The sequence below is a fragment of the Peribacillus sp. TH14 genome, assembly GCF_016651145.1.
Lineage (GTDB): Bacteria > Bacillota > Bacilli > Bacillales > DSM-1321 > Peribacillus > Peribacillus butanolivorans.
Genome location: NZ_JAEKEK010000002.1, coordinates 115,344 through 173,014 on the forward strand (window position 1 = coordinate 115,344; position 57,671 = coordinate 173,014).

The 57,671-nt window shown below is 38.0% G+C and carries 47 protein-coding genes and 3 pseudogenes (2 of these 50 cut by a window edge); 48 read left to right on the top strand and 2 right to left on the bottom strand.

Features of this window, described 5'->3' with window-relative positions:
- The 10 genes and pseudogenes from JFU50_RS28510 to JFU50_RS28550 all read left to right on the top strand — a co-directional run.
- Positions 1–164 carry the 3' portion of a 3-isopropylmalate dehydratase large subunit gene (locus JFU50_RS28510; protein WP_201225280.1) on the top strand. Its footprint begins 1,114 nt before the window's first position, so the window shows 164 of its 1,278 coding nt (coding positions 1,115–1,278); its start codon lies off the left edge, out of view; its stop codon occupies positions 162–164.
- A complete protein-coding gene (locus JFU50_RS28515) occupies positions 164–661 on the top strand; it encodes a LeuD/DmdB family oxidoreductase small subunit (RefSeq protein ID WP_201225281.1) in 498 nt (165 codons plus the stop codon). The genes JFU50_RS28510 and JFU50_RS28515 overlap by 1 nt, the downstream gene beginning before the upstream one ends.
- 21 nt (positions 662–682) lie before the next feature.
- Complete coding sequence (locus JFU50_RS28520) at positions 683–1,576, top strand: hydroxymethylglutaryl-CoA lyase (RefSeq protein ID WP_201225282.1); 894 nt, start codon at positions 683–685, stop codon at positions 1,574–1,576.
- Positions 1,577–1,612: 36 nt separating this feature from the next.
- Positions 1,613–2,368, top strand: a complete 756-nt coding sequence (locus tag JFU50_RS28525) for a maleate cis-trans isomerase family protein (RefSeq protein WP_056520312.1) — start codon at positions 1,613–1,615, stop codon at positions 2,366–2,368.
- Between the two features lie 111 nt (positions 2,369–2,479).
- Positions 2,480–3,580, top strand: a complete 1,101-nt coding sequence (locus tag JFU50_RS28530) for a tartrate dehydrogenase (protein WP_201225284.1) — start codon at positions 2,480–2,482, stop codon at positions 3,578–3,580.
- Between the two features lie 755 nt (positions 3,581–4,335).
- Positions 4,336–5,625, top strand: a complete 1,290-nt coding sequence (locus JFU50_RS28535; RefSeq protein WP_201225286.1) for an SLC13 family permease — start codon at positions 4,336–4,338, stop codon at positions 5,623–5,625.
- 79 nt (positions 5,626–5,704) lie between these two features.
- Positions 5,705–5,896: a hypothetical protein gene (locus tag JFU50_RS28540; RefSeq protein WP_201225288.1), complete on the top strand. Its 192-nt coding sequence runs from the start codon at positions 5,705–5,707 to the stop codon at positions 5,894–5,896.
- Positions 5,893–6,543, top strand: a pseudogene (gene fsa / locus JFU50_RS28545) (fructose-6-phosphate aldolase). The gene JFU50_RS28540 and the pseudogene fsa overlap by 4 nt, the downstream one beginning before the upstream one ends.
- Before the next feature lie 346 nt (positions 6,544–6,889).
- Complete coding sequence (locus tag JFU50_RS31195; RefSeq protein ID WP_242489167.1) at positions 6,890–7,051, top strand: hypothetical protein; 162 nt, start codon at positions 6,890–6,892, stop codon at positions 7,049–7,051.
- Positions 7,052–7,066: 15 nt separating this feature from the next.
- Positions 7,067–7,375 (top strand): annotated as a pseudogene (locus JFU50_RS28550) (VOC family protein); the annotation flags it as partial.
- Between the two features lie 694 nt (positions 7,376–8,069).
- On the opposite strand, the gene JFU50_RS28555 reads toward JFU50_RS28550, so the two are convergent.
- Complete coding sequence (locus tag JFU50_RS28555) at positions 8,070–9,800, bottom strand: sigma-54 interaction domain-containing protein (protein WP_201225290.1); 1,731 nt, start codon at positions 9,798–9,800, stop codon at positions 8,070–8,072.
- A gap of 393 nt (positions 9,801–10,193) precedes the next feature.
- On the opposite strand from JFU50_RS28555, the gene JFU50_RS28560 reads away from it, so the two are divergent.
- The 24 genes from JFU50_RS28560 to JFU50_RS28675 all read left to right on the top strand — a co-directional run bounded on the left by JFU50_RS28560 (position 10,194) and on the right by JFU50_RS28675 (position 36,863).
- A complete protein-coding gene (locus tag JFU50_RS28560; protein WP_201225292.1) occupies positions 10,194–12,320 on the top strand; it encodes a hydantoinase/oxoprolinase family protein in 2,127 nt (708 codons plus the stop codon).
- A gap of 87 nt (positions 12,321–12,407) precedes the next feature.
- Entirely contained in the window at positions 12,408–14,174 is a 1,767-nt protein-coding gene (locus tag JFU50_RS28565; RefSeq protein ID WP_056520296.1) for a hydantoinase B/oxoprolinase family protein, read from the top strand.
- A gap of 130 nt (positions 14,175–14,304) precedes the next feature.
- On the top strand, positions 14,305–15,639 hold the full coding sequence (locus JFU50_RS28570) for an MFS transporter (protein ID WP_201225294.1): 1,335 nt from the start codon (positions 14,305–14,307) through the stop codon (positions 15,637–15,639).
- Complete coding sequence (locus JFU50_RS28575) at positions 15,623–17,056, top strand: amidase (RefSeq protein ID WP_342366380.1); 1,434 nt, start codon at positions 15,623–15,625, stop codon at positions 17,054–17,056. Before JFU50_RS28570 ends, JFU50_RS28575 begins: the two co-directional genes overlap by 17 nt.
- A gap of 329 nt (positions 17,057–17,385) precedes the next feature.
- Positions 17,386–18,024 carry a GntR family transcriptional regulator gene (locus tag JFU50_RS31655; RefSeq protein ID WP_056520290.1) on the top strand — a complete coding sequence of 213 codons (639 nt, stop codon included), beginning with the start codon at positions 17,386–17,388 and terminating at the stop codon, positions 18,022–18,024.
- A gap of 15 nt (positions 18,025–18,039) precedes the next feature.
- On the top strand, positions 18,040–18,624 hold the full coding sequence (locus tag JFU50_RS28585; RefSeq protein WP_201225296.1) for an amino acid synthesis family protein: 585 nt from the start codon (positions 18,040–18,042) through the stop codon (positions 18,622–18,624).
- Between the two features lie 9 nt (positions 18,625–18,633).
- Positions 18,634–19,563: an NAD(P)-dependent oxidoreductase gene (locus tag JFU50_RS28590; protein WP_082527379.1), complete on the top strand. Its 930-nt coding sequence runs from the start codon at positions 18,634–18,636 to the stop codon at positions 19,561–19,563.
- Between the two features lie 618 nt (positions 19,564–20,181).
- Positions 20,182–21,039 carry an HpcH/HpaI aldolase/citrate lyase family protein gene (locus tag JFU50_RS28595; RefSeq protein WP_201225298.1) on the top strand — a complete coding sequence of 286 codons (858 nt, stop codon included), beginning with the start codon at positions 20,182–20,184 and terminating at the stop codon, positions 21,037–21,039.
- Between the two features lie 221 nt (positions 21,040–21,260).
- Entirely contained in the window at positions 21,261–21,719 is a 459-nt protein-coding gene (locus JFU50_RS28600; protein WP_056520282.1) for a tripartite tricarboxylate transporter TctB family protein, read from the top strand.
- An 18-nt stretch (positions 21,720–21,737) separates the two neighbouring features.
- Positions 21,738–23,258: a tripartite tricarboxylate transporter permease gene (locus tag JFU50_RS28605; RefSeq protein WP_201225300.1), complete on the top strand. Its 1,521-nt coding sequence runs from the start codon at positions 21,738–21,740 to the stop codon at positions 23,256–23,258.
- Between the two features lie 42 nt (positions 23,259–23,300).
- On the top strand, positions 23,301–24,314 hold the full coding sequence (locus JFU50_RS28610; protein WP_056520279.1) for a tripartite tricarboxylate transporter substrate binding protein: 1,014 nt from the start codon (positions 23,301–23,303) through the stop codon (positions 24,312–24,314).
- A 121-nt stretch (positions 24,315–24,435) separates the two neighbouring features.
- Positions 24,436–25,890 (top strand): SLC13 family permease, encoded by a 1,455-nt coding sequence (locus JFU50_RS28615; RefSeq protein WP_201225302.1) that lies wholly within the window; start codon positions 24,436–24,438, stop codon positions 25,888–25,890.
- A gap of 274 nt (positions 25,891–26,164) precedes the next feature.
- Positions 26,165–27,547: an MmgE/PrpD family protein gene (locus JFU50_RS28620; RefSeq protein WP_201225304.1), complete on the top strand. Its 1,383-nt coding sequence runs from the start codon at positions 26,165–26,167 to the stop codon at positions 27,545–27,547.
- Positions 27,517–27,726, top strand: coding sequence for a hypothetical protein (locus JFU50_RS28625; protein ID WP_201225306.1), 210 nt, complete (start codon positions 27,517–27,519; stop codon positions 27,724–27,726). Before JFU50_RS28620 ends, JFU50_RS28625 begins: the two co-directional genes overlap by 31 nt.
- Positions 27,727–27,828: 102 nt before the next feature.
- Complete coding sequence (locus tag JFU50_RS28630) at positions 27,829–28,308, top strand: PaaI family thioesterase (protein WP_201225308.1); 480 nt, start codon at positions 27,829–27,831, stop codon at positions 28,306–28,308.
- Positions 28,309–28,327: 19 nt separating this feature from the next.
- Positions 28,328–29,173 carry a fumarate hydratase gene (locus JFU50_RS28635; RefSeq protein ID WP_201225310.1) on the top strand — a complete coding sequence of 282 codons (846 nt, stop codon included), beginning with the start codon at positions 28,328–28,330 and terminating at the stop codon, positions 29,171–29,173.
- A 5-nt stretch (positions 29,174–29,178) separates the two neighbouring features.
- The gene (locus tag JFU50_RS28640; protein WP_446728197.1) at positions 29,179–29,742 is read left to right on the top strand and encodes a Fe-S-containing hydro-lyase; all 564 of its coding nucleotides are present in this window, start codon (positions 29,179–29,181) and stop codon (positions 29,740–29,742) included.
- A gap of 44 nt (positions 29,743–29,786) precedes the next feature.
- Complete coding sequence (locus tag JFU50_RS28645) at positions 29,787–30,971, top strand: CaiB/BaiF CoA transferase family protein (protein ID WP_201225314.1); 1,185 nt, start codon at positions 29,787–29,789, stop codon at positions 30,969–30,971.
- A 159-nt stretch (positions 30,972–31,130) separates the two neighbouring features.
- Entirely contained in the window at positions 31,131–31,787 is a 657-nt protein-coding gene (locus tag JFU50_RS28650; RefSeq protein WP_242489169.1) for a GntR family transcriptional regulator, read from the top strand.
- Between the two features lie 278 nt (positions 31,788–32,065).
- Entirely contained in the window at positions 32,066–32,992 is a 927-nt protein-coding gene (locus JFU50_RS28655) for a hydroxymethylglutaryl-CoA lyase (RefSeq protein WP_201225318.1), read from the top strand.
- Between the two features lie 47 nt (positions 32,993–33,039).
- Positions 33,040–33,834, top strand: a complete 795-nt coding sequence (locus tag JFU50_RS28660; RefSeq protein WP_201225321.1) for an enoyl-CoA hydratase/isomerase family protein — start codon at positions 33,040–33,042, stop codon at positions 33,832–33,834.
- Positions 33,835–33,888: 54 nt separating this feature from the next.
- Complete coding sequence (locus JFU50_RS28665) at positions 33,889–35,049, top strand: acyl-CoA dehydrogenase family protein (protein WP_201225323.1); 1,161 nt, start codon at positions 33,889–33,891, stop codon at positions 35,047–35,049.
- Between the two features lie 413 nt (positions 35,050–35,462).
- Entirely contained in the window at positions 35,463–35,825 is a 363-nt protein-coding gene (locus JFU50_RS28670) for a YolD-like family protein (RefSeq protein WP_207198907.1), read from the top strand.
- 207 nt (positions 35,826–36,032) lie between these two features.
- Positions 36,033–36,863: an ATP-dependent DNA ligase gene (locus tag JFU50_RS28675; protein ID WP_201225327.1), complete on the top strand. Its 831-nt coding sequence runs from the start codon at positions 36,033–36,035 to the stop codon at positions 36,861–36,863.
- 100 nt (positions 36,864–36,963) lie between these two features.
- On the opposite strand, the pseudogene JFU50_RS31210 reads toward JFU50_RS28675, so the two are convergent.
- Positions 36,964–37,180: pseudogene (locus tag JFU50_RS31210) on the bottom strand (IS3-like element ISBce13 family transposase); the annotation flags it as partial.
- A 328-nt stretch (positions 37,181–37,508) separates the two neighbouring features.
- Between JFU50_RS31210 and JFU50_RS28680 the strand changes: the two are divergent.
- The 14 genes from JFU50_RS28680 to JFU50_RS28745 all read left to right on the top strand — a co-directional run.
- The gene (locus JFU50_RS28680; protein ID WP_201225329.1) at positions 37,509–39,578 is read left to right on the top strand and encodes a bifunctional aldolase/short-chain dehydrogenase; all 2,070 of its coding nucleotides are present in this window, start codon (positions 37,509–37,511) and stop codon (positions 39,576–39,578) included.
- A gap of 434 nt (positions 39,579–40,012) precedes the next feature.
- Positions 40,013–41,266 (top strand): L-rhamnose isomerase, encoded by a 1,254-nt coding sequence (rhaA, locus tag JFU50_RS28685; RefSeq protein WP_201225331.1) that lies wholly within the window; start codon positions 40,013–40,015, stop codon positions 41,264–41,266.
- 1,077 nt (positions 41,267–42,343) lie between these two features.
- Positions 42,344–43,387, top strand: a complete 1,044-nt coding sequence (locus JFU50_RS28690) for an autoinducer 2 ABC transporter substrate-binding protein (RefSeq protein WP_201225333.1) — start codon at positions 42,344–42,346, stop codon at positions 43,385–43,387.
- A complete protein-coding gene (locus JFU50_RS28695; protein ID WP_201225335.1) occupies positions 43,377–45,230 on the top strand; it encodes a cache domain-containing sensor histidine kinase in 1,854 nt (617 codons plus the stop codon). Before JFU50_RS28690 ends, JFU50_RS28695 begins: the two co-directional genes overlap by 11 nt.
- A complete protein-coding gene (locus JFU50_RS28700; protein WP_201225338.1) occupies positions 45,214–46,827 on the top strand; it encodes a response regulator in 1,614 nt (537 codons plus the stop codon). Before JFU50_RS28695 ends, JFU50_RS28700 begins: the two co-directional genes overlap by 17 nt.
- 188 nt (positions 46,828–47,015) lie before the next feature.
- Positions 47,016–47,705 (top strand): ribulose-phosphate 3-epimerase, encoded by a 690-nt coding sequence (rpe, locus tag JFU50_RS28705; protein WP_201225340.1) that lies wholly within the window; start codon positions 47,016–47,018, stop codon positions 47,703–47,705.
- Positions 47,702–48,673: a ribokinase gene (gene rbsK, locus JFU50_RS28710; protein WP_201225341.1), complete on the top strand. Its 972-nt coding sequence runs from the start codon at positions 47,702–47,704 to the stop codon at positions 48,671–48,673. The genes rpe and rbsK overlap by 4 nt, the downstream gene beginning before the upstream one ends.
- Before the next feature lie 23 nt (positions 48,674–48,696).
- Positions 48,697–50,244 carry a sugar ABC transporter ATP-binding protein gene (locus tag JFU50_RS28715; RefSeq protein ID WP_201225342.1) on the top strand — a complete coding sequence of 516 codons (1,548 nt, stop codon included), beginning with the start codon at positions 48,697–48,699 and terminating at the stop codon, positions 50,242–50,244.
- Entirely contained in the window at positions 50,241–51,224 is a 984-nt protein-coding gene (locus JFU50_RS28720) for an ABC transporter permease (RefSeq protein ID WP_201225343.1), read from the top strand. Before JFU50_RS28715 ends, JFU50_RS28720 begins: the two co-directional genes overlap by 4 nt.
- A 15-nt stretch (positions 51,225–51,239) precedes the next feature.
- Entirely contained in the window at positions 51,240–52,214 is a 975-nt protein-coding gene (locus JFU50_RS28725) for an ABC transporter permease (RefSeq protein WP_201225344.1), read from the top strand.
- Positions 52,215–52,283: 69 nt separating this feature from the next.
- Entirely contained in the window at positions 52,284–53,324 is a 1,041-nt protein-coding gene (locus JFU50_RS28730; RefSeq protein WP_201225345.1) for an autoinducer 2 ABC transporter substrate-binding protein, read from the top strand.
- A 94-nt stretch (positions 53,325–53,418) separates the two neighbouring features.
- A complete protein-coding gene (locus JFU50_RS28735) occupies positions 53,419–55,083 on the top strand; it encodes a ribulokinase (RefSeq protein ID WP_201225346.1) in 1,665 nt (554 codons plus the stop codon).
- Complete coding sequence (rhaB, locus tag JFU50_RS28740; protein ID WP_201225348.1) at positions 55,083–56,543, top strand: rhamnulokinase; 1,461 nt, start codon at positions 55,083–55,085, stop codon at positions 56,541–56,543. Before JFU50_RS28735 ends, rhaB begins: the two co-directional genes overlap by 1 nt.
- Positions 56,544–56,557: 14 nt before the next feature.
- Positions 56,558–57,671: the 5' portion of a class II aldolase/adducin family protein gene (locus JFU50_RS28745; protein WP_201225350.1), read on the top strand. It continues 182 nt past the right edge of the window; 1,114 of the gene's 1,296 nt are visible here — the first part of the coding sequence; it begins with the start codon at positions 56,558–56,560; its stop codon lies beyond the right edge, outside the window.

Here is a 57,671-nt window from a genome sequence, read left to right on the forward strand (position 1 = left end):
CAGGCGAGGTGGTTATGTCTTCGTCGAACCGGAACTTTAGAGGAAGAATGGGTTCTCCAAAAGGTGAAGTGTATTTAGGGTCTCCTGCTACAGTCGCTGCCACTGCGATCGAGGGGAAAATCGCTGATCCGCGTAAATATCTGCCAAAGGAGGTTAGGGTGTAATGTCATTTATCATCCGAGGGCGTGTATGGAAATATGGGGACAACATTAATACGGACATCATTTCACCGGGGCAATTCATGAGTTTGCCTGTAGAAAAACAGGCCTTGCATGCCATGGAAGCGATTGATCCTGATTTTGCTGGAAAGGTTCAGCCTGGTGACATACTGGTAGCAGGAAAAAATTTCGGTTCTGGCTCCAGTCGGGAAACAGCACAAATGGTATTAAAGCATCTTGAAATCGGTGCAATTATTGCAGATTCCTTCGCACGTATTTTTTATCGGAATTCGATCAATGTTGGTCTTCCGGTCGTGGAAATGATGGACACCTCTGTCATTCAAGAAGGTGATGAGATTGAAGTAGATTTTTTGGCTGGTAAAATCATTAACCAAACGAAAGGGACAGAATACAAAGGGACAAAACTCCCTGAACATTTAATCGAAATGGTGAAGCTAGGCGGGTTAGAGCCTTATCTAGCTAAGAAACTAGGTATCTCGTAAGTCAGAAAGGAGATGTTAACCATGGATTTACCAAAAAAGGTAGAGATAATTGAAGTTGGACCAAGAGACGGCCTTCAAAATGAGGCGAATTTTATCCCAACAGAAAAAAAGATTGAACTAATTAATGCATTAAACAAAACCGGGATTAAAAGAATGGAAGCAACCTCTTTTGTTCATCCGGTATATGTACCCCAAATGAAGGACGCTAAAGAAGTGCTGCAAGGGATGGAACGCGAACTTGATGTGCAGTATATGGCCCTGATTCCGAATGAAAAAGGATATGACAGAGCGGTTGAGAATGGAGTAAATGCCCTTTCTCTAGTAGTAGGGGCAAGTGACAGTTTTAACCTGGAAAATGTCAAAATGACGAAAGAAGAGTCTATCACGAAATTTAGCAGTGTGATTGAGAAGGCAAAAGCAAATGGCATGTTCATTCGGTTTAATATCGCTACTTCGTTCTGGTGCCCTTTTGAAGGAAAGGTTCATCCAGATGTGGTATTGGAAATCGTTAGTCGAGTGGACAGTTTAGGCGTGGATGAAATAGTGGTTTGTGATACAATCGGTCGTGCAAATCCAGCACAAGTTCATGATTTATTCGAGCAAATCTCAAAGGTGCAGCCGAAAGCGATGATAAGCGCGCATTTCCATGATACGTATGGCTTTGCCCAGGCAAATATTACAGCAGCTCTTCAAGTTGGGGTTACACGGTTTGACACTTCCATTGGAGGCCTTGGTGGATGTCCGTTTGCCCCAGGTGCTGCAGGAAATGTAGCTACGGAAGATGTAGTATGCATGCTGCATGAAATGGGGATTGAAACAGGAATTGATCTTCCTTCCCTACTTTCTTGTGTCGAATTAGTAGAACCTTTGACCATTCGTGAATTAAAAGGACATTACCATAAAGTCAAAGATTGATCCGTCAAAAAAATCATTTTATTAGGAGGAACAATCATGAGCAAAAATTTTAGAGTAGGTCTAATCGTACCAAGTTCAAATACCACAATGGAGACAGAAATCCCCGCCATGCTTCATTCTAGGATGCAGGTAGAACCGGAAGAGACGTTCACATTCCATTCGTCACGTATGCGTATGATGCATGTTAATCCAGAAGAATTGAAAAAAATGGATGTGGATAGTGACCGTTGTGCAGTTGAGCTTTCTGACGCTCGATGTGATGTTTTGGCATATGCTTGTTTGGTTGCCATCATGTGTCAAGGTCCTGGATACCACGAAATCTCTGAAGAACGCCTTGGAAAGACAACTGAAGAAAATGGCGGTTCAGCTCCAATCGTCAGTAGTGCGGGTGCATTAATTGAAGGATTAAACACTATAGGTGCAAAAAAGGTTTCTATCATTACACCGTATATGAAGCCTCTTACTAAAACGGTTATTGAATATTTGAACTCTGCTGGTATTGAGGTAATCGATTCTATTAGTTTAGAAGTCGCAGACAACCTTGAAGTTGGCCGTTTGAATCCTATGAACCTAATTGAGCATGCAGATCGTTTGAATATTGAAGGTGCAGATGCTGTGGTATTATCGGCTTGCGTTCAGATGCCTTCCCTTCCAGCGATTCAAGCGGTGCAGGATCGTTTAGGGGTACCGGTTCTATCTGCTGGAGTTGCTACGGTTTATAAGATTCTTAAGCAATTAGGTCTAAAAACGGAAGTTCCGAATGCTGGAGCCTTGCTATCAGGGAAGTATTAATAAATACGAAGCAAATCAACCGTCGAAAAAATAAAGCATGAAGTAGAACTTGCCATCTTTTTCATAGGATGCAGCTCCAGCCGAATCGATAATAGGATAGGAGAATAAACGATGAAAAAACAATATAAAATCGCCGTTATTGCCGGAGATGGAATCGGGCCGGAAGTATTGACCGAAGGAATCAAGGTATTAAACAAAACAGCAGAACTCGACGGATCGTTTGAATTTCAATTCACCTATTTTCCATGGGGCTGTGAATATTATCTTGAGTATGGAAAAATGATGGATGATGATGGTTTAGATCAGCTAAAGGCGTTTGATGCCATTTATTTAGGAGCAGTAGGGTATCCGGGTGTTCCGGATCATATTTCCTTATGGGACCTCTTATTAAAGATACGCAAAGGCTTTAATCAGTATGTAAATATCCGCCCGATTACACTTCTAGAAGGAGCGCCCTGTCCGTTAAAGGATGTAAGTCGTGAACAAATTGATATGTTAGTTATCCGCGAAAATAGTGAAGGCGAGTATGCAGGAGCCGGTGATTGGTTATTTAAAGGGCAGCCTAATGAAGTGGTCTTGCAGACTGGTATATTTTCACGAATAGGTACTGAACGGATTATTCGCTATGCCTTTGAAGAAGCACGAAAACTGGGAAGATCTTTGACGAGCATTAGTAAAGGAAATGCATTAAATTATTCTATGGTTTTTTGGGATGAGGTCTTTAACGAAGTAGCAAAAGAGTATCCTGATGTGAAAACTTATTCATATTTAGTGGATGCTGCTGCCATGTTCTTCGTGAAGCAACCATGGCGATTTGAAGTGGTTGTCACTTCCAATTTATTTGGAGATATCATTACTGATTTAGGAGCCGCCATTGCAGGGGGGCTAGGACTTGCAGCAGGTGCAAATATCAATCCAGAACGAGTGTACCCATCCATGTTCGAGCCAATTCATGGTTCCGCTCCTGATATCACAGGAAAAGGAATAGCTAATCCATTGGCTTCGATATGGTCCGCTAGTCAGATGTTAGATTTTTTCGGTCACGATGACTGGGGTAAAAGGGTTTTAAGTGCCATTGAAAGAGTGATGATTGAAGCAGACGTATTGACACCAGATATGGGAGGGACTTCTAGCACCACTCAAGTTGGTGATAGAGTTATAGATGGAATCCAAGATTTAAACACTAGTAATATTGTTCAACCTACCCTCTAATTTATAGCATTGAACTCTGCACTAATAATGGTGACAGACTTAGATTATTCTTCAGATATCAGGTGTTTGGGGTTATTTCTGGCTTCATTTTAATGGGATGGAATTATTGCTTTAATACAGTTTTTGTTATTGAGTGGTTACACGGTTGTCCAAGTAGTTTCTAAGAAAGCTGGAGTAAGTGTTACAAAAAGAGTACAAGTCATAGGCCAATATCCGTTTACAGCCATGTTTAAATTAAATAAAGCTTACATAGCTGTAAACAAGGTCCTACTAAAGATCTTGAAGATTTTTTTAATGTTGACTGTTGACAGTATTCGGATGAGTCTAATCCTCACTAAATCTCTAATCTATTTTTTAAAAAATTTAACAATATTCTGATTAATCAATATATAAAGATATAAAGTTATAAGAATGTGAAATGTATTGGTAAGAGTAGTCAAATTCCTTTGTTATGAACGGTATGTTATTCGGGTGACGATAGGGTTATTTTTTATTTACCGAATGTAAGCGTTTTATAACCAACCGCAGATAAACAAATGTTATGAACACTGTGCAGAGGCTGGTCATGTAGAGTGTAATGATTAAGATTACATAATTGATAGTTTGTTCAGGTTAGTGAGAAATTTACACTTTCTTGAAGGCATAAAAATCTTTAGGCAGTTTCCACTTCCATATTGTGACTTGGAATGTAGCAGCTTTTCACCCAGATTTGTCAGCCACAACGGTAGCACACTTTAAATTAGGAGGCGAATAAAATGAGTTTAGAACTTATTACAATTTTTGTACTTTTAGCCATGTTCATTATCGGTTCCTTTGTTTCTGTCAACATGGGAATCTTAGGAATGGTTGCAGCTTTTGTTGTCGGTACCTATGTCAGTGGTTTAGCGATAGAGGATATCTATGCCGCCTTTCCCATTGACATGTTTATTCTCCTTACAGGGGTCACCTATTTGTTTGCAATCGCATTAAACAACGGTACTCTAGACTTAATTATTTCCGGCGGACTCAAATTGGTTAAAGGTAACGTTGGCCTCCTGCCTTGGGTATTATTTTCACTTGCAGCATTGCTATCGGCAGTTGGAGCTTCAACAGTTGCTGTTGGCCCTATTTTATTCCCAATCGCTTTACGATTAGCTCACCAACACAAGATTAATCCACTCCTGATGGGTACTTTGATTTCTACTGGAATGTATGCCGGTTCCTTCTCACCACTGAATATCTTCGGCTTGGTTGTAAACGGTATCATGCATTCGGAAAAAATTCAACATTCACCTATCATGCTTTTCATCAACTGTTTTATTTTTTATGTATTAATTTCAATCGTAATATTTATAGCTTTCGGCGGAATTCGTTTACTTAAGCATACTACAAGCGCTCAATTGGAAATAGCAGCTACAACTGAGGGGAATGCTGCAAATATTTCTAATGAAAAAGAAGACCGTGGATCGTTATGGTATCAAATTGCAACACTTTTTGGTATCGGTCTCCTTATCACAATGGCTCTTGCATTCCAAATGAACATGGGCTTTGGCGCATTGATGATTGGTCTGGTTCTTGGATTAATGGCACCTTCAAAACAAACCCAAATCATGAAACAAATGCCATGGTCTGTAATGATCATGGTAACAGGCATCATGACATATGTAGGGGTGATGGAAAAGGTTGGAACGATGGATTACATGACTGAACAGATCGCAAGCGTAGGTAATCCTGTACTCGCGTCTCTTATGGCTTCATATGTTGGAGGGGTCATCTCAGCGTTTGCTTCTACTACAGGTTTCCTAGCTGCGGTTATTCCACTTTCGGCTCCTATTTTACAGGATCCTACCATGTCGTCAATCGGTGTAGTTTCAGCACTTGCTGTAGCTGCCAGTGTAGTTGACATCAGTCCTTTCTCTACAAACGGTGCGCTAATTATGGCAAACGTACAAGGGGTAAATGAGCGTCTATTCTTCAGAAAGCTATTAATGATTGCTGGTCTCTTCATTGCACTTGGACCAGGATTAGCTTGGTTGATTTTCGTTCTTATTGGAACACCATGGTAATAGGTTAATAAATAATCGAAATAAATATATGAGTTCCTTCTAAGGGTATCTAAAATATGGGGTAGGAGGAATTTATTGAATGAAGGCGGTTGTCTGGGGCTGGCGACTTCCTTTTGGGTTGATCATTGGAATATCCACGTTCGGTGCTTCTGCTCCTGGTAATCAAATCGCTAATGAATACGGATTTACAGTAGAGAATATCGTGCATCAAATTAAAACAGTTAATTCTAAAGATTTAAATCAATCTAATGAAATGAGGAAAAAGAAATGAAATTCTTTTTAGATACAGCGAACTTAGAAGAAATTAAACGTATTGTTAAACTCGGCTTAGTGAATGGAATCACAACCAATCCTTCCATTATTGCCAAAGAAGGAGCAGATTTTAAAACACGCATCCAAGAAATTTGCGCACTTGTAAGTGGACCGGTAAGTGCAGAAGTAATTGGGCTTACGGCAGAAGAAATGATTAATGAAGGCCGTGATTGCTTCATGGGCAGAGAATATTGTTGTCAAAATCCCTATGACAGAAGCAGGTTTAGAAGCGACTTATCAGTTGACTAAAGAAGGCAATAAAATAAATGTAACCCTGATCTTTACAGAAGCTCAAGGATTAATGGCAGCAAAAGCAGGAGCGACTTATATTAGCCCATTCATCGAAGATTGGATGACATCGGATCAGATGGTTTAGGACTAGTGAAAAACCTGAAAACAATTTTATCTACTTATCAATATGAAACAGAAATCATTGCCGCAAGTATTCGAAACTTGGATCATCTTGTACAATCTGCAGTAGCTGGAGCACATATCGCAACCATTCCTGGAAGCATCTTGCCTTCATTATGGAACCACCCACTGACAACGTCTGGAATTGAAACATTTATGAAAGACTGGGGAAAACTTCAAGGAACTCTCAGCTAATCATACTCTGATTTTTAAATGTACAAGAGTAGTCATAGATGCTTAGATTTCCTGACTGATTCTTATATTTAGGAGGGAAAAGAAGGAAGTAGTGATTGCCTCTAATCATGGAGGAATCCTAAAAGAAATTATTTCTCTTTTAGAAGAGATGAACATAACTTCTTTTTATTATCGAGACTATGCAGTAGCCTGTCCTTGAATCGGGTAGAACTTTATCCCATTGTTAGAATTTTACTTCATTTGGTTTGAGGCAACTTGATAGAGTAAAAGTAATCTTTATTTTTGATTCTATGCTTTTTATTTATACCTACAAAAAAGGATAGAGCCGATAGGCTTCTATCCCTTTTTGTTCTATTTTACCTCAAGAGCAGGATACATTAACAAGACAGTCGAATATTCTTCATTAACAAGATTACAGGTTGAAATTGATAAACATGTATTAAGGGGGTTTGTGATGAATATAAAGCAATTGGATCATCTCGTTTTGACAGTAAAAGACATTGAATAAACCTGTGCATTCTATCAAGGAGTGTTAGGAATGGATGTCGTTACCTTTGGAGTAGGAAGAAAGGCATTAAGCTTTGGGCAGCAGAAAATAAACTTACATGAAGTAGGAAAGGAATTCGAACCAAAGGCAGCAAAAGTTACATCTGGGAGTGCAGATTTATGCTTCATTACAGATGCCCCAATCATCGATGTTTTAATGCATTTCAATCATTTGGGAGTCTCGATTAAAGAAGGACCGGTCCAAAGAACGGGCGCATTAGGACCAATCACTTCGCTATATATAAGAGATCCAGATGGAAATCTGATTGAGATTTCAAACTATTAAATTACATATTTTCTCTTAAGTATAAGCCTTTTGATTTGCCGATTGAAAACATAAATTAATACGATTTTAATAGAAAATAAGATTACGGTCTAAGTTCGAAAAGTGACCGTAGTACTGACCGTAAAAAAATGTTGATATATAGAGGCAGAAGCTGGATAGTCAACGCCCTTCTAAGGCGTTGATCGGGAGTTTGAATCTCTCCTGGGACGCTAATTTAAACAGTCAAGACCTTGTTTATTATGGTTTTGGCTGTTTTATTTTTGTAATTTATTAAGTTTGAAAGTTGGAACAAAGTGATTGAGGAAGATAATAAAATAAACCTATAAATGTTATACAAGAAGAATGAAAATACCTCTATTGGAAATTCTTCATCAGGACCCAGAGTAAGCTCCTTTACAGATAGGTGAAAGACATGAGACAGAAACAAGATGTCAGTTATCCATTTTACATTTGGTCGGTCCCAAAAGCCCGAAAGTTGTTTTTGATAGAATAAGAGAGAAAAAGAAGAATAAGAAGTAAAAAAATAGAAGAAACTCGTTAAAAAGAGTAGCCTTTGCTCACATGATAGCAAAGGCTAGTAGGGGATAGGAAATTCCTTAGTTGAATTTATAAACATGTATATACAATATTTATAGTGTTGAATTTTACTATGTGGCAACCTTATTGAAAGTAATGGAGCTGTCCACCGATAACCCTATTGTTTTATATTTCTATGGTTAATATTATATTTTTTCAACTTTTTACTAATGGTTGATTGATTTACACTTAAGGCTTCAGCAATTTCTGTTGTTGTTCTATATTTCATCGAGGCGCGTTTTAAAATTTGAGCTTCAACTGACTCTAAAGTTTTAAACAAGTCTAACTTATCTTCAAAGTAAATATTAATAGGTAGTGTTTCTTGTGAATCATTTGTTAGTAAATATTTAATATCCTGTTTATTTATTTCATCGTTCTTTGAAATGATTAATAATCGTTCAACAAAGTTTCTTAGTTCACGGATATTACCTTTCCAGGGATGTTTAAGTATTTCTTGGATTGCATCCTTAGAAAGAGTTTTCTCAACCTTGTATTCCATGCAAAATTCTTGGGTGAAGTAATCAACTAAAAGAGGAATGTCTTCTTTTCTTTCACGAAGAGGCGGAATTTCAATTGGAATAACATTTAATCGATAGAATAAATCTTCCCTGAATTTCCCTTCTCTTATTAAAGTCTCCATTTTTCGATTTGTGGAAGCTATTATACGAACGTTGATCTTATTAGTTTTCACACTGCCAATTGGGCGTATTTCTGATTCTTGTAATACACGTAACAGCTTCACTTGAAGAGAAAGTGGCATTTCTGTAATTTCATCTAAGAGTATTGTTCCATTGTTAGCTGCAAGGAATAAGCCCTCTTTACCCTCTTTCACTGCTCCTGTGAATGTACCCTTTTCATAACCGAATAATTCAGACTCTAATAAACTATCAGGAATTGCGCCACAGTTTATTTTGATAAAAGGTTGAGCAGAACGGTTACTATATTCATGTATCATAGAAGCAATAATTTCTTTTCCAACACCCGACTCTCCTGTTATTAGGACTGAACTGTTATATCTTGCAATCCTTTTTGTCTGTTCTGAGATTTTTTCCATTGTTTTACTTGAATAAATCAGCTTTTTAGGACTTGAATAGTCTCTTTTTACTTTTTCAAGTTCCCTTTGATAGCGTTCAGCTATTGCACGAACTTCTAGTAATTCTTCCTGTAACTTATTGAGTTCTGTTATATCTCTTGAAGCATTCACTACTCTAATTATATTTCCATCTTTATCTTTTACAGGCGTACCGACTACAAGCAGGGTTTTACCAGTTGAAGTTTTTTGGATAGTTGATATCTTACGCTTTTCTTGAAGTACCATTTTCGTGATTGAAGGAGTAAAAATTTTCTGTTTTTCTAATTCATAAACATTTTGTTCTAAAAACTCTTTTTTGCTTATTCCCCAATATCGCTCACAAGCAGAACTTACCCTTAACGTTTTGCCATTGGCATCTGAAACAAAAATAGCATCATAAGAAGAATCAAACAAAACTTTTAAATCTGTTGCCATTTCTTGATATTCTTCAAAGTTTATAATAACTGGTTTGAAATAGATAACTAAGATACCTTCAAAAATTTGTTTTTCAAAAATCGGGATCATTCGTATTGTTACTTGCATATCAGTATTTTTTTTACTAACAATTGTTCCTTGCCACAAATCTTTTGATTCATATGCATAACTTATATATTGGAGAAACTCTTCCTTTTGGTACTCAAACAAATCATTAACTTCATAATTAAGGATCTCATAAATTAGTTTTTGATTTTGATTATAAAACTGATAGGAAATACCGGACGAATTGATTACTTCAGATAATATTATATCTGATAAAAAAGATGTTACTGACGTCATAAAATCCCCCCTATATTCCAAATTAACTAAACATTATGATTATTATAATAACTCAAATGGTAAAAATAGCAATTTTCAGGTTAATAGATTTGTAGATCCAAAAGAAAAGAATTAAAAAATTCCTTTCAAATCAATAATTCAAGGGATTTTTATACAAAAAAAAATTAAAAGTTCTAATATTGGCACATTAATTGCTTAATATTAATTAGTCGCCTGTATTGAAGGGGGATCTCATTTAGTAGGAAAGGATTTAGGGGAGTGGAAAAGGTTGGGATTCATTTTAAGCTATTAATTCGGATGAAAAACGACTTAATAGAAGTGAGGACAAAAACCACCTTTTATGTTCTGTTGAGGAATATTAACGTTTAAACAAATGAGTGAAGGAGGAATACAATGATACGTTTAGGTGTCGATGTTGGAGGAACATTTACTGATTTGATTTTAATTCGTGAGGAGACCGATCAATCTTGGATTCATAAGGTACCTTCAACACCCTCAGATCCGTCGGAAGCTATTATAAATGGTGTCACCGAAATATGTGGAATGGCAGGTATTGAACCGTCTAAGATTGATCAATTTTTCCATGGTACTACAGTAGCAACAAATATTGTATTAGAACATAACGGTGCAAATGTTGGGATGATCACGACAGAAGGGTTTAGAGACATCTTACACATTGCACGTCATAAACGCCCATACAACTTTTCTTTATATCAAGATTTACCCTGGCAAAAATATCCACTTATTAAGCGTCGTAATCGTTTGGTTGTGCCTGAAAGGGTTTCAGCAACTGGTGAAGTATTGACTCCATTAGATGAAGGAGCAACTCGTCAACAAGTACGAAAACTAAAAGAAGCAAAAGTTGATGCTATTGCCGTATGCTTTTTATATTCATTTAAAAATCCAAATCATGAAAACCGCGTAAAGGAAATTATTCAAGAAGAGTTTCCGGAAGCCTATCTATCTATTAGTAACGAAATCTTACCCCAATATCGTGAGTATGAGCGCTTTAGTACAGTTGCTCTGAATGCCTTTATCGGACCTAAAACTAGTCGATATATTAAACGTTTAGAAGATGTATTAAAAAAGATGGGTATAAAAACGAGTGTGAATTTAATGCAATCTAATGGTGGTATTGCTACTGCGCAGGTGGCAGCCGAAAAGCCAATAAGCTTACTTTTATCCGGACCTGTTGGTGGGCTAATCGGAGGAATTAAAGCAGCTAAGAATGCAAACTTTAATGATATTATTACCCTTGATATTGGAGGAACATCAGCTGACATTGGTGTTGCTCCAAGCGGGGAAATGAGAATGCGTCATTTATTAGATACTCGTATTGGTCAATATAATGCGATGGTTCCAATGGCGGACATCGATACGATTGGTGCGGGTGGAGGTTCAATAGCTTTTGTCGATGAAGGGGGGATTTTCCGCGTAGGACCTCAAAGTGCAGGTGCTGATCCTGGTCCAGCTTGTTATAACCGTGGTGGAAAACTTCCAACTTCTACAGATGCTAATGTCCTATTGGGGCGCATTCATCCGCAAAGTCGTTTAGCAGGTTCAATGCAAATTAGACCAGAGCTTTCTGAAAAGGCATTTGATGAGCATATAGCTTCCAAGTTAAATATGACACCTTTAGAAGCTGCAGCGGGTGCGCTAAAAATCATGACGCATAACATGGTAAACGCCATAGAAATGAATAGTGTACGGAAGGGCTATGATCCTCGTGACTTTACATTGGTTGCAGCTGGCGGTGCAGGTCCTTTATTCGCTTGTGATATTGCTGAGGAATTAAATATTCCGTATGTTGTTGTTCCTCCGTACCCAGGAATTACAGCTGCAATGGGACTTCTATCCACCAATATAGCTTATGAAAAAGTTCATACACTATGGGGAAGCTTAACAAATCCTGATGTGCCAGCTATTCGTGATGTGATTGAAAAGCTTGAAAATGAATCTTTATTAACCCTAAAAGAGGACGGGCTCTCAAATGAACAAATTGTCCTACGCCGAGTATGTGATTGCCGCTATGCTGGTCAAGGTTACGAGCTTCGTGTTGATGCACCAGAAGGTGAAATCAATGAAGTGTGGGTAAAAGAAGTCATTGAACGCTTTCACCAAGTACATGAACGGGAGTATGCTAGTCAATTTCCAGAACAAGAAGTCGTCGCAATTAATGTTCGTGTTATTGGTATCGGTCTTGTTCAGTCAAATAAAGAACAATTATTTGTAGATCAAGGAAAGGATAATTTCACTGTAAACAACTACCCTTCTTATCCAGTTTATTTCTGGGTAAAAGATCAGCTTCAAAAGCAGGATACAAAATTTATTAATCGTGAGGATGTACCGGTAGGAACAAAACTTGTAGGACCTGTAGTAATTCAACAGAAGGATAGCACTACTCTTTTACCTCCAAACTGTACTGCTACCTTTGACCAATATGGAAACATAGTGATTGATATGAAAGCAAAACTTTCTACAAAAGATTCTAAAGATGTATTAGCAACGGTAACCAAATAAAAGTAGATTTCAATATCTACATTCCAAAATTCTAAATTTATTTTTTTACCATAATACAACACTTTTAAAAAAAGAAAGGAGATTTACATGACTGATAAAAATGCATATGAAAATATTGATCCCGTTACACTTGGGGTTATTGCTGGATCATTTAATTCAATTGCCAAAGAAATGGCACTAGTACTCTACCGGATGGCTTATTCTAGTATTATTCGTGAATCCGAAGATCTCGGCGCTGGATTGTTTGATATAGATGGTAATGAGATATGTGAGAGTGATTCCACTCCTATGCATATTGGTTCTCTGCCAGGATATATTGATGGGGTTCGTCACTTTTTAGGGGATAATATTAACGATGGAGATATAATTCTGCATAATAACCCTTATTATGGAGCATCACATACTCCAGATCTAGCAATAATAATTCCTATTTATTATGAGGGTAAGCTTGTGGCATTTGCAGCTAATACTGGACATGTACTTGATACTGGTGGTATGTCCCCAGGTTTGATGGTGGATGTGGTCGATGTTTATGCCGAAGGAAAGCATTATAATGCCATTAAATTATATAATAAAGGTGAAAAAAACGAGGAAATCTGGCGTCATATTTTTGAAAATGTACGTACACCAAAGGAAAATAAAGGTGACGTTGAGGCAATGATCGCATCAGCTAAGCTAGGTAAAAAACGCTACCTCGAGCTGATTGAACGATATAGTTTACAAACGGTATTGGCAGCTCAAAAACGGTGGATGGATTATTCTGAAGAAATGATTAGAAAAGAAATTGCCAAGATTCCAGATGGTGTGTACAAAGCCCCTACAGGTTGGCTTGATGATGATGGCAGAAATTATGGGGACCGCTTACGAATTGAAACAAGCATAAAAGTTAATGGAAGTGATTTAACCGTCGACTTATCAGGAAGTTCAGATCAAGTCGAAACTGCTTATAATGTCCCTTTCTCAGGTTCGACATTACCTGCGACTTATACAATTGTACGGGCAATCTTGCTGGATGAAGCGATTTCAGAAGTTTTTATTCCACAAAATAGCGGGATCTTCAAACCAATTAAAGTAGAAGCTCCACTTGGGAGTATATGGAATCCGAAAGCTCCTGCTGCCTGTACAGCCCGCATTAATCAAGTGCAGAGATTGGCGGATCAAATCAATTTAGCCCTTTCTGAAGTCCTACCTGATAAGACTACTGCGGGAAACTCAGCACATGTTCACTTTAACTCATATGCTGGTATAAAAGAAGATTCAGGCGATTATTGGGTATATATCGAAGTAAATGAGGGTTCCTATGGAGGACGCCATGGAAAAGATGGATTAGATAGTGTTGATAATCTCGTGGCAAATACTAGAAACAATCCTATTGAAGAATTGGAAATGCGGCTCCCAATGAGATGTAACAGATATGAGCTCCGAGAAGAAGGTGCTTCAGCAGGAAAATGGCGTGGCGGAATCGGTATTGTTAGAACGTGGGAGTTTTTAACTGATAGCTTGTTTACAGGTGAAGGTGATAGACATACAGACCCTCCACGTGGTGTCTTTGGTGGCCAGGACGGATTAACCGGTTCCATGACATTGAATCCAAATACTGATGGTGAACAAAATCTTCATGCTAAACTAACAAACTCTAAAATCCGAAAAGGTGATTTACTAGAAATTCGGACTCCTTGTGCAGGTGGTTATGGAAATCCAAATGAACGGGATCCTCAAACCGTTTTAGAAGATGTTCTTGATGATTTTATTTCTAAAGAAATAGTAAAGGAAGTCTATAAAGTCGTTATTCGTAATGATTTTACAATTGATGAAGAAGCCACTAAGCAATTAAGGAAAGGTTTGGAGTATTGAATGGTTAAAGATGTAATGTGATGAATCGAGTTGGAGGGGGGATTATCCCCCTACTACCGTTCTAGGAACAACCGAACTAACTTCTTGGGGTGACAGCATAAATTGAAAAAGTTTTTAAAGGGGGTAGAATATGAAAAATTACCGTTACTTTATCATGGGGATGATTGTTTTTATGACCGTGATTAATTATGTTGACCGCGGGGCCCTTTCCTATGCTCAGCAGGAAATGATTAAAGAATTTGGTTTTGATGCCATTTCATGGGGAGCGGTACTTGGCTTTTTTGGTTATGGCTATCTGTTTGGTTCTTTTTTTGGCGGTTTGTTAGCTGATCTCAAAGGACCGAAGTTTGTATGGATAGTTGCTGGTACAGCATGGTCGATTTTTGAATTTGCCACTGCCTTTGCAGGCGAAATTGGTATGATGCTTTTTGGGGGTTCGGCTTTAGCAGGTTTCGCAGTATTTCGTATATTATTCGGTTTGGCAGAGGGACCGACATTCTCCACGATTAACCGAACAAATGCCAATTGGGCAGCAACGAAAGAGCGAGGTTTTTCAGCATCTTTGGGGCTATTGGGAAGCCCTTTGGGTGCATTGTTGACTGCACCAATAGCTGTTGGATTACTATCCATCACAAGTTGGAGGATGATGTTTATCATTCTGGGTGCAATAGGACTTCTTTGGGTGATAATCTGGTCAAAAGTTTTTACAAACCTACCAGAAGATAATCCAAGGGTTTCCAAAGAAGAATTGGCTCTTATCCGCTCAAAAGCAGACCTTCTTCCTAATGAAAAATTGGTGGAGGAGGGTTCGTCTAGCACAAAAAAATGGTACCACTTCTTCAAAAATCCAACCTTAGTCTTTAATGCGTTTGGCTATTTTGCTTTACAATACATAACCTTCCTTCTTTTGACATGGACTCCTAAATATCTTCAGGATGTTTATGACTTTGAACTTTCTTCACTCTGGTATTTAGGTATGATCCCTTGGGTCGGTGCCTGTTTTACAGTTATCTTAGGAGGAAAGCTTTCAGATTACTTGAGAAGAAAAACAGGAAATTTACGAATTGCTCGTTCTGGTTTGGCGGTCGTTTCGCTATTCCTAACTGCTGTTTGCTTCCTGTTAATACCAACGGCTGACAGCATCGTCGGTGTAATGTTTTGGATGAGCATTGGCAATGCTTTCAATTTTTTACCTAATTCGGTTTATTGGTCTGTCATACTTGATACTGAACCAAACCTCGCTGGTACATTTGGGGGAATCTCACACTTTATTTGTAATCTAGCTACCATTATCGCTCCTACTTTAACAGGTTTTTTGGTTATCAAATACGGTTATCCTTCGATGTTTACCGCAGCTGTTGTTGCAACACTTATCGGTATGGTCGCTATGATGTTCGTAAAGCCAGGGAACTCAGTTATTAATAACCAGCAGAAAGGGGATATTGCTAGTGGAAGCAATTTATAAAGATGAGATACTCCAATGGGACTTATTCAAATTGTCCAATGCAATCTACAATAAACAAATCTCGCCAGTTGAAGTAACGGGGCACATAATCGAACGAATTTCTCAAGTTAATCCAAAAATAAATGCCTATATTACTGTATTAGCAGATCAAGCGATAAAGGATGCAAAGCAAGCCGAGCAAGAAATCACTTTGGGGAATTGGAGAGGACCCCTTCACGGCATTCCAATAGGTGTGAAGGATATGATATATACTAAAAACATTAAAACAACGATGGGTTCGCAATTGTTTAAGAATTTTTTACCGGATTACAATGCCACAGTTGTCGAAAAATTAAAGCGGACTGGTGCCATAATCATCGGAAAACAAAATACGCATGAATTTGCCTATGGTCCTACTGGCGACCGTTCCTATTTTGGTCCTGTAAGAAATCCATATGATTTGTCAAAAATGACGGGTGGTTCTAGCAGTGGATCTGCTGCAGCTGTTGCGTCTGCATTATGTTACGGAGCTTTGGGTACTGATACAGGCGGATCGGTAAGAATCCCTTCTTCAATATGCGGGATTGTTGGGATGAAACCAACTTTTGGACGGGTTAGCAAATACGGGTTATATCCGACTAGCTGGACGCTGGATCATATAGGGCCAATGACAAGATGTGTAAAAGACAACGCGATTCTCCTAAACGTGTTGTCAGGGTATGATAGCCAAGATTATTATTCTATCAAAACAACACAGGAAGACTTCACTAGGCTATTAAATAAAGGAATAAAAGGAAGTGTAATCGGCATTCCTTCATCCTTCTTTTTTGAGAGAGTGGAATTAGAAGTAAAGAATCAGGTCTTACAAGCGATTGAAGTTTTTAAAAGCCTCGGTGCAGAAGTTCGTCCAGTGAATATACCTCAGATACAGAAAATATCTTTGGCACATCAAATGATAGTTAAATGTGAAGCATATACCATTCATGAATCACCGCTTGTCAACTCCCCGGAGTTGTATGACACGGAAGTAAAAGAACGATTATTAAGCGGCTCAATACCAAAAGCATTGGAGTATGTTAAAGCCTTACAGATGAAACAGGTGGCTATTCATGAATTTAACCAGGTGCTTGAAGAGGTAGATGTCATATTATTTCCGACAGTATCGGTTTTGCCTCCCGATATCGAACAACGAGAAGTAACGATCGAAGGCTATCCGGAACATGTCCGCTCTGCAATCAATCGTCTTAACGGTCCAACAAATTTAAACGGCTTTCCAAGTTTGCAAATTCCTTGCGGCTTTTCATCGTCAGGCATGCCAATTGGCCTTCAGTTAATCGGAAAACAGTTGGATGAAGCTAATCTATATCGTTTTGCTCATTCATTTGAGCAAGAAGTCGCCCTCCCAACAGTAAAAATGAATATATTGGATAATTCGTGAGTCATTATTTAGAAGTTTTAGTAGTTCCCATTGAAACATTGCAACTATTACCGGTAGTATAGAGCCCTTAGCTAATTAAAGATAAAATGAGGTGTCGTCCGAAATCGGATGACGCCTTTTTGATTAGTAAAAGCTAGATATTCAACATATTTATTATAGTTATCGACTGATGAGCAAATCGTTACAATTATAAAACTACTTAGAATATATTTATAACTGAAAATTCCTACTTGTGTGAATTGATTAAACATTATATATTTAAAAGGGACGATATTGTCGACAATATCGTAAGACAATATTTATTTTTAGGAGGTGTTAGGTAAGCAAACGTGAAAAAAACAATAGCCTTAAAGATAGCAGAAGAAATTACTGCAAGAATTGGAAAACGTATTTTACATCCGGGAGAACATCTCATTGAGACTGCTATAGCTGATGAATTTCAAACTAGTCGAGCTCCTGTTCGAGAAGCTTTGTTAATGTTAGAGCGTGATCGGCTAGTTCAACGTATCCCGCATCATGGTGTCGTAGTTAGACGATTTACTAGAAACGATATTCATGAGCTATATGATGTTATTTACCGCCTTGAAGAAATATCAATGGAAAAGGCGATTGCTAGGGTTAGTCAAGAAGATATAAAAAAACTAGATGAAGTAGTTGATAAACAGATTCAGGCTGTAAAGGATCATAACATTGAGGAATACTACGATTTAAACGAACAATTTCATAACTTTATTTTTACCATTGCTGGAAACACAGTATTAAGTGAAACGTATTCTTCGCTTAGGCGGTCAGCTAAGCCTTTCAGGATGTTATCGATGGCTCAAGGAAGTAATCTGAGATCTTCGTTAGACGAGCATAAAAAACAAGTTAAAGCTCTGGCAGGCAAAGATGTAAGTGAAGGGAAGCTTGCTATACGTGAGCAAGAAATTCGTTCACTCCGTTCGTTAGACATACTATTTCCGGAATAGAGAGGAGTATTCATGATGGAGATCAGAAAATTGTATACAGTGTTAGAGGAAACATTTATTGAGGGTTTTAAGAAAGTTGAGATACCTGTAAGGGTTGCTGTTGTGGCGGCAGTTATTAGAAATCCATATGCAGGTAAATATGTAGAGGATCTTCAGCCTTTAATCGATACTTATTCTGCTAATTTAGGGCAACTATTACCTACAAAGGCACTTGAGGCACTGGGGATAACAGGCGAAGAATGTGAAGCTTATGGAAAGGCCGCACTCGTTGGGAGTGATGGAGAAATTGAACATGGTTCCGCAATTATCCACACGATGATATTTGGCAACGAATTCCGAAAAATCTGTGGCGATGCGAAGACATTGTTGCCTTCAGCTGAAAAAAGGGGTACTGCAGGGGCGTCTATCGATTTAGCGATCAAACACAAAATGGATCCAAAGGTCCGCTCTCATCATATGAGTTTTGAATTTAGAATTCCTGATGCACCTAGAGCAGATGAAATCCTTGTTGCTGCAGCCGTTACTTCTAGCGGCAGAGCACACCCAAGAATTGGATCCCTGCATTCAGAATTAGCTGCACAAGGTGAAGAACAGGATTAACTGGAAGGAATGAATGCAATGGTTAATATAGGTTTTATCGGGATCGGAAAAATGGGTAGATTGATGTCAGAGAATTTATTGAATAGTGGATACAAACTTTCTATTTATGATAAAAATTCAGATTCGATGAATCAATTAAAAGAAAAAGGGGCGATTATTGCGTCTTCCGTTCACGAGATAGGTAAAAGAAATGACATCATTTTCACTATGCTGCCAGATTCACATTCAGTAGAATCAGTATTGGATGGTGAACATGGTTTATTCCATTCTATGAAGCAAGGTGGAATGATTGTGGATATGAGCAGTTCTTATGTTTTTTCTACAAAACAACTGGCAAAGAGGGCATCTGCTTTAAGATTAACGTTGGTAGACGCACCAGTTTCCGGTGGTATTAAAGGTGCTAAAGAAGGGACTCTGACAATTATGGTCGGAGCAAATCAAGAAGATTTTTTGAAGGCGCTCCCCTATTTAAAAGTCATGGGAAAAGTAATCAATCTAGTAGGAGACACAGGGTCAGGTCATGCTCTGAAAGCTATCAATAACTTTCTTTCAGCAACTTCCCTATACGCCACAAGTGAAGCAATGATATTAGCTAAAAAGCTAGGAATTGATTTAGAAATTGCTTTAGATACCATAAATAAAAGCTCTGGTCAAAGTTTTTCTACAGATTATAAATACCCATCGTTTATATTACCGCGTAGTTTTGATTCGGGTTTCTCACTTGATCTACTTCTAAAAGATGTAAAAATGGTATCTTCAATTGCAAAGGATACTAAAATTCCAGTTTTGTTAGCTGCGATAGTTGAACAAATTTATGAAGCAGCAAGTAGAACAGGAGAAGAAAATCAGGATCATACGGAGGTTATTAAATTTTTGGAGAGAATTTCAAATTTCAGTTTACAAGAGGTTGATGAGTTGCAGCATAATAATCATACCTAAGCACAGAATGTAAGGGAATATCCGTTTAAATTAGTTTATTACTATTGGATTTTGGCAAATTATATATATACTGGAACCCTCCGTTCTTCATTATTCAGCAGATAGAATTAGTGTTTCTCGTTTCTCAATTTCACAGTTATATCGGAGGGAATTTTCTGTATTATGTCTACGTTAAGTTTACTACCTTTTGAATCGAACCCACCATTCCTCATATCAATTTCTCTCCTAATTTTTTAATAATCCATGAACAATTTTATATATGACTTTAATTTACAACAAAAAATTTGTCAGGTTTATCTTTTTAAAATGTTTTCAAGAACGTTTATTCACTTATACCAACTTTTCAAAAACCTGCTAATGTGGGCATTTGAAACTGGTTATCAAAAGAGTGTTTTCACTTTCTTTAAGAATATATAAAGTTTTTGAAAATAATTTAAATATTTTGAAATTTTTGTTTATTTATGGATAAAATTCTTGTATATTATAAATTAGAAAGAGAAAATTGGATCTAATCTACATAAAAATATTGATAGTTAGCCTGATCCTTAAAAAAAGTGGATGGCAGGTCATTTCTTATTATAATTTATTGGATCCAATATCCTAAAAGGAGGCTTATAGTTGAATATAAAACGGTCCTATTTGTTCGTTCCTGCCAATTCAAGAATGATTGAGAAAGCTCTTGGCAGTGAAGCTGATTGTGTCATTCTTGATTTAGAAGATGCAGTGGCTATTAATGAAAAGAAGACAGCAAGGGAAATGGCAGTAGTTGCTCTGCAAAACAGCCGTTCTCAAAAGGATGTTTATATAAGGATCAATGAGATTACCACCCCGCTATGGAGGGAAGATTTAGAGGCCGCTGTAGATGCTGGTTCAAAAGGAATAATTGTACCAAAGGCGGAAAGTGCTGGTAACATGAAGATAATTTGCAATGCAGCACTTGAACACTTCGATAAGAAAAATAAAAAAAGCAAACATTTCGAGGTTCTGCCTCTAATTGAAACGGCAAGAGGGGTACAATTTGCTTATGATATTGCAACTTCACATTACCTTATTTCACGCCTAGTCTTTGGTTCTCTTGATTATTCCCTCGATATAGATTGTCAGTTAACAGATCAGGGAGATGAACTACTGTATGCTAGGTCACAGATCGTAAATGCTTCAAAGGCGGCAGGTGTTGGGAGTCCGGTGGACTCAGCTTATCCAGACCTTGGGAATGAGCAAGGATTGAATAGTGAAACATTGAGATCAAGGAAGCTAGGATTTAGGTCAAAATTAGCTATTCATCCAAAACAATTGGAGCCCATTCATGATGTTCTTACACCAAGCCAGAAAGAGGTTGAAGAGGCAATGTATATTGTGAAGGCTTTTGAACTGGCTGAACAAAAAGGGAGTGCATCCATTTCAATTGGAAGAAAATTTGTGGACTATCCTGTTTATAAAAAAGCAAAGACAATTTTGAAATATGCAAGCTTATAAAAATATCAATGTTCTTTTATATAAAGGAGTTGATAGAAAAGTTTAAAAAATGCTTATTTTGAATGAATTTTGAAAGCGCATTCATTTCATTAGAAGAATTATAAGTGAATATCAAATAAACAAAATAGTAATAATTTAGTTTGCGTTATTATTGGATACAGAATCCAATTAGACAAATTAAAAGGACAATATATTAAATGTTTGATAAAGGGAGGGAAAGTATGTTAGCAAGAAATATGCTGGCCGACCGTATCGGAGGAATTATATGTATTATTGTTGGTGGAATCGCGCTATCGGAAGCTGTGCGTTTGTACCCAATGCGGACGGGTCCGTTAATAGGAGACCATACGATGCCGGGGGTTATAGGCGGGTTAATGATCTTGTTCGGTTTATTAATTTTCATTGTTAAGGGTGAAATTTTTAAGACTGAATACCCCAACAGTAAAACAATGAGAAGAATGCTTCTCACACTATGTTTGTTATTCATCTATTGGTTTTTACTTGGTATTTTAGGTTATACCATTACTACCTTGTTAGTATCCACAGGTTTATTTAAAGTTATTGGCAACTACAGCATAATCAAATCTCTTATTTTTGGAATTTTGTTAACATTGGTTCTTTATTTACTATTTATTTTTTGGCTCGGTATGCCGTTCCCAACTGGAATTTTTAATATTTAATAAAGTAGAGGTGATGATATGGATGCAGTGGGTATGCTTATATCCGGTTTTACAGAAGCTTTAACGCCAATTAACCTAATGATGGCTGTAATAGGTGTTTTGGTAGGAACATTAGTTGGCATGTTACCAGGACTCGGACCTACATCCGCAATTGCAATTTTGTTGCCGTTAACAACTGTACTTGGCCCTGTTGAAGGGATCATTATGTTGGCTGGCATTTACTATGGTGCCATGTATGGTGGTTCTACAACAGCAATTTTGCTTAATATTCCAGGAGAGGTTTCATCTGTTCCCACCTGTCTAGATGGTTACCCGCTTGCTAAACAGGGAAGGGGAGGGCCGGCGCTTGGCATCGCAGCGATATCATCTTTTGTTGCAGGAGTTTTAGGGGTAATTGGTCTCGTATTTTTTGCTCCGATCCTTGCTAATCAAGCGCTGAAATTTGGTCCTCCGGAATACTTCGCCCTGATGATATTAGCTCTAACTGTCATTATTAATTTGGCAGGTAATTCAATAATTAAGGGGTTAATTATGGGCCTCTTCGGTTATATGCTATCGATGGTGGGAATGGGTCCTACAGGAGGACAACCTCGATTTGATTTTGGTATTGATGCTCTTTCTGCAGGATTTGACATGATCAGCATTATTATAGGGTTGTTTGCTATTACAGAAGTTATAAAGGGAATGGAAGAAAAACAAACAGCAATTTCTGTAGGTAAGATTGGAAGTGTATATCCAAGCAAATCAGATTTACGGAAGAGTTCCAAAGCGATGATCCGTGGTGGGTTCATAGGATTTATAATGGGAATTTTACCTGGTTGCTCAACTGCAGTTACAACGTTTTTATCCTATGACATTGAAAAGAAGATGTCCAAAAATCCTGAAAAGTTTGGTAAAGGGGCAATTGAAGGAGTTGCAGCACCAGAAGCAGCAAACAACGCAACAAGTTCCGCTGGTTTTATTCCATTGTTTGCACTCGGGATTCCGAGTTCGCCGCCTTTGGCAATTCTTCTCGCTGGCCTAATGATTTATGGTCTTCAGCCTGGACCAGTCCTGTTTGAGCAAAGCGGTAGTTTTGTTTGGACCGTTATTGCCAGTATGTTTATTGGAAACATCATGTTATTAGCGTTAAACTTGCCATTGGTTGGTTTGTGGGCGAAGTTGACTCAAATTCCATACGGGGTGATTGCACCTATTATTCTGATTCTTAGCTTTATTGGTGCCTACACGGTTCGAAACAATCTATTCGATGTATTCGTTGCATTGATATTTGGTGTGCTAGGATATTTTTTACACAAATATCGTTGGCCTGTAGTTCCGCTCATTTTATGCTTTATCCTCGGGCCAATGTTAGAACAATCCTTTGTTCAATCATTATCTATGTCAAAAGGAGAGTTCTCCATTTTTATAGTCCGTCCAATTTCATTGACTATTCTCTTGGCTTCTCTGGTGTTGTTTGTTATTTCTATCATTTTAATAAAACGCACGAAAACACGAGTTAAAGAAGTGGTGGGTACAGATCTTGATATTTCTGAATAAACAATTAATTTTTTCTACTATAAACTATTAGGGGGAATTATCATGAAGAAAAAAGAATTATTTGGTTTGCTTTCTGGTGTGATGGCATTGAGTATCGCTTTATCAGGCTGTACTTCAAATGCGGCTTCAGGCGATCAAAAAAAGGTGTCTGAATATCCGACAAAACAAATTGAAGTAATCGTACCATTTGCAGCCGGCGGTGGGACTGACCTTTCTGCCAGAGCAATGAGTGAATATTTAAGTGAAGAGTGGGGTAAGTCAGTGGTGGTCATAAATAAACCAGGTGCTGGCGGTGCAACAGGTACTCAAGAGGTTCTTAAGCAAGGTTCTAAAGACGGACATACCGTATTGGTTCAGAGTGTTTCCGCTGTATCAGCACTTTACGCAGGTAATACACATTTACCTTTTAGTATGAAAGACCAAAAGTTTCTAGCCAAAATGACAGGCGACCCTCTTGCATATGTTGTAAGTGCAGATTCTCCCTTCCAGAATATAAATGATTTAAATGAGTGGGTAAAGAAAAATCCAGATAAGTTTACATTTGCTAGCAATGGTCCCACGGCTATCGGGACTTTCGGTACGATCCAGTGGATGGATAGTATTGGTGCTGATTTCTCAAAAGATAGTCTTGTTGCGACCAATGGTTCAGGTGACGCACTTCCAAAGGTGGCAGGTGGACATATTACACTTGCCGTACAAGGGGTAAGTGAGGTATCCAATTTAACGAAAGCAGGCAAGTTGAAAATATTAGGTATTGAAGCACCTGAGAGAAGCCCGTTCTTCCCTGATGTTCCTACCATGAAAGAACAAGGTGTTAATAATATAGATGTTACGTTATGGTACGGCGTAACCGCACCTTCTGGAACTCCTGATTATGTAGTGAAAAAGTGGGAATCTACAATTAACAAAATGATAAAAGACCCTAAATTTCTCAAAAAATTAGATAGCATTAATGTTCGCCCTAATTATGCAAATGCTGCTGATTTTACCAAATCAGTAAAAGAAGAAACAAAAGATTATACGAAAATTGCAAAGGAAAAAGGATTAGTTAAATAGTTTATTTTTTCGAATACGTGAAGGGGATATGGGTATACATATCCTTTCTTTTTCTATGTATCGTTAGGTAAAAGTTAAATCCGAAAGCTCAAATTTTGAAAGGAAGGAGAGGTGAGAGGATATGAATTCACCAAAAATGAAAATTTCGGCGAAACCGTCACAGTCTTTGTCTATTAAAATTCCTAGAGTGCTTATTCTCACTTTAGGTCTGATTATTATGATTGTTGTCTACGTTATTCTTCCGCAGGAGTATACAGAGTCAGCAAGAATCATGTTAGCCTTTCTTGCACTTAGTGTATTTTATTGGACGTTTGAACCTATACCAATTGGGTTAACAGCACTAATCTTACTGGTTTTTATGCTCGTGTTCGGTGTGGTTTCTACAGAAGTGGTTTACAGTGGCTTTGCCTCCCCCGCTATTTTTCTTATTATCGGTGGAATGATGTTGGCAAGGGCTGTCAATGATACTCCTCTTGCCGAAAGAATTGCCTATATATTTTTGGCAAAATGGGGTGGTACAGCTAAGGGCCTATTAGCAAGTATTCTAGTCATACCGCAAATTCAATCGTTTTTTATACCAGCTGCCGCTGTTAGAACCGCTTTGCTCCTTCCTGTTGCATTAATGTCACTTGATACGATTGGAGAACGAGGAAAAGGTAACCTTACAAAACTGATCTTGCTGGGGGTCGCGTTCGGTTCCACTATTAGTGGAACAGCTGTCATGACAGCAGCTATTGGAAATATATTGACCGTTGAGTTATTAAAAGAATTTCTCGAAATAAAGATTACCTATCTTCAATGGTTTTTTTACACGTTTCCTATATGGATTGCCCTTATTCCTATAGCTTGGTATGTATTATTGAAAAGTTTCCCATTAACAGATGAAGAAAAAAACTTTCCCCATGTAAAAAAGGAAATAGAAAATAAACTTGCTGACCTTGGTAAAGTAAACAACGAGGAAAAAAGATGTATTGGTATATTACTATTAATTGTGGCACTTTGGTTTACAGAGCCCTGGCATGGTCTACATCCTAGTGTCCCAGCGCTTATAGGGGTCGTATTAATGACACTTCCAGGTATTGGGTGTACAAAGTGGGATCATATAATCAAAATTAATTTTGATACGGTTCTCTTAATGGGGGTAACGTTATCACTTGGTTATGCCTTTAATAAATCCGGAGCTGCTGCTCTTGTCGGTAAAAGTTTAAGTACAGAGTGGATTATTGACCTCCTGCGTTCTCCTGTATTGGCGGTGATTACCATCTTAGTTCTTACTCAAATACTACACATTGCCGTAGCAAACGTCTCTACGGCAGTAGTAACTTTGATCCCAATTTTTATAGGGTTAGCGACTCAAGCCGGAGCAGATGCTGTTCTTATTTGTTTGACAGCCTCACTAGCATGCTTGCACGGATATATTTTGGTTGTTGAAGCTACTCCAAATATAATTGTCCATAGTTCGGGGAGAATTCAACAAAAGGAGTTTTTTATTCCAGGAGTAAAATTAACAATTTGGATGAGCATCATAACACTCGTAACTGCTGTTACTTGGTGGAACTGGGTGGGATTATTATAAATAGTTACTATAAAACTTTCACATTTGAAAGAATTAGAAGAGCGGAATTTCAATGTACACATAAAGAGATCCGTTATATAATTTAAATATTCAAATTTATTAAAATATATAGACTTCTTTTTTTGGATCCTGTATCCTATAAATGAATACTGTTTTAAACAGCATTAAAGTGACTGTTTTTTTATAAAAATAATTGGATCCAATATCCAAAGAAGATTTCTTACTTACTTCTACTTATATACTAAAAAATTTTAGGAGAAATGAGGGTTTCTTAATGACACATAGCCAGACACTTGCACGTTTTATTTCTGAAACAAAGTATGAAAATATCCCAGATGAAGTGATTGAATTTACGAAGCTTTGTATTCTCGATTGGCTCGGGACTGCACTTGCGGGAAAAGATAAGGCCCCTATTCAAATGATTAACCAGTTCGTCGAGGAAACTGGAGGAAACCCTCAATCAACAACGATTACAGGCATTAAAACCTCGGCTGTAAACGCTGCGCTTCTAAACGGGGCAGCAAGCCATATTGTTGAACTTGATGACGTTCATAAGGGTTCTATTTTACATGCTGGCACTGTCGTGATACCGGCCGCGTTAAGTATAGCAGAAGCAAAAAATTGTAGCGGAAAGGAATTAATTGAAGCAGTGGTAGTAGGTTATGAAATCTGTTTCAGAATTGGAGAGGCTGTTTCACCTTCTCATTATTACTACTGGCATAATACAGCCACTTGCGGAACCTTTGGTGCGGCAGCTGCTGCGGCTAAGCTATTGGGGTTGAATGAGGCTCAAATTGCATCAGCTCTTGGAAGCGCAGGCACACAAGCGGCTGGTTTATGGGAGTTTATTGAGGACGGGGCGATGTCTAAACAACTTCATCCAGCAAAGGCCGCTTCAAATGGATTAATTTCTGCCCTTTTAGCAGAAAAAGGATTTACATCAGCAAGTAAAATTCTTGAAGGAAAACGGGGATTCTTCAAAGCAATGTCCGATGAATATGATGAATCGAAAATTACTCAGTGGCTGGGAAAGAGCTATAAAATTATTGAAAATTCCTTTAAAATTCATGCATCTTGTCGGCATACCCATCCTGCCATAGATATGATTATTGCTCTAGTGAAAGAAAACCCAATTCAATTAAGCCAAGTCTCTAAAATAAATGTTAAAACCTATCAAGTCGCATTAGATATTACGGATAATTCAGATCCTCAATCCGTGTATGCAGCCAAATTTAGTCTTCAATTTTGCGTAGCACTGGGATTAATTAACGAATCAGCCAGTTTATATGATTATAACGAAGATACATTATGGGATGAAACGATTCGTAAAACGATGTCACTAATAGCTGTATCAGTAGATCCAGAAGTAAATAGGGCCTATCCCGAGAAATGGGGAGCTGTGGTAGAGATTGAATTAACGAACGGAAAAATCCTTAGCAAACAAACAAATTATCCCAAAGGGGACCCTGAAAATGCTGTTACATCTCAAGATTTGATTGCAAAATTTGAACAGCTTACCAGTGAATACGATGTAAATGAAACCAAGATGTATATTGAGCGGATTATGAACCTGGAGACATTCCAAGTCGTTAGTGATTTTTTTGAAAAAAAAATGGGGGATGAACCATGGGGGCAAGAGAAATTGCACCAGCATTAATGATCAAGAAATGGCGGTTCCATTGGAATCGAGTTACTGGGTTGGTGGATAATAAGACGGTCAATTTAAGTGGAAATTTCCGGAACACTATGAAGAACATTGATGAAATTTGGTTGAAAGTAACTATTGCTAAGCATACATCACTGTACCGCAATTTAGTTATGAACCACTTTATTTAAAATCTATTAAACCATGTCAAAGAAGGTATGATGTGAAAATAGAACTGATGTAGATGATCAGAGGCCTACAACTAAAAAATAATACAAAGAGGCATTTAAATCATGGATGGACAAAAATTAAAACAAGAAATCAATGCGCGTTTAGAGAATTGTACCTTGAAAGAGCTAAAACATATACAGCATATGATTCATACGATGAAATGTCCAGAAAGAGGGGGTTTACATTACTTAGGAAGATTTCTGGGAATAAATCTAACAGAAATAGATAGGATTTCGATGGATCTTGGTATGCAAAATGCTAATAAATATGGAGTAGCGCAAGGTGGGGCCGTATATACTCTCGCTGATGTCGCTCTTGGTTATAAAATTATTTCTGACGTTGGTGACGAGAGTAAAGTTCTGACCATTGAGTTGAAGGTCAATTACATGAAGCAAGGAAAAGGCCGAAAACTTTATGCAGAACCCATTATTCTACATCAGGGGAAAAGTACGGTTGTTGGACAATGTATGATTTTAGATGAACAAAATGATGTTATTGCTGCTGCGCTAGGAACTTTTTTTGTAATGAGGCCAACCCATTGATTAAAGGGAGGTTAATAGATTGAGAACCATCCATTATAAAGATATTGTTCAAAAGGTTTCGGTCATTTGCCAGGAAGCAAATTATGACCTTGGACAAGATGTAGTACATGCATTTAAAACTGCTATGAAAAACGAAGCATCAGAAATAGGAAAAGATATTCTTGGCCAATTGATAGAGAATGCGAATATTGCAACGACAGAACGAGTTCCGATGTGCCAGGATACAGGAGTTTCTGTTTTTATTGTGGAATTAGGACAAGATTGCCATATTGATGGAGGCAATTTAAATGAAGCAATCAATGAAGGAGTCAAAAAAGGGTATGAGGAAGGCTATTTAAGACACTCAATTGTTGATCATCCAATTACACGAAAAAAAAGCCTTGGGTATAATACCCCTTCCATCATTCATGTTGAAATTGTACCAGGAGATCAGTTAATCATCCACATGTCAGCTAAAGGTGGAGGAAGCGAAAACATGAGCACGCTTAAAATGTTAAAGCCCTCGGACGGTCTTCAAGGAATAAAGAATTTTATCCTTGAAACCGTGCGAACAGCAGGGCCCAACGCGTGTCCCCCACTTGTAGTAGGAGTAGGAATCGGCGGGAACTTTGAAAAATGCGCCTATTTGGCTAAAAAGTCTTTGTTCAGGCCAATCGGGGTACGAAGCCATCTTGAAGAAATAGCGGTACTCGAAGCGGAGTTAATGGAGGAAATCAACAAACTGGGTATCGGTCCTCAAGGGATGGGGGGGAGTACAACGGCACTTGATGTGAAGATTGAAATTGCTCCTTGCCACATCGCCGCATTACCAGTAGCCATTAACTTAAACTGCCATGCAAGCCGACATAAAGAAATCACTCTTTAAATGAGGTGTTTATTTTGACTGTTAAAAGAGTAACTGTTCCCTTTGATACAGAAACCGTTCAATCATTAAAAGCGGGAGACCGGTTGTTAATAAGCGGAACTGTTTACGCAGCAAGGGATGCAGCACACAAACGAATGGCAGAATCCCTGGAAAAGGGTGAAGAGCTTCCTATTAATATAGATGGAGAAGTCATTTATTATGTCGGTCCAACTCCAGCCAAGACAGGACAAATCATAGGCTCTGCAGGACCGACAACAAGCGGCAGGATGGATAAGTATACACCAGCACTGTTGGAACTAGGCTTAAAAGGGATGATTGGTAAAGGATATCGAAGCCAGGATGTGATTGATTCGATAAGAAGTAACCAGGCACTTTATTTGGGTGCTATAGGAGGTTCTGGGGCCTTATTAGCGCGTACGATAAAAGAAGTAGAAGTAATCGCCTATGAAGACTTAGGAACCGAAGCCATTCGTAAAATGGTAATAGAAGATTTTCCGGTTATCGTCATAAATGATTCATACGGTAATGATTGGTATAAACAAAGCGCTGAAGAGTTTCGTATTAACTAGGAAGATACTTAGGTTTCTTATATTAAAACATAAGGAGGATTTCTATGTTGCCGTTAGAAGGAATAACTGTAGTAAGCTTAGAGCAGGCAGTAGCCGCCCCCTTTGCTACCAGACAATTAGCGGATTTAGGAGCGCGTGTTATTAAAATTGAAAGGCCAAATACAGGAGATTTTGCTCGAAACTATGATACGACTGTTCACGGCATGTCCAGCCATTTCGTTTGGTTAAACCGTTCCAAGGAATCCGTGTGTCTTGATTTAAAACAAGAAGAATCAACCATCATATTGGATAAAATTCTGTCAGAAGCTGATGTTTTTGTGCAAAATTTAGCACCAGGTGCAGTTGATAGACTTGGTTTCAGCCCATCTATCCTCAAGGAAAAATACCCTCAACTCATTATTTGTGGAATATCAGGATATGGATCGAATGGATCTTATCGGGACAAAAAAGCCTATGACTTACTCATTCAATGTGAGGCAGGTTTAGTTTCAATTACGGGAACCGAAGACAATCCCTCAAAATCTGGAATATCGATCGCGGATATAGCTGCAGGCATGTATGCGTATACCGGTATTTTAACGGCGCTTCTTGCCCGTCATAAAACAGATAAGGGTACAGTCATTGAAGTGTCTATGCTTGAGGCTCTTGCAGAATGGATGGGTTATCCGATTTATTATTCTGAATATGGGGGGACAGATCCAAAACGGACTGGTTCAAGCCATGCTACTATTTATCCGTATGGTCCTTTTAAAACAGGAGATAACAAGCTTGTTTTTATGGGAATACAAAATGAAAGAGAGTGGGCTTATTTCTGCGAAAAAGTTTTAGAAAGTCCTGATTTGGCCATCGATAGTCAATTCATTAGTAATTCGAAGCGTGTTTCTAACAGGGATATTCTGAAACCGATTATTGATTCTGCTTTCCATAAATTAAATGCAGATCAAGTTATTGATCTTCTTGAGAAAGCAAAAATTGCAAATGCACGTCTAAATACTGTAAATGATCTGGTTAACCATCCTCAGTTAAGGGAACGAAATCGTTGGAGGGAGGTTCATTCACCGGTTGGAACTTTAAAAGCATTATTGCCACCCGTAACGTTTGAAGATTTAGATGTAATTATGAATCCTATACCGGAAGTAGGAGAACATACAGAATCAGTTTTAAAAGAATTTGGAATTGACACAGAAACACTTCAACAAAGTAAAAAGACAGATGTTTTACAGAATTAAAGTAAACTGATAAAACCTATCATCCCTTTGTTTATGGTAGGTTTTTTACCGTATACTTTGTAAGATAATGAAAATTTTTATCGTTAATTACTAAGGGTAATGATATTCTAAATATAAGATAATTTCACCGAGAATGGATTGATATAATTGAAGAAAAACTTGAATTTAAAATTGGAAGATCGTGATACTCTTCATTTAAAAGTAACGAATGTAATACGACAAGAGATATTAAATGGTAATTTTGAGCCCGGGGAAAGATTAGTTCAAGAAGAGCTAGCTAATTCTTTAGGAGTAAGTAGAATGCCTGTACGAGAAGCTTTACGATTGCTAGAAGCAGAGGGATTAATTCAACTTGAACCTCACAAAGGCGCAATCGTGAAATCCATGGATGTGGAAGATGTAGAAGAAATATATGAAATGAGGTCAAGGCTTGAAGGGTTAGCTGTAAGTATAAGTGCAAATAAGCTAAGTGAAGAAGAGATTATCGAATTGGAAAAGTTGACTATGCAAATGAAAAACAATGATGAGGAAGAAGACTTTGTAAAAGCAAATATAGAATTTCATTCTATTTTAATGAAGCACTGTAACTGGAAAAGATTGATTGGTGTGATTGAAAAGCTATGGAATGGATTTCCCCAACAAACACCTACCATGCTGTCAGGGCAAATAGATCAATCAAATAAAGAACATGAAGAGATTTTAGAAGCAATCAAAAGAAATGACGCAGAACATGCAGGAGTTCTTGTGTCGAATCATATTAAACGAACCGGTAATTTACTGGTTAAAAATATGCAGGAGAATAGAAAGAAAAGGTAAAATAGAACTCAAAGACAGTATACCTTTATTCTCTTGACTAAACCTTATCAAAAGATAAGGTTTTTTTGCGCACTTAATAAGTAAAAAGATGTTAATTGCAAGTGAGGTAATACAAATACAGCTTAAACTCAGTAAATAAAAGAGATTGAAAAAGGGAAATCACAGTAGTTAAATTAAAACTCAAAATAAATTGTTAAAATATTTTGAATATGTAGACAAATTAAATTGGATCCAGTATCCTATTATTATATAAAATAATAAAAAGGAGTGATACGCTGTTGAAACTACAAGGTAGTATTCAAATAAATGAAGTGGGTTTGAGAGATGGGCTTCAATTAGAAGATCGGATATTATCGGTCGAACAAAAAATCAAATTAGTAGATGCTCTTATTGATGCAAATGTTAAGACTATTGAATTTGGTTCATTTGTTCATCCAAAGCTTGTACCTCAAATGAAAAATTCCAGAGAACTATATGAATTGATATCTGAAAAGCATCAAGATGTTGACTTTATTGCGCTAATTCCTAATTTAAAAGGGGTAATTCTTGCAGCAGAAGTAGGAGTTCAACGGGTGAATACAGTTCTTTCGGCTAGCAATACTCATAATCTTCAAAATGTAAGAAAAACTAAAAGACAATCATTAGAAGAATTTTTAAGAATAAAGGAATATTGTGAAGAGAAGGAGATATTGCTTGATTGTTCTATAGCTACTACATTCGGTTGCCCATTTGAAGGGGACATTCACGAAGAAGTCATCTTTTCAATTATCGAGAGCGTGATCCAAGCTGGAGTGAATGTAATTACTTTAGCAGATACAACGGGTATGGCAAACCCAAAACAGGTCTATGATCTTTCTAAAAATGTGTTGGAAAAATGGCCAAACCAACCTTTTAATTTACATTTTCATAACACAAGAGGAATGGGTTTGGCAAACGTATTAGGAGGGATCCAGGCGGGTATTAGTAGTTTCGATGCATCACTGGGTGGCCTGGGAGGTTGTCCGTTTGCACCAGGAGCAACAGGAAATATTTGCACAGAAGATGTAGTTCATATGTTAGAAGAGATGCAGTTGAAAACAGATATTTCCTTAGATAACTTATTGGAAGCTTCCAAGATGTTAAGAAGCATATTAGATCATGAGCTGCCTGGACAAATTCTCAAATCTGGAAAGAGTTCCAGACTATATCCTGTTCCAGCGATTTAGTAAACAATATTACTGCGAAAAAATGTTAGTACAAGGAGCTGGAAGATATGAAACAATGGGAAACCATCATTTTAGAAAAAAGTGATCGTCTTCAAGGTGTATATATCATAGCTTTAGATCGGCCTGATTCTATGAATGCTCTAAATACACAAATGGGCTATGATCTGATTGAATGCTTGAAAATGCTGAAAAAACAAAGTGATTGCAGGGTTTTACTACTAACAGGTTCAGGAGAAAAAGCTTTCTGTGTCGGGGCTGATCTAAAGGAAAGAAATGGAATGACAAAAGAAGATTGGAAAAATCAACATGATATTTTTGAGGAAGTGACATTATTAATTCGTGAATTTCCCTTTCCAGTGCTAGCTTTACTCAATGGTTACGCACTTGGTGGCGGCTTTGAAATAGCGTTAAGTTGTGACATGAGAATTGCTGCCTCTAATGTAAAGTTAGGTTTTCCAGAAGTAAAGATTGGAATTTTGCCAGGGATAGGAGGCACACAGCTGTTAACACGATTGGTGCCTACTGGTTTAGCGAAAGAATTACTATTTAGTGGTAAACAAATATCTGCCTCAGAAGCTGAGAAGATAGGGTTAATTAATAAAGTAATCAGTACTGATAACAATCTAGAGGAAGCGCTTTCATTTGTAAAAAATATCGCGAAAAATGCTCCTATTTCTCTTCAACAGATTAAAATGGCTGTGAATGCTGGCTCTCAAGTAGATTTAACCACCGCTTTAAAGATCGAACTTCAAGCTTATTATAAATGTGCAGATTCTGAAGATAGATTAGAAGGAATCCAGGCATTCAATGACAAAAGAGAGCCAGTTTGGCAAGGTAAATAATACCGGAAATCGTTCTCAAAATGAAAATTTTATAGATGACTAGGAGGAATTAAAATGACTACAAGTACAGTAACAGACCTTGATATAATTCGGAAAAGTGTTCGATCCCTTTGTGCGAAGTTCCCTGAAACATATTGGAAGGAATTAGATGAAAAGAAAGCGTATCCAGAAGAATTCATTAAAACCCTAACACAAGAGGGATGGTTATCAGTTCTTATTCCTGAAGAATATGGCGGTGCAGGTTTAGGAATGAAGGAAGCTAGCGTAATTCTTGAAGAAGTGAACAGATCTGGTGGAAACGCAGGTGCAGGGCATGCTCAAATGTATACAATGGGAGCAGTACTTCGTCATGGGAACCAAGAACAAAAACAAAGATTCCTCCCTAAAATCGCCAGTGGTGAACTCCGCCTTCAAGCATTTGGAATTACCGAACCTACAGCTGGAAGTGATACAACAAGCATCACGACTACAGCGGTAAAGAAAGGTAATCGATATATTGTAAATGGACAAAAAATTTGGATTTCACGTACAGAACATTCAGATTTGATGTTACTTTTAGCAAGAACCACACCTAAGGAACAGGTTGCCAAAAAGACCGATGGGTTAAGTTTATTCTTGCTTGATATGAAAGACCAAAAAGATAATATTACAATTCGGCCAATAGACACAATGATTAACCATCACACAACAGAAGTATTCTTTGAGAATGTAGAAATACCAGAAGAAAATTTAATAGGTGAAGAAGGAAAAGGATTTCGTTATGTACTTAGTGGAATGAATGCAGAACGAATTCTTATTGCCGCTGAAAGCATTGGCGATGGATTATATTTCATTGATAAATCTGTTCAATACGCAAATGAGAGAGTAGTATTTGACCGCCAAATCGGACAAAATCAAGGAGTTCAGTTTCCAATTTCCCAGTCTTATATGGAGATTCAAGCAGCTCAATTAATGAGAGATAAAGCAGCGGAAATGTTCGACAAAGGTGAGAACTGTGGAGCAGAAGCTAATATGTCGAAGTATTTGGCAACAGAAGCTACTTGGAAGGCTGCTAATGCTGCTATGACTACATATGGTGGCTACGGTTTTGCTACTGAATATAATATTGAAAGGAAGTTTCGTGAAGCACGATTGTTTATTGTGGCCCCAGTTACTAATAATCTTGTATTGAGTTATGTTGGCCAACATGTTTTAGGATTACCACGATCATTTTAATCCCTGATGATATTTTATAAGAATTAAATAATACCTTAAAAGTCCATCTTTATCCGGGAGTTTTCAGCCAACAAGGATTGACTTTTAAATGTAATTCAATGGTAATATTCGTATAATACTAATTATAGGTTAAATTGTAAAGTGACAATAAAGTCATATAATAAGTAGATTAGACGACACCAGTTCAATGTTCCTCGGTAATCCTTCCAGAAGGTATTGGAAAAAAGAATTCGTTGTCCCTTATAATTTTTAATAGGTTACTTTCTAATTGTTTTATCAGTAGTTGCAATTATTAAGTCAGTGAATTGTTGTCTTAAAACATAATAATTCTGGAGTACTTTGAAGAAGGGAAATTTTTCTCTTCTTTTTTTATACATAAATGAGAACTTATGTTCTATAATATGAGTTATAGGATGAATGGAGATGTTCTTATGACGCTTAAAGATCGTGGAAACATAAAGTGGCAATCGTCGATGTTTCTGCCCGAACACGTTAAACTGCTTAAAGACTTAAATAAGGATTATTATCGTCAAGTAAAGCCAATATTAGATGAATACCAGTTAGAGGAGTTTGAGAACAAGATACACACTGCTATGGAGTTTAGTTCAACTGTAAAGTTTACTGTTTTTGAAGATGGTTTTGATTGGGAATATACGGGAATAATTCACAGATTAGATCCGTTGACAAAGCTGATTCATTTAGAGGTGGAGAAAGATAAGGGGCATGTTATTAGGGTGAAGTTTGAGGATCTTGTAGCTGTAGATGTAATAAAGTGAAGATATGACTAATACTGAAACATCTACTTGTTTAAAATAATGAATTGCTAAAGCATCCTTTCGAGGGTGTTTTTTTACACGGGTGCGGAATAGGTAGATGTTAGGCATAGTACTGATACGTCTCAGTGAGGTTTTCTTTAGCTTTTACATTATCTACCTCAGAGAATATTGTAATATTAGTGCTACAATTATCTTGAGGTGATAACTTTGTTTATTTCTCCAATGCTTTTGCACAAAACAGAGCAACCCTTTGAGGATGATGATTTTATAACCGAGCTGAAGCTTGATGGGATACGTTTAATTCTTTCTAAGTTTGATGATCAGATTAAATTGTATACTCGCCACAATAATGAGGTCACAACGAAATTGCCCGAACTGCTCCAGTTGGATATTCCGGATGGAACTATCCTTGATGGTGAAATAATCGTGACTGATCAACAGGGTAAGCCCGATTTTGAAGCAATGATGGAAAGATTTCAATCCAAGAAATCAGAACAAGCAATACAATATTGCGTATTTGACGTAATTTATCATACTGGTGAAAAGGTAACTCATTTACCTCTAAATGAGAGAAAAGAGCTACTTGATGAAATTGTGGAAGATACTAATTTGATTTGTAAGGTTCGTTGGATGTATGGAAATAGCCAGGCTTATTTTGATTTAGTGAAACAACAAGGGCTTGAAGGAATCGTCCAGAAGAAAGCAAATTCACAGTATCTAATTAATAAACGATCTCATGATTGGCAAAAGGTTATTAATTATCAATACACAGATGCAGTCATAACTGGTATGCGAAAAGATGAATTTGGATTGCTGTTAGGGATTGAAGAAAATGACCGAATAAAGGCAGCTGGTATAATGGTGTTTGTCACGCCTGCAGCAAGGAAGCTTTTCTATAACCAGTATCAAGATTTAATTGTTGATGAAAACAAGAAATTCATATACCTTGATCCAAAGATTAAATGTAAGGTGAAATTCAGAAATTATACAAAGAATGGTTTGCTACGCATTCCGTCTTTTGTTGAATATATATCATAAGCGTCTATCCATTGGGTAGGCGTTTTTCATGTTCCTTGTAAACTTGAATGGAGCCATATAAGTTCGCAAACAAGTAAACGTTCTTTAAATGTCTTGTACATAGTTTAGAGTTTTGGATATGTCGAGTAAACTCACTGCTTCTATATTGTGAGCCAAGATCGGTATGAAGTACGAGGGCTTTTGCGATAAGTGTACGTTATAAAAGCTTTTATGACCAGTTCAGTAGTCAATGAACGAGAAAATGAATATCCTACTATTTTCTTATAATGAAGGTCCAATACCGAAGCTAAATAACACCATCCGTCTTTTAACGTGTAGTTGCCCTTAATTGTTAACTCAACATTTACATGGATAAACAGTTCTATAATAGAACGTTCTTATGAATGATTATCTGGTATCCCTAAGGGGGGTACGTGGTCGCTGCTTGGGATTGAAAGCGATGAACCAATCCTGTATTTTACATAATTATTATATTACTGATTTAATGATTGATGGTTTAATAAGGCAAATACATCTACGGTCTGTCAGGATAAACCTTGTGCCTGTTAAATAAAAAATTAGTAATAATTAAAAAATATTCAAAAGAAAACAAAAGTGTTATATAATAAAACAAATATAAATAAAGATAAACGGAGGCGAAACAAAATGGTTAAAAGTTTATGGAATGAAAAAGAAGCGTCAAAAGTAACATCAGGGGTAGAGGAACTGGTTTATCGCTCTAATTTAATCGGTACGGATCGAACCGTCTGCAACTGGGGCGGCGGCAATACATCAATGAAAACAACGGAAAAAGATTTCCGCGGCCGTGACATTGAAGTCATGTGGGTAAAAGGAAGCGGTTCCGACCTTGCGACAATAAAAGTAGGCAATTTCACAGGTTTGAATCTAGCGGATATTCGCCCGTTAATCGAGCGCGATGAAATGCCTGATGCAGATATGGTTGAATATTTGTCACACTGCATGATCGACGGTAAGCATCCACGTATGTCGATTGAAACATTACTTCATGCCTTCCTTCCGTTTAAACATGTTGACCATACGCATCCAGATGCGATTATAAGCCTTTGCTGTGCAAACAATGGAAAAGAATTCGCCAAAGAAATTTACGGTGACCGTTTTGTCTGGGTACCATATGAGCGCCCTGGTTTCACTCTGTCTAAAATGATCTCAGAAGGAGTTAAAAATAACCCCCAGGCCGAGCTTGTTTTAATGGAAAAACACGGGTTAGTTACTTGGGGTGAAACATCGAATGAAGCCTATGAAAAAACAATTTCGATCATTACGGAAGCAGAAGAGTTTATTAACCTCCGCCAGCACGAAGAAGATGCATTCGGTGGACAGGCGTATAACTCTTTATTTGAAGAAGAGCGTAAAAAGGTACTCGCTTCGGTTATGCCGGTTATCCGTGGTGCTGTGAGCGAGGGGAAAAAAATGCTTTTAACATATGACGATGCAGATGATGTACTAAAATTTTTGAACAGCAAAAATGCGGCAACATTATCACAAGTCGGTGCAGCTTGCCCGGATCACCTTGTACATACAAAAATGAAGCCACTTTACATTAACTGGGATCCTCGAAATGAATCGACAGAATCCTTGATTGAAAAAGTTAAAACGAGTGTTCATCAATATAAAAAAGAATATAAACAATACTTCGATCGCAACAAAAACGACGGCGATGTGATGTTTGAGGCAGCACCGCGCGTTATTTTGATTCCAGGTGTCGGAATGGTCAACACAGGCAAAAACATATCGATGGCAAACGTGAGTGGAGCACTTTACCACCGCGCGATTGCGGTTATGAAAGGGGCAACAGCACTTGGTGAGTTCGTTTCACTCAGTGAAAATGAGTCATATAACGTTGAGTACTGGCCACTCGAGCTTTATAAATTGTCTCTTTCGCCGGCAGAAGCGGAGTTCTCACGCAAAGTAGCCTTCATTACAGGTGGTGCGGGTGGTATCGGCAGCGCAGCAGCACGACGTTTAGTTTCCGAAGGTGCCCATGTAGTTCTTGCTGATTTAAATGTTGAAGGTGCGGAAAAAGTCGCGGATGAAATAAATAAAGAATATGGGGAAACACGCGCTGCAGCTTTTAAAATGGATGTAACCAGTGAAGAACAGGTACAGGCTGCCTTTGCGAAATCAGCTCTTACATTTGGCGGAATTGATATTATCGTCAACAATGCGGGCCTTGCCACATCCAGCCCATTTGATAAAACATCCTTAAAAGAATGGAACCTAAACATGAATGTACTAGGCACAGGCTATTTCCTTGTGGCACGGGAAGCTTTTAAGCAAATGAAACAACAGGGAACAGGAGGAAGTATGGTATTTGTTGGATCGAAAAACTCTGTTTACGCTGGCAAAAATGCTTCCGCTTATAGTTCAGTAAAAGCACTTGAAACACATCTAGCGCGATGTATTGCAGTAGAAGGCGGGGAGTTCGGCATCCGTGTTAACTCTGTTTTGCCAGACGCCGTATTACAGGGATCTTCCATTTGGGGATCGGATTGGCGTCAAGAGCGTGCCACTGCGTACGGAATAGAGTTGGACCAGCTTGAAGATCACTACAAAAAACGCACGACATTGCTTGTGAATATTTTCCCGGCAGACATTGCGGAGTCCATCGCGTTTTTCGCTTCATCAAAAGCAGACAAAACAACAGGCTGCATGATCACAGTAGATGGCGGTGTACCTGGAGCTTTTAATCGGTAAATACAAAACTTAGTGACGGAGTTATGACGGAAATAAAACTGGCAGGTACTCCTATCATTGCAGGAACACGAGAGAATTTGCCTGTTTTCTGTCTTGAGTGAAGAATGGCACAGTTCTTGGCTGCTATTGGTGCTTTGAGTGGAGGTCTAGTCATAGGTGAAATCGATCAATCCAATTTGAAAAGACGGGGTCTGTTACCGGAAGATTGATCATTTGTTAAATGAAATCGTAAAAGGTCTAGTCGTGGTGAAAAAAATGGCTATAATTCTTGCACCTGGGTTGATACATTGCGGAAGAAAACGGTCTTGTTGGACCGGATGGAAACTACTTAAGTATGTACTTCCTATCGTGATAAATCGCAGAACATATGATTAGGAAAAGGTAGTAAAGAATCATGGATGGAACTATTTAATCCATTATAAAGGATGGTACATATGACAATAAAAGAACAGTACGAAGCAGCGAAACAAGCGTATGCAAACTGGGGAATTGATGTTGATGCGGCACTGGAAACACTGAAACATGTGCCCATTTCAATTCATTGTTGGCAGGGAGATGATATAGGTGGATTTGAAGTGAACAAAAGTGAATTATCGGGCGGAATTGATGTGACCGGCAATTATCCGGGCAAAGCCACAACACCAGAAGAGCTACGCATGGATCTTGAAAAAGCGTTATCGCTTATTCCAGGGAAACACCGGGTCAATTTGCATGCCATTTATGCTGAAACAAATGGAGAAGTAGTCGAACGCGATCAGCTTGAGCCAAAGTACTTCGTAAACTGGTTGAATTGGGCAAAAGAAAACGGACTTGGTCTAGATTTTAACCCGACACTATTTTCCCATGAAAAAGCAGCAGACGGCTTGACACTTTCTCATCCGGATGAAGAAATACGTAAATTCTGGATTGATCATTGCATCGCCAGCCGAAAAATTGGAGAGTACTTTGGCCGTGAACTAGGCACTCCATGCTTGACAAATTTATGGATTCCAGATGGCTACAAAGATATTCCAAGCGACCGTTTGACGCCGAGAAAGAGATTAAAAGAATCCCTTGATCGAATCTTTGCAGCAGAAGTGGATGAAACATTTAATTTGGATGCAGTGGAAAGCAAAGTATTCGGTATCGGCTCCGAGTCATATGTAGTAGGATCGCATGAATTCTACCTAGGCTACGCGCTTAAAAATAATAAGCTATGCTTAGTGGATACAGGCCATTATCATCCGACTGAAACCGTATCGAACAAAATTTCTTCGATGCTATTATACTTTGATAAACTAGCTCTTCACGTTTCGCGCCCCGTTCGATGGGACAGTGATCACGTTATTATTTTAGACGATGAGCTTCGTGAAATTGCACTAGAAATTGTCCGCAATGATGCACTAAACGACGTAATCATTGGCCTTGATTTCTTTGATGCCAGTATTAATCGTGTTGCAGCCTGGACGATTGGTACACGCAATATGATTAAAGCCCTCTTATATGCCTTGCTTGTACCGAACGATCATTTGAAAGTGCTGCAAGAAAAAGGGGATTTTACAGACCGATTGGCCTTAATGGAGGAATTTAAAACCTATCCATTCGGTGCAATTTGGGATTATTACTGCGAGCAAATGAATGTGCCGGTGAAAGAAAGCTGGCTGAAAAACGTAAAAGAATATGAAAGAGATGTGTTAGCTAAACGATAAATTAACCAGGGTTGTTCAGAACGGGACACCGATGTGAGGACAACCCCTGCACTTATTTGAAATAATATTGGGTCTATCGATTCATACAAAGAGTTGATTTGGTGTCTTCTAAAGGATGATAAAGAGAGAGGAAAGCTAGCACACAAAAAAAGAATTCCTTTTTAGAAAAAGAAAAACCATATAGCTAAAAGGAAACCCAATAAGAAAGGTGCTTCCTTTTTTTATAAAATATACCCATAGCCAGAATTATCGCGAAGTTCTGTCTATGGGTATATTTTTATTTTTTGATGGAAAGCGTTTCGTTAAGCAGTATTTTTCAGTTGAAAACTAGATGGAGGATTGAGGACAACAGGTATAAGGTAAGCATTTTTCAATAGGTTATGAGCATCATCCAAGATATCATACGCAGTTTGATATAATCAACGCTGCTATTAAAAAAGGAAAAAGAGAATGTCATTACGTAGAATGCTTTCTTGGGATATATAGTTGTTTTTTTGAATCAATAAATGGATATTTGTAAACGTTATAAGCAAGTAAAAACTATAATATAAAAATATTTTTTTGCAAATATTAAAATATTTTAAATTTTATAAAATGTTTGTAATTTTAATTTGACAAACCTTTCAAAAACAGTAAAATTCAATAATAAAATAAAAAAAAGATGGGGTTTTTATGATGGGGTTCAAAATGTACAATAGTGTGTATTTTTTTACATTATAGAAGAGAAAGAGAAAGGGCCGCCACTCTTGATAATTGAATACACATTTTCATAGTTTTAGATTCTACTTTTCGTATATTTAAGATTGTTAGCAGAACATAACCAAGAATGGTATCACTTGACATGAAATTATATAGACACCATGAGATCTCTTTTCAATATAGAGGTTTTCCTAATCAGAAAAGAAATGATTGAGCTATCAGCTAGTTCTTTTATCAATAAAATGAAACCGTTTTCTTAAATGAGAAGCAACAGTTAACTTAACTGAATGAGAACGGTATTTCTCATGTCGTTCTTTATTGATACAGTACCTAGGATACGAGCTAATGTTTAGAATTTAAGAAAGAAGGTAGCTAATCATGTTAAGGAAGCCCATCTTTTTTATTTTGTTTTTATTTATACTAAGCGGCTGTGATCATTCTCCAGAATACGAAGTTATTTACAGCGATGAAGAAAAAGAACCTACCGACGTCACTACAAGACCTGAAGAGAATAAAAAAGATCCGTATACCATAGCTATTGTGCCTAAAATTGACGGGATTCCTTATTTTAACGCGGTAGAAGAGGGGGCGTTGGAGGCGGGAAATGACTTAGGTGTTAAGGTCATTTATACAGGACCACCTACCGCTAGTTCTGAACAGCAGGAAGCGATTATAACAAAATTGATTGCCAAAAAAGTAGACGTCATTGCGGTATCTGCAAATGATCCCTATAAATTAGGTAGTGTGCTACAAAAAGCAAAGAGTAAAGGAATCAAGGTGATCACCTGGGATTCTGATACTAATGCATCATACAGAAGTTTTTTTGTGAACATGGTAGATCCTGAGATAATTGGCCGCCATGTAATGGATACTCTCGCAATAGAAATGGAAGAAAAAGGGGAGTATGCGATTATGACAGGATCTCCTACCGCTGCTAATCTAAATACATGGATTGACTGGATTCAAATACAACAAAAAGAGTATTATCCAACTATGAAACTAGTTGAAGTGGAATATACAAACGAAGATATTCACAAAGCGTATGCGGTAACACAAAAGTTATTTAAAAAATACCCAGACTTAAAAGGGATTATTGGTATTTCAACGGTTAACCCTCCTGCTGTGGCTCAGGCTGTGAAAGATGCAGGGAAAATAGGGAAAGTAGCCGTAGTCGGTACGTCGACTCCTAATTTAATGAATGCGTATTTACAAGAAGGGGCTGCCCAGACTATTACATTATGGAGTCCACAAAAGTTGGGTTATTTGACTGTTAGTCTAGCAAAAAACTTATTGAATGATGAAATCCCTTATGAGGGACAGAACATTAAGAACATCGGGTTGATTAAATTTAACGGTGATATGGTCATTATGGGGGAGCCCATCGATTTTACAAAGGGAAATGTGAACCAGTATGATTTTTAAAGGGAAAAAGCGAATCCAGATAAAAAACTTTCGTTTAACGACAAAATTAATTACAACCTATACATTATTAACCGTTCTGCCTATGGCCTTCCTAGGCTTTATAGCATACTACCAATACACAAAATCAATTGAAGAAGAAGTAGGCGAATATATTCCGCGTCTTGTCGAACAGGTAAATGGCAACATTGAAAATGAAATTCAAAAACTCGAGACCTTACCTGATTTAATTTATAACTCCGGTGATGTTATGGCTATTTTAAGAGACAGCCAATCCAAAAAAAAATCGGCATTGCTACATGAGGAATATATCATGAAAAGTTATTTGACAAGGACCTATTTAAATAGCAATTCATCGCATATTTTGGGGGCTTTTCTTGTCTCCAAGAATCGTACATTTGCAAGTGCTAGTCTGCCTTATGACAATTTTGGGTTTGAGGATGGTTCCTTGCCGTACGCAGATAACCTTGGACTGATAGGTGGGATGCAGTTGCTCCTTCCTAATCAGACAAATTTAACGTTTGAAGGGGACCCCTCTTATTTTATGCTGGTCAAACCAATTACTGATTTCGATAATAGAAAAAATCTAGGTACGCTCTATATAGCCATCAGTGTAGGCTTTTTTGAACAATCACTTCAGGATTTGCAGCAGGAAGAGAATGTTACGATGTGGATTATGAATAAGCAGGGAAAAATGATTTATCATACGGATCATTCAAAAATTGGATCTGTGGAAAAAGAGATATATGATTACCCATTACTGAATGGCAGTTTTCGTACAGAAATCGATGGAAAACGGAATTTAATCAGTATAAGTGAATCAAATGAACTACCATGGGTACTCGTTCATAGTATGCCAATCAAAAATATGACGGAAAAAACAGATGTCGTCAGAAATGTGACCATTTTCATTTTTATCGTTTTCACACTCATTACTACATTGATCTCTATCTTTTTTGCTTGGACCGTTACACGTCCGCTAAACGAATTGGGAGATATAATGAAGCGGGTGGAAAAAGGCGATTTATTAGTGAATATACCCATACATTCCAAAGATGAAGTCGGTATACTCGCGAGCAGTTTTCGATCCATGCTTGCAGAGATAAGGGAGTTGATTCAAAAAAATTATCACATTGAATTGCGAAAAAAAACAGCAGAATTATATGCTCTTCAATCTCAAATAAATCCTCACTTTATGTATAATACGCTGGAAACCATAGGCATGGCTGTGGAGGAAGGAGAGACAGAGGAAGTTGTGAAGATGGTGACACTGCTTGGCAGAATGATGCGCTTTTCGATTAGTAATAAAGAAAGCTTGGTCCCTATAAACAGTGAAGTTCAGCACATCGAGGATTATTTAAGCATCCAACAATTCCGTTTTGAAGATCGCTTGTATTTTCAGATTGAAAAAGAGACAGATACGGTTAATTATTATATACCTAAGTTCGTTTTACAGCCAATCGTTGAAAATGCTATTAAATATGGCCTGGAAAAAAGAAAAGAAATAGCCATTCATATACGAATATCAGGAGAGGCAACACAGACAGGAGATGAAGATCTTTTGCTGATAGTTAGCGATAACGGACCAGGGATATCAGAAAACAAATTAATGGAAGTAAATGAAAAGTTACAATCGGACCCAATGAGGAAACGAGACTCTGGCTTTGGGATTATCAATGTAAATGCAAGAATTGGCATGATGTTCGGGGAACGATATAACCTACATATTAATAGCGAATACGAAAAGGGAACGAGTGTGGTTATTCGACTTCCCAAAATAAATGCCCAACATGTACGCATGTATGTTCAAAGAGAGGAGGAGAAAGGATATGATTCAAAAGGTTAATACGGTCATTGTAGATGATGAACCAAGGATAAGAAGAGGTATTGAAAGACTAGTACAATCTTGTGGGGATCAGTGGCAGGTTGTAGGTGTCTACTCAGATGGCCAAGAGGCCTACGATGCAATTATCAATCATGAAGAAACAGTTGATGTATTAATAACAGATGTACAAATGCCAGTCATGGACGGGTTAACGTTAATTCAACAGTTAAAAAAAAGTAAACCAACGCTATTTCCTGTCATTATTAGCGGGTATGATGATTTTCTCTATGTACAGACTGCCCTAAGAGAAGGTGCTGTCGATTATATATTGAAACCGATTGATCGAGAAAAGTTTAAACTGCAAATGAAGAATGTGCAGGAAAAAGTAATTGAGGCGCGAACGGAAATGAAAAAGATAGGAGAGATAGAAGAAAGAGCCTTGAAATTAACCTATGAAAAGCAGCTTCAATTGTTGATGGAAGTAACGTGGAAAGATGCAATGGACCTATCATTACTAGAATGGACACGTAAATTTCCAGAAGGAACCTATTACCTGCTTCATATCGGAATCGATCAAATATCGTCAAAAACCCAAAGTTTTTCACCCGAAGATTGGGAAAGATGGAATGCTGTTATAAAAAAGCTAATAAAAGATTTACTAGAAGATAATTCAACACATTGGATGTGGAAAGATAGTCTACATGCTAGCTGGTTATTGATTAAGGATACTACCGCTACAGCTATGGAGTCATTGTGCATAACATTAAAAACAACTGTCCAACGACATACCCCTTTTACGGTTTCTATTGCACTTGGAAATGAGTTTGACGACCTTACCTTTTTAGTTAATATAAAAGATGAATTACGATCTACCTTGCAATATAGAATGATACAAGGGGGCAATAAAATTTTTAGAACTGAAATGCTTAAACATGTTTCCTATAATAAAGTGATCGAAGTGCCGCCATCCATCTATAAATGGGCAGAAGAGACAGTGGAGGCAATGGAGCATGGGGAAGAAGCAGCCATTCGCGCTCTCATGCAATTTTTCAACGAATTGAAAGATGTCACGTCCCCTTTCCTAATTCAAGAATCGGTTCGTTATTTGTCTATTAGAATTATTAATAGATGGATTAAAAGTGATGGTTTTAAAGAGCTTCCGCATTTACTTGAGGAAGCATTTACGATCGCGGATGACTCTTCTCACTTTAATAATTTAAAAAAGGATACAGAGCGCTGGGTTATGAATATGTTAAAAAAGCAAGAGGCTATTCAAAATGACCAAACAGATCCCATACGCCAGGCAAAAGAATGGATTCAAAAACATAAAGGCGATAACATCACAATAAAAAAAATTGCCAATCACGTCCATTTAAATTCAACCTACTTTTGTGAGTATTTTAAAAATCAGACGGGAGAAACCGTGCTTGACTATGTAACAAATGAACGGTTAAAGATGGCGAAGGAATTATTAAGTCATACAGATTTAAAAATTTACGACATTGCTTCTAAAGTAGGCTATCAAGATACCAAATATTTTAGTCGGCTGTTTAAACAATGGACAGGACAATTGCCGTCTCAATATAGAGATAATCATGAGGTTATGGTGAAAAAGTAGAAGCTTCCATTTCGGGGCTTTTTTTATTCTTCCATGGAAATGTCCCGAAGAAAATCCCCCCTATCCGAATTCTATCACCTACCAGCTTATGCCAAATCCCTTTATAGTGAAAGTATCAATAAAGAAAACGCTTCCTTAAAAAGAAAACGCTTTCTTGCCAACAGACGAAATGGAACGGGAGTGTTTTTATGACCTTAATTGGACCTTCACTTATGTGTGCAGATATGGGGAATTTACAAGAATCAGTTATAAAATTAGACGGTGCAGGTGTTGATTTCTTTCATCTAGATGTAATGGATGGGTCGTTTGTTCCGAATTTTACAATGGGACCGGATCTAATTAAACGTATTAGACAATTCTCGGATAAACCATTTGATGTTCACTTAATGGTTGAAAGACCGGAAGACCATTTAGATCTTTTTATTCAGTCGGGGGCTGATATGATTTCCATTCATGCAGAGGCCACTGCCCATTTACAGAGATCATTACAAAAACTGAAGAATGAAGGGATTAAAGCAGGGGTTGCCTTAAATCCATCAACCCCTATCACAGAGCTTGAACATGTATTGGATGTAGTCGATTATGTAACGGTGATGACGGTGAATCCTGGTTTTGCCGGGCAGTCTTTCGTACCACTTATGTATAAGAAAATAAAAAAAATAAAAGAATTAATTCAATCGGAAGGCTACCAGATCAATATACAGGTAGATGGGAACATTGGATTCGATACCATTCCGGGTGTATTACAAAATGGAGCCGACATGTTGGTATGCGGTACGTCCAGTTTATTTAATAAAGATATATCACTGGAAGATGCGGTTGTCCAACTCAGGGCATTCTTAGAGCAAACAAAAATGAAAAACGAGGGTTGTGCATGACAGGGATTGTTGTGGTTGGGAGTATTAATATGGATATTGTCGCAGTCACTAATCAGTATCCTGCCCATGGGGAAACGCTCTTCGGGGAAAGTATGAAACTATTAAGTGGTGGAAAAGGCGCTAATCAAGCAACAACGTGCGCTAAACTTGGAAAGCCAGTAAAGCTAATCGGTGCGATTGGCGAGGACGCATTCGGGCATGAAATAGAACGCTCTCTTCTTCAAAATAACGTGAACACGTCCTCCCTGAAACATGTTGCAGATCATCCAACTGGATGCGCAGTCATTACTGTAGATGCTACCGCAGAAAACACCATGCTTGTCATTAAAGGGGCAAATGACCATTTGACAAGGAATGATATTAATCATTGTTTTTCTACCATCAGTGACGACAGTGCTGTTTTACTTGTACAGATGGAAATTCCTGAAGAGGCTGTTCTACAAGCCATGAAAAGAGCAAAAGAAAAAAATATGTTTATTATCCTAGACCCTGCTCCTGCAGAAGGGGTAACGAAAGAAGCATTGACGTATGCCAATTTGATTACGCCGAACTGGCAGGAAACAAAAGTGTTGACCGGGATCGACGTCAACTCGAAGGAAAGTGCGTACAAAGCGGGCGTTTTCTTTAAGGATCATTTTGGCGTGGAGAACAGCATTATTAAGTTGGGCCACAAAGGAGCATTGGTGTATCAAAACGGTGAAACCTCCTTTATTGAGCCCATTGCTGTAAAAGCCGTTGATACAGTGGGGGCAGGAGACTCGTTCGCAGGCGCCCTCGCCTGTGCAATTGCAGATGGGGAGACCATCGAATCTGCAGCCGAATTTGCGTCAATTGTAGCGGCGATGAAGGTAATGAAAATGGGGGCCCAGGATGGTGTGCCCACGCTAGCAGAAGTGGAGCATTTTTGTGAAACCAATAAAATTGATTACTATGGAAAAAAGCAAAAGTTGAATCAAGTTTATGACTGAGTATGTTGGGAAAGGAGAGAAACATGTCTGATTACTTATTGCAAATGAAGAATGTTAGTAAGACCTTCCCTGGTGTGAAAGCATTAGATAACGTTCAGCTTGAAGTGAAAAAAGGTGAAGTCCATGCGCTAATAGGGGAGAATGGTGCTGGAAAATCAACGCTTATTAAAATATTAGCAGGCATTTATAGGCCGGACCTTGGCGCCAAGTTTTACTTTGAAGGAAAAGAAGCAGAAATTCAAAAGCCGATTGATGCTACGTTAAAAGGTATTTCCATCATTTATCAGGATCTAAGTCTTTTTTCAAACTTATCTGTAGCAGAAAATATCTATATAGGCCGGGATAGCGACAAAAAACCTTGGAAAAAGATTAGTTGGCCGGAGATGGAGGATACAGCAAAACGGGCACTTAAAGAACTAGAATTTGAGATTGATGTTCATACACCGGTTGAAAAGTTAAGCATTGCTCAACAACAACTGATTGAAATCGCAAGAGCGCTCGCTTTTGATTCTAAATTGATTGTAATGGACGAACCGACTTCATCCCTATCAGCTGGGGAAGTTCAAAAGCTTTATAGAGTTATTCAAAAATTAAAGGATCGCGGAATTTCCATTATCTTTGTCAGCCATAAGCTAAAAGAGTTATTTACTGTTTCCGACCGATTTACTATATTGCGCGATGGAAAATATGTAGGCACTTACGATACCAATGAACTTGATGAAGATAAATTAATCAATCTAATGGTGGGACGTCAGATTTTATATAAAAAGAATATGGTAAAAGGCAAAACGGGAAAAACACTTTTGGAATTGAATGGATTATCAAAGGAAGGTAATTTTAAGGACATTTCCTTCGAATTGAAAGCTGGAGAAGTCCTGGGAATTACTGGACTTGTCGGATCTGGTAGAACAGAGCTTGCACAGGCGATATTTGGGGTCAACCGGCCCTACGATGGATCTGTGAAAATAAATGGGGTTTCTACTCAAATCAAGTCTTCTGAACACGCTGTAAAACAAGGGATTGCCTATATTCCAGAAAGCAGAAAAACGCAAGGACTTATTCTTCGCCAGTCCATTATCAATAATATTTCATTACCTGTTTTGAAACAATTGAGAAATAAATTCAAATTAATAAAGCGAAAGGAAGAAGTTAAGCTTGCTGATCACTATGTGAAAACGCTAGATGTTAGACCGGCTTTGCCGAAAAGAGCAGCGGGCGACCTGTCAGGTGGAAATCAGCAGAAAGTCGTAATCGGGAAGTGGCTTTCGACAAAACCACGAATCCTAATTATTGATGAACCGACCAACGGAATTGATATTGGGGCGAAATCAGATATTCATAAATTAATGAGGGAACTGGCGGCTGAAGGAATGGGCATTATTGTGATCTCTTCAGAGCTTCCAGAAGTACTTGCTGTCAGTGATCGAATTTTGGTCATGAGACATGGAAGAATAGCCGGAGAACTTGGTATTGAAGAAGCAACACAGGAAAATATCATGAATTACGCTCTGCTTGGTTCCCCATTACCTTCCAAAAAAGGGTTTCCGTTAAATGAGGAGGTACGTGCATGAACGCCATTTTGAAGTCGAAAGATATCAGTATCGCCCTGATTGTTTTGCTTCTATGTATCACATTGACATTCCTAAGCCCGTATTTTTTAACTGCAGACAATTTACTGGATGTACTAAAAGGGAATGCTGTACTTGGCATTCTAGCAGTGGGTATGACACTTGTCATTATTACTGGCGGAATTGATGTATCGGTCGCCGCCGTTACAAGCGCTGTTTGTGTCATCATTGGAAAAGTAATGATGATCATGCCTGATCATCCCATCTCTATCCTATTACTCTTTTTGGTCGGGCCATTTCTCGGGGTGTGTTTAGGTGCACTTAATGGACTGCTTGTCGCTAAGATTCAAATTCCAGCTATTGTCGTAACGCTTGGTATGATGAGTATTATTAATGGGCTCGTTTTGTACATTACGAATGGCCAGTATTTGAACAGCAGCAGCTTTCCAACCGTATTCATCAAGTTTGCTAGTTTTGAGGTGTTTAGTGTATCTATTATTATTCTAATTTTTATCGCCGTTGCTCTGTTTACTTGGTATATTTTGAAATACACATTAATCGGTCGCGAAGTATTGGCGATTGGTGGAAATAAAGATTCAGCCATTCGGGTAGGAATCAATTTTGATAAAGTCCAAATCTTTGTCTTCTCCTATATGGGCTTTCTCGCAGGAATCGCAGCTATTGCCCAAACAGCATATACAAAGGCTGTAGATCCTAATGGAATGCTTGGTCTTGAGCTGATGGTCATAGCCGCCGTTGTTTTGGGCGGGGCGAACATTATGGGTGGCCGAGGAACGATTTTGGGTACGGTTTTGGGCGTTCTTCTGCTAGGCATTGTGCAAAATGGTCTTATCTTGGCAAAAATTGATACGTTTTGGCAAAAAGTATTCACTGGATTGATTATATTACTGGCTGTGTCATACGATCACATTCAATATAAGCGTTCAAAAGATAAGTTGTCAAAAATTGAAGTGGAAGCGTAAGAAAGAGGTGAAAAAATGAAACGGCTATCAATATCAAAAGAAAATACTTTAGGGGTTATTACAGCAGGTTTATTTGTGTTAATGAGCTTTTCAGTACCGGGATTCTTTTCATCAAATAATTTAACCAATATGATGTTCCAGATCCCGGAGTTCGGTTTAATCGCTTTGGCAATGATGGTGGTGATTGTAACAGGAGGGATTGACCTTTCAATTACGTATACTGCTGCTTTGTCTGGCGTGACAATCGCACTTATGGCAAGTAGCGGATACCCAATGCTCGCTGCTATCCTAATTGGTGTTTTAGTCGGACTGATCTGCGGAATTATTAACGGCGTACTCATTTCAAAAATCGGTGTTTCGCCGATACTGGTGACGCTCGGAACGATGGTCCTTTTTGAAGGTGTGATTTTAAGCATTACGAAAGGAAATTCGATTTCAGGATTCAGTGAAGGCTACAGCCTAATTGGAAACGGTTACTATATGGGGGTTGTTCCGCTTTCCATCATCATTTTTGCACTATTTGCTCTACTTACAGCGGTATTGCTGACGAAAACCAAATGGGGCAGAAGCGTTTATATGGTGGGAAGCAATCCGATTGCCACATTATTTTCAGGCGTAAATAATAGCAGGGTATTAATGAGAGTGTACTTATATGCGGCACTTCTTGCCACAATTGCTTCTATTATTATGACGTCCCGTTATAATACAGCAAAAGTAGATCTGGGGTCTTCATATTTATTACAAAGTGTAGCGGCCGCGGTGCTTGGCGGAACCGAAATACAAGGTGGTTATGGCAAAGTTATAGGCACTGTTTACGCAGTGTTCATTTTCCAAATGTTGTCAAGTGGATTGAACTTAATGGGTGTCCCACGTGCTATCGTGACTGTAATGATGGGGGTTATTTTAATAACTGTATTGGTCATTAACTTTGTGAAAACAAAATTAGATGAAAAAAGTCAAAAGAATTTGCCATCAAACTCTGTAGCGTAATGAACAGGGCTTTGTAAATTTCTGAAATTATTTCAGATAAAAAAATATGAAAATAAAAGGGGGATCATTATGAAAAAAATTACAGGGATCTTTGCGACAGCTATATTAGCTGGGGGACTGCTAGCAGGCTGTGTATCAAAAGAAGGAGCAACTGGAAACAGTGAAAAAGCAAGCAGTGGCGGAGGAAGTAGTAATGAGAAGTTGAAAATTGCCGTTGTTCCAAAATTAATGGGGATACCATATTTTAATGCTTCTGAAAAAGGAGCGATTCAAGCAGGTAAAGACCTTGGTGTAGAAACCATTTACACAGGACCTACGGAACCAGATGCTGCTCAGCAAGTAAAAGTCATTGAAGATTTAATTAGTCAAGATGTGGATGTTATCGCGGTAGCGCCAAATGATGCAGCATCACTCTCACCGGTACTTCAAAAGGCGAAGGATGAAGGAATAATTGTAATGGACTGGGATACACCAGCTGATCAATCCCTTGTAGAATTATCGGTACACCAAATAGACGATGAAGCATACGGCCGCCATATCGCTAAATCCCTCGTAAAGCAAATGGGTATTGAAAAAGGACAAATCGCTATTTTAACAGGGGGGCTTTCAGCCGCAAACTTAAATACCTGGATTGATGCAGCAAAAAAGGAACTGGAAGAGAATTATCCTGGAATTGAATTAGTGTCGGATAAAATTGCGACGGATGAAAAGCAACAGGTGGCTTACCAAAAAACACTGGATTTAATTAAATCAAATCCTAAATTAAAAGGAATCATGGCTTTCTCTACACCCGCACCTCTTGGGGCAGCCCAAGCTGTTCAGGAAAAGGGACTACAAGAGGATATTACAGTCGTTGGAACTGCTCTACCGAAAGACTCTTCACCTTATTTAGAAGATGGATCTCTAGATGTAGCTATTCTTTGGGAGCCAGATAAACTTGGCTATTTAACTGTTGCCCTTGCCAAACGTTTAGCTGAAGGGGAAAAACCAAAAGATGGTTTGAACGTTGAAAATGTAGGTGAAATTGACGTGTGGGAAGATGGTAAAACCATCATTATGGGCCCACCAACAGATTTTACTAAAGATAACGCAGCTGATTTTAATTTCTAATTATAGATAGACATAAATGTCCCCTCTCAACTATCTAGAGGGGGCTTTTTATTAAAAATCATAATGAGTGAACATGTTAGGAGATGTTGAGGGGATGAATGGCAGATACACTATTGGAGTTGATTATGGCACGGAATCGGGCAGAGTGCTGTTAGTGGATATAGCGAATGGAAATGAAATGGCTACACATGTTACACCTTATCGTCATGGTGTAATAACTAATAGGCTTCCAGACGGACGTAAACTTGAAAAAGATTGGGCTCTTCAGCATCCAGGTGATTATTTGGACGTTTTATATACTTCGGTTCCGGAAGTGATTCGGTTAAGTGGAGTAGATTCGAATGATGTGATTGGCATTGGAATAGATTTTACCTCATGTACCATCTTGCCAATCGATCAAAAGGGAGAGCCACTTTGTGTCGATGAGAAATGGAAAAGAGACCCTCACAGTTGGGTGAAATTATGGAAACATCATGCCGCACAAAAAGAAGCTGATGATGTTACATGTATTGCACAGGCAAGGAATGAACCATTACTACAACGATATGGCGGGAAAATTTCTTCTGAATGGATGTTTCCTAAGATATTACAAGTGTTGCGTGAATCGCCTGATATTTATGAAGCAACGGATCTATTTATGGAAGCTGGTGATTGGATTACCTTTCGTCTAACAAATGAGCTGGTACGCAGCAGTAATATGAGCGGGTATAAAGCATTTTGGGATAAAAAAGATGGGTATCCGGACCCTGCTTTTTTATCGGCTATTGATGAACGTCTTCTGGATATATTGGATACAAAAATGCGTGGTGAAGTGATACCGATCGCTGGGCGGGCAGGTGGTTTAACTGAAGGTATGGCTAAGAAGATGGGGTTGAAACCTGGTACGGCTGTTTCGGTTTCCGTTATCGATGCTCATGCCGGTGTTCCCGCTGTAGGAGCTGTTCATCCTGGCCAATTTGTGATGACGATGGGTACCTCTACATGCCACATGTTAATTTCGGATAAAAAACAAACAGTAGAGGGTATTTGTGGAGTAGTGGAAGATGGAATAATTCCCGGATCATTCAGTTATGAAACGGGTCAGGTGGCTGTAGGCGATTCGTTTGCATGGTATATAGAGCAAGCTGTTCCGGGGTATGTAAAGAAAGAAGCTGAGCAAGAAGGTGTCAATCTACATGGCCTATTGGAAAAAAAGGCTTCCCGCTTAATGCCTGGGCAATCAGGGTTAGTGGCGTTAGATTGGTGGAATGGGAACCGAACAGTCCTTGTGGATGCGAATTTGTCAGGTGTCATTGTAGGAATTACTCTTTCCACGAAGCCTGAAGAAATATACCGTGCACTTTTAGAATCAACAGCTTTTGGAACACGGAAAATCATTGAAACATTTGAGAATGCCGGTATAGTGATAAACGATTTGTTTGCCTGTGGAGGATTACCTCAAAAAAATAAATTATTAATGCAGATATATGCGGATATTTTAAATCGCGAAATTAAAATAGCAGATGCTGAACAAGTGGTTGCATTAGGAGCAGCCATTTACGCAGCCACGGCTGCCGGCGGTGTAAATGGTGGGTATGATTCCATTGAAGAGGCAGCTTCTAAAATGGCAAAAGTAAAAGAAGAAACTTTTATACCCGTTAAAGAACATGTGAGAATTTATAAACAACTTTATGCTTATTATTTAGAACTGCATGACTTCTTTGGCCGGGAAAACATTCCTATAATGCATGGTTTAAAGAAATTGAGGAGTGTGGACTAATGATTCATATTGCGGTGGATATTGGTGCTTCAAGTGGCCGGCTGGTCTTAGGGGAAATGGAGAACGGGAAACTAGTAATTGAGGAAATCCATCGATTTGCGAATGGCTTTACCACTCAAAATGAAACATGTTTTTGGGATATTGATCATTTATTGAATGAAATCTTAAAGGGGTTAGAAACAGCAAAAAAGCTTGGCTACGACCAATGTACCCTCGGCATTGATACGTGGGGTACGGATTACGTATTGTTGGATGATGAGGGACAAAGAGTGCAAGAAGTTATCTCTTATCGTGATAAGCGTACCGAAAATACAATCGAAAAGGTCACTAGAACACTATCTAAAGAAATCATTTATCAAAAAACAGGGATTCAGTTCTTATCATTTAACACGTTATACCAATTGTTCGAAGAAGATATAAAGAAGCTGAAAGTTACCAGAAATGTCATGACTGTGCCTGATTACTTAGGTTATTGCTTAACAGGAAAAAAGGTCACAGAAGTTACAAGTGCTTCTTCGATGCAATTATTGAATTTAAACACGAAGAAGTTTGATGAAGAGTTACTGCACCTAATTGATTTATCAAAGGATCAATTCCCGCCTTTTGCTATTCCGGGAGAACAATTAGGAAAACTGATGAATGAACGCTTTTCTACATTTGATCTTCCTCATACAGAAGTGATTATCGTAGCTTCACATGATACTGCTTCCGCCATTGTCGGTTCACCAGGAAAAGGAGAGAAATGGGCTTATATTAGTAGCGGTACGTGGTCGCTGCTTGGGATTGAAAGCGATGAACCGATCGTGAATGATTTAGCCCTAAAAAACAATTATACAAATGAATGGGGTGCATACGGAACCTTCCGCTTCCTGAAAAATATTATTGGCATGTGGGTTATTCAAGAAGTCAGAAGACATTTGAAGGAAGACTACAACTTCGAACAGTTTGTTTTTGAGGCAGAGAAAATAAATGAGTGCAGGCAGTTTATCAACTTTAACGATAAACGATTTTTAAATCCGGATAATATGATTAAAGAAATTCAACAGTATTGTCTGGAAACGAATCAGGAGATTCCACATACAGTGGGCGAATTAGCGAACTGTATATTTACAAACATGTCTATTATTTATGCCATGTCTATTTGGCAAATAGAAGAGATAACAGGAAAAAAAATCGAGCAACTTCATATTGTTGGTGGAGGAGCGAAAAATGAATTCGTGAATCAACTTACAGCTGACCTTAGCGGGAAAACCATTTACGCTGGACCAACAGAGGCGACAGCGATTGGGAATATACTTGTTCAAATGATTTCAGAAAATGAATTAAACGATTTACAATCAGCACGTCAGTTAATACAACACTCGTTTGATATAAAAAAATATGAGCCAAAAGAAAAAAATGGATCTTTCATGATTGAAAAATTCAATCAAGCAACTGCCATGAATGAATTAAAAAAATAATTGGAGTGAAATGTATGAATAAAAATCTACATCCAGCCGAACAAATTGTTATGATTATGGAACGAGTCTATAAGTATGGAATGACAACAATCTCAGGAGGAAACCTTTCTATTCTAGATGAAAATGGTGACCTGTGGATTACTCCATCAGGCGTTGATAAAGGAACATTAACCATAAAGGATATTATGTGCGTCAAAAAAGACGGTACAGTCGCAGGGAAACATAAGCCGTCGGTAGAGCTTCCTTTTCATCAGGGAATTTATGAAGCAAGGCCCGATATTAAAGCTATTGTACATGCTCACCCCCCGGCATTGGTTTCCTTTAGTATGGCTCGAAAAGGGCCAAACCCTAAGTTGCTTTTACATGCGTATAAGAATGTAGCAGACTCCCTTGAGGTTGCAGCCTATGCGATTCCTGGAAGCGACAAATTAAAAGAAAATATTTCAGCTGAATTTGCAAAAGGAGGAGATGCAGTCATATTAGAGAATCATGGTATAGTGGTAGGGAAATCTACTATATTTGATGCTTTTATGTTGTTTGAAACGCTTGAAGATACCGCTTGTATGGAAATAAATGCGAGAACTATAGGGGAACCATTTGAACTGACTGAACAAGATTTACAAGAAATAGATTTATATAAAGTAAAAAAATTACCACAGATAGATGTGAAGCACCATTCTGTTGAAGAGGTTTTTTGCCGTCAAGAAATGATCAGATTATTGGAACGGTTATATGATCGTCAGCTTTTTACAAGTATTTCAGGCAGCATTTCAACGCGACTAAAAGATGGATCTATTTTAATCACGCCTTCTCAAAAAGACCGTAAATATATAAAGGAAGATGAATTGGTTCTTGTTCATCAGGAGTCTAGTGAAGGTGGCAAGGAACCATGTGAGTTTTATGAGCTTCATCAAAAAATATATGAGAAAAACCCGGAGCTTACATCCGTCATCATTGCCAATCCCAGGTTTTTAATGGCCTACGCAGTGACAGATGTTAAATATAACACGCACATAATTCCAGAGGCCTACATTGTTCTTCGGGATATAGAAAAAATGCCTTTTGGAATGGGCGAAGATCATAATAGGATGGTTGCTGATAAACTAGCCGAAGATAATCCAGTCCTAT

What these genes read in the sequence shown, in the direction of transcription:
- JFU50_RS28525 (WP_056520312.1), top strand. Translation starts at nt 1,613, where the DNA reads ATGAGCAAAAATTTTAGAGTAGGTCTAATCGTACCAAGTTCAAATACC.
- JFU50_RS28720 (WP_201225343.1), top strand. Translation starts at nt 50,241, where the DNA reads ATGAACGCCATTTTGAAGTCGAAAGATATCAGTATCGCCCTGATTGTT.
- JFU50_RS28585 (WP_201225296.1), top strand. Translation starts at nt 18,040, where the DNA reads ATGGAGATCAGAAAATTGTATACAGTGTTAGAGGAAACATTTATTGAG.
- JFU50_RS28535 (WP_201225286.1), top strand. Translation starts at nt 4,336, where the DNA reads ATGAGTTTAGAACTTATTACAATTTTTGTACTTTTAGCCATGTTCATT.
- JFU50_RS28560 (WP_201225292.1), top strand. Translation starts at nt 10,194, where the DNA reads ATGATACGTTTAGGTGTCGATGTTGGAGGAACATTTACTGATTTGATT.
- JFU50_RS28625 (WP_201225306.1), top strand. Translation starts at nt 27,517, where the DNA reads ATGGGGGCAAGAGAAATTGCACCAGCATTAATGATCAAGAAATGGCGG.
- JFU50_RS28660 (WP_201225321.1), top strand. Translation starts at nt 33,040, where the DNA reads ATGAAACAATGGGAAACCATCATTTTAGAAAAAAGTGATCGTCTTCAA.
- JFU50_RS28530 (WP_201225284.1), top strand. Translation starts at nt 2,480, where the DNA reads ATGAAAAAACAATATAAAATCGCCGTTATTGCCGGAGATGGAATCGGG.
- JFU50_RS28645 (WP_201225314.1), top strand. Translation starts at nt 29,787, where the DNA reads ATGTTGCCGTTAGAAGGAATAACTGTAGTAAGCTTAGAGCAGGCAGTA.
- JFU50_RS28570 (WP_201225294.1), top strand. Translation starts at nt 14,305, where the DNA reads ATGAAAAATTACCGTTACTTTATCATGGGGATGATTGTTTTTATGACC.
- rpe (WP_201225340.1), top strand. Translation starts at nt 47,016, where the DNA reads ATGACCTTAATTGGACCTTCACTTATGTGTGCAGATATGGGGAATTTA.
- JFU50_RS28680 (WP_201225329.1), top strand. Translation starts at nt 37,509, where the DNA reads ATGGTTAAAAGTTTATGGAATGAAAAAGAAGCGTCAAAAGTAACATCA.
- rbsK (WP_201225341.1), top strand. Translation starts at nt 47,702, where the DNA reads ATGACAGGGATTGTTGTGGTTGGGAGTATTAATATGGATATTGTCGCA.
- JFU50_RS28700 (WP_201225338.1), top strand. Translation starts at nt 45,214, where the DNA reads ATGATTCAAAAGGTTAATACGGTCATTGTAGATGATGAACCAAGGATA.
- JFU50_RS28695 (WP_201225335.1), top strand. Translation starts at nt 43,377, where the DNA reads ATGATTTTTAAAGGGAAAAAGCGAATCCAGATAAAAAACTTTCGTTTA.
- JFU50_RS28605 (WP_201225300.1), top strand. Translation starts at nt 21,738, where the DNA reads ATGGATGCAGTGGGTATGCTTATATCCGGTTTTACAGAAGCTTTAACG.
- rhaA (WP_201225331.1), top strand. Translation starts at nt 40,013, where the DNA reads ATGACAATAAAAGAACAGTACGAAGCAGCGAAACAAGCGTATGCAAAC.
- JFU50_RS28735 (WP_201225346.1), top strand. Translation starts at nt 53,419, where the DNA reads ATGAATGGCAGATACACTATTGGAGTTGATTATGGCACGGAATCGGGC.
- JFU50_RS28630 (WP_201225308.1), top strand. Translation starts at nt 27,829, where the DNA reads ATGGATGGACAAAAATTAAAACAAGAAATCAATGCGCGTTTAGAGAAT.
- JFU50_RS28665 (WP_201225323.1), top strand. Translation starts at nt 33,889, where the DNA reads ATGACTACAAGTACAGTAACAGACCTTGATATAATTCGGAAAAGTGTT.
- JFU50_RS28590 (WP_082527379.1), top strand. Translation starts at nt 18,634, where the DNA reads ATGAATGCAATGGTTAATATAGGTTTTATCGGGATCGGAAAAATGGGT.
- JFU50_RS28600 (WP_056520282.1), top strand. Translation starts at nt 21,261, where the DNA reads ATGTTAGCAAGAAATATGCTGGCCGACCGTATCGGAGGAATTATATGT.
- JFU50_RS28610 (WP_056520279.1), top strand. Translation starts at nt 23,301, where the DNA reads ATGAAGAAAAAAGAATTATTTGGTTTGCTTTCTGGTGTGATGGCATTG.
- JFU50_RS28515 (WP_201225281.1), top strand. Translation starts at nt 164, where the DNA reads ATGTCATTTATCATCCGAGGGCGTGTATGGAAATATGGGGACAACATT.
- JFU50_RS28565 (WP_056520296.1), top strand. Translation starts at nt 12,408, where the DNA reads ATGACTGATAAAAATGCATATGAAAATATTGATCCCGTTACACTTGGG.
- JFU50_RS28730 (WP_201225345.1), top strand. Translation starts at nt 52,284, where the DNA reads ATGAAAAAAATTACAGGGATCTTTGCGACAGCTATATTAGCTGGGGGA.
- JFU50_RS28670 (WP_207198907.1), top strand. Translation starts at nt 35,463, where the DNA reads ATGAATGGAGATGTTCTTATGACGCTTAAAGATCGTGGAAACATAAAG.
- JFU50_RS28690 (WP_201225333.1), top strand. Translation starts at nt 42,344, where the DNA reads ATGTTAAGGAAGCCCATCTTTTTTATTTTGTTTTTATTTATACTAAGC.
- JFU50_RS28615 (WP_201225302.1), top strand. Translation starts at nt 24,436, where the DNA reads ATGAATTCACCAAAAATGAAAATTTCGGCGAAACCGTCACAGTCTTTG.
- JFU50_RS28715 (WP_201225342.1), top strand. Translation starts at nt 48,697, where the DNA reads ATGTCTGATTACTTATTGCAAATGAAGAATGTTAGTAAGACCTTCCCT.
- JFU50_RS28620 (WP_201225304.1), top strand. Translation starts at nt 26,165, where the DNA reads ATGACACATAGCCAGACACTTGCACGTTTTATTTCTGAAACAAAGTAT.
- JFU50_RS28520 (WP_201225282.1), top strand. Translation starts at nt 683, where the DNA reads ATGGATTTACCAAAAAAGGTAGAGATAATTGAAGTTGGACCAAGAGAC.
- JFU50_RS28540 (WP_201225288.1), top strand. Translation starts at nt 5,705, where the DNA reads ATGAAGGCGGTTGTCTGGGGCTGGCGACTTCCTTTTGGGTTGATCATT.
- JFU50_RS28555 (WP_201225290.1), bottom strand. Translation starts at nt 9,800, where the DNA reads ATGACGTCAGTAACATCTTTTTTATCAGATATAATATTATCTGAAGTA.
- rhaB (WP_201225348.1), top strand. Translation starts at nt 55,083, where the DNA reads ATGATTCATATTGCGGTGGATATTGGTGCTTCAAGTGGCCGGCTGGTC.
- JFU50_RS28725 (WP_201225344.1), top strand. Translation starts at nt 51,240, where the DNA reads ATGAAACGGCTATCAATATCAAAAGAAAATACTTTAGGGGTTATTACA.